53 protein-coding genes and 7 pseudogenes (2 of these 60 cut by a window edge) are annotated in these 57,671 nt (G+C 33.2%); 32 read left to right on the forward strand and 28 right to left on the reverse strand.

All coding sequences use genetic code 11. The annotated features are described in order from the left end of the window. Both P5P87_RS23130 and P5P87_RS23135 read left to right on the forward strand, forming a co-directional pair. Positions 1–1,388, forward strand: a pseudogene (locus P5P87_RS23130) (M1 family metallopeptidase) (it extends 491 nt beyond the left edge of the window). 158 nt (positions 1,389–1,546) lie between these two features. Continuing rightward, positions 1,547–2,161 (forward strand): tetratricopeptide repeat protein, encoded by a 615-nt coding sequence (locus tag P5P87_RS23135; protein WP_278020735.1) that lies wholly within the window; start codon positions 1,547–1,549, stop codon positions 2,159–2,161. A gap of 65 nt (positions 2,162–2,226) precedes the next feature. On the opposite strand, the gene P5P87_RS23140 is transcribed toward P5P87_RS23135, so the two are convergent. Further along, the gene (locus P5P87_RS23140; RefSeq protein ID WP_198856614.1) at positions 2,227–2,793 is read right to left on the reverse strand and encodes an outer membrane beta-barrel protein; all 567 of its coding nucleotides are present in this window, start codon (positions 2,791–2,793) and stop codon (positions 2,227–2,229) included. A gap of 172 nt (positions 2,794–2,965) precedes the next feature. Here P5P87_RS23140 and P5P87_RS23145 point away from each other — a divergent pair, with 172 nt between their 5' ends. From P5P87_RS23145 to P5P87_RS23165, 5 genes and pseudogenes are all read left to right on the forward strand, one after another. After that, the gene (locus tag P5P87_RS23145) at positions 2,966–3,373 is read left to right on the forward strand and encodes a GNAT family N-acetyltransferase (protein WP_278020736.1); all 408 of its coding nucleotides are present in this window, start codon (positions 2,966–2,968) and stop codon (positions 3,371–3,373) included. 168 nt (positions 3,374–3,541) lie between these two features. Continuing rightward, positions 3,542–3,919: a hypothetical protein gene (locus P5P87_RS23150; protein ID WP_198856612.1), complete on the forward strand. Its 378-nt coding sequence runs from the start codon at positions 3,542–3,544 to the stop codon at positions 3,917–3,919. A 174-nt stretch (positions 3,920–4,093) separates the two neighbouring features. Then, the gene (locus P5P87_RS23155; protein ID WP_198856611.1) at positions 4,094–5,176 is read left to right on the forward strand and encodes an efflux RND transporter periplasmic adaptor subunit; all 1,083 of its coding nucleotides are present in this window, start codon (positions 4,094–4,096) and stop codon (positions 5,174–5,176) included. Between the two features lie 34 nt (positions 5,177–5,210). After that, positions 5,211–8,380 (forward strand): annotated as a pseudogene (locus P5P87_RS23160) (efflux RND transporter permease subunit). Next, positions 8,373–9,827: pseudogene (locus P5P87_RS23165) on the forward strand (TolC family protein). The pseudogenes P5P87_RS23160 and P5P87_RS23165 overlap by 8 nt, the downstream one beginning before the upstream one ends. A 69-nt stretch (positions 9,828–9,896) precedes the next feature. Here P5P87_RS23165 and P5P87_RS23170 read toward each other — a convergent pair. Beyond that, complete coding sequence (locus P5P87_RS23170) at positions 9,897–10,643, reverse strand: DeoR/GlpR family DNA-binding transcription regulator (protein ID WP_278020737.1); 747 nt, start codon at positions 10,641–10,643, stop codon at positions 9,897–9,899. Positions 10,644–10,741: 98 nt separating this feature from the next. On the opposite strand from P5P87_RS23170, the gene P5P87_RS23175 reads away from it, so the two are divergent. Continuing rightward, the gene (locus P5P87_RS23175) at positions 10,742–11,275 is read left to right on the forward strand and encodes a 5' nucleotidase, NT5C type (RefSeq protein WP_278020738.1); all 534 of its coding nucleotides are present in this window, start codon (positions 10,742–10,744) and stop codon (positions 11,273–11,275) included. A 72-nt stretch (positions 11,276–11,347) separates the two neighbouring features. Here P5P87_RS23175 and P5P87_RS23180 read toward each other — a convergent pair whose 3' ends face one another. From P5P87_RS23180 to P5P87_RS23190, 3 genes are all read right to left on the reverse strand, one after another. Beyond that, positions 11,348–11,989 carry a sensor histidine kinase gene (locus P5P87_RS23180; RefSeq protein ID WP_340696699.1) on the reverse strand — a complete coding sequence of 214 codons (642 nt, stop codon included), beginning with the start codon at positions 11,987–11,989 and terminating at the stop codon, positions 11,348–11,350. Beyond that, a complete protein-coding gene (locus P5P87_RS23185) occupies positions 11,986–13,038 on the reverse strand; it encodes a tetratricopeptide repeat protein (protein ID WP_278020740.1) in 1,053 nt (350 codons plus the stop codon). The genes P5P87_RS23180 and P5P87_RS23185 overlap by 4 nt, the downstream gene beginning before the upstream one ends. A 78-nt stretch (positions 13,039–13,116) precedes the next feature. Then, on the reverse strand, positions 13,117–13,296 hold the full coding sequence (locus P5P87_RS23190) for a hypothetical protein (RefSeq protein ID WP_278020741.1): 180 nt from the start codon (positions 13,294–13,296) through the stop codon (positions 13,117–13,119). A gap of 566 nt (positions 13,297–13,862) precedes the next feature. Here P5P87_RS23190 and P5P87_RS23195 point away from each other — a divergent pair. Beyond that, positions 13,863–14,492, forward strand: coding sequence for a hypothetical protein (locus P5P87_RS23195; protein ID WP_278020742.1), 630 nt, complete (start codon positions 13,863–13,865; stop codon positions 14,490–14,492). A 364-nt stretch (positions 14,493–14,856) separates the two neighbouring features. Continuing rightward, positions 14,857–15,222, forward strand: coding sequence for a hypothetical protein (locus P5P87_RS23200; RefSeq protein ID WP_198856603.1), 366 nt, complete (start codon positions 14,857–14,859; stop codon positions 15,220–15,222). A 79-nt stretch (positions 15,223–15,301) separates the two neighbouring features. On the opposite strand, the pseudogene P5P87_RS23205 reads toward P5P87_RS23200, so the two are convergent. The 13 genes and pseudogenes from P5P87_RS23205 to P5P87_RS23265 form a co-directional block, all read right to left on the reverse strand. Further along, a pseudogene (locus P5P87_RS23205) lies at positions 15,302–16,655 on the reverse strand (GH1 family beta-glucosidase). Between the two features lie 426 nt (positions 16,656–17,081). Continuing rightward, entirely contained in the window at positions 17,082–17,495 is a 414-nt protein-coding gene (locus tag P5P87_RS23210; RefSeq protein ID WP_198856600.1) for a hypothetical protein, read from the reverse strand. Positions 17,496–17,662: 167 nt separating this feature from the next. Continuing rightward, positions 17,663–17,944 carry a membrane protein insertion efficiency factor YidD gene (gene yidD / locus P5P87_RS23215; protein WP_198856599.1) on the reverse strand — a complete coding sequence of 94 codons (282 nt, stop codon included), beginning with the start codon at positions 17,942–17,944 and terminating at the stop codon, positions 17,663–17,665. Then, positions 17,941–18,174 (reverse strand): hypothetical protein, encoded by a 234-nt coding sequence (locus P5P87_RS23220; protein ID WP_198856598.1) that lies wholly within the window; start codon positions 18,172–18,174, stop codon positions 17,941–17,943. The genes yidD and P5P87_RS23220 overlap by 4 nt, the downstream gene beginning before the upstream one ends. A gap of 182 nt (positions 18,175–18,356) precedes the next feature. Next, positions 18,357–19,256 carry a hypothetical protein gene (locus P5P87_RS23225; protein WP_198856597.1) on the reverse strand — a complete coding sequence of 300 codons (900 nt, stop codon included), beginning with the start codon at positions 19,254–19,256 and terminating at the stop codon, positions 18,357–18,359. Positions 19,257–19,328: 72 nt separating this feature from the next. Beyond that, positions 19,329–20,531, reverse strand: coding sequence for an ABC transporter permease (locus tag P5P87_RS23230; protein ID WP_278020743.1), 1,203 nt, complete (start codon positions 20,529–20,531; stop codon positions 19,329–19,331). A gap of 3 nt (positions 20,532–20,534) precedes the next feature. Continuing rightward, positions 20,535–20,900: a tellurite resistance TerB family protein gene (locus P5P87_RS23235; RefSeq protein WP_340696589.1), complete on the reverse strand. Its 366-nt coding sequence runs from the start codon at positions 20,898–20,900 to the stop codon at positions 20,535–20,537. A gap of 44 nt (positions 20,901–20,944) precedes the next feature. Then, positions 20,945–21,292, reverse strand: coding sequence for an excalibur calcium-binding domain-containing protein (locus P5P87_RS23240; RefSeq protein ID WP_278020744.1), 348 nt, complete (start codon positions 21,290–21,292; stop codon positions 20,945–20,947). 5 nt (positions 21,293–21,297) lie between these two features. After that, a complete protein-coding gene (locus P5P87_RS23245) occupies positions 21,298–21,525 on the reverse strand; it encodes a DUF4236 domain-containing protein (RefSeq protein WP_198856594.1) in 228 nt (75 codons plus the stop codon). Between the two features lie 92 nt (positions 21,526–21,617). Further along, on the reverse strand, positions 21,618–21,776 hold the full coding sequence (locus P5P87_RS23250; RefSeq protein ID WP_278020745.1) for a hypothetical protein: 159 nt from the start codon (positions 21,774–21,776) through the stop codon (positions 21,618–21,620). A gap of 141 nt (positions 21,777–21,917) precedes the next feature. Next, positions 21,918–22,586, reverse strand: coding sequence for a response regulator (locus tag P5P87_RS23255; protein WP_278020746.1), 669 nt, complete (start codon positions 22,584–22,586; stop codon positions 21,918–21,920). 5 nt (positions 22,587–22,591) lie between these two features. Further along, a complete protein-coding gene (locus tag P5P87_RS23260; RefSeq protein WP_340696590.1) occupies positions 22,592–24,046 on the reverse strand; it encodes a tetratricopeptide repeat-containing sensor histidine kinase in 1,455 nt (484 codons plus the stop codon). Positions 24,047–24,340: 294 nt separating this feature from the next. Then, a complete protein-coding gene (locus P5P87_RS23265; RefSeq protein WP_198856709.1) occupies positions 24,341–24,529 on the reverse strand; it encodes a hypothetical protein in 189 nt (62 codons plus the stop codon). A gap of 382 nt (positions 24,530–24,911) precedes the next feature. Between P5P87_RS23265 and P5P87_RS23270 the strand changes: the two genes are divergently transcribed. Genes P5P87_RS23270 through P5P87_RS23280 form a run of 3 tightly spaced genes read left to right on the forward strand, consistent with a single transcriptional unit; the run spans position 24,912 to position 25,921 of the window. After that, positions 24,912–25,256: a hypothetical protein gene (locus P5P87_RS23270; RefSeq protein WP_278020748.1), complete on the forward strand. Its 345-nt coding sequence runs from the start codon at positions 24,912–24,914 to the stop codon at positions 25,254–25,256. Continuing rightward, positions 25,228–25,659 carry a hypothetical protein gene (locus P5P87_RS23275; RefSeq protein ID WP_278020749.1) on the forward strand — a complete coding sequence of 144 codons (432 nt, stop codon included), beginning with the start codon at positions 25,228–25,230 and terminating at the stop codon, positions 25,657–25,659. The genes P5P87_RS23270 and P5P87_RS23275 overlap by 29 nt, the downstream gene beginning before the upstream one ends. After that, positions 25,634–25,921 carry a hypothetical protein gene (locus P5P87_RS23280; RefSeq protein ID WP_278020750.1) on the forward strand — a complete coding sequence of 96 codons (288 nt, stop codon included), beginning with the start codon at positions 25,634–25,636 and terminating at the stop codon, positions 25,919–25,921. The genes P5P87_RS23275 and P5P87_RS23280 overlap by 26 nt, the downstream gene beginning before the upstream one ends. A gap of 55 nt (positions 25,922–25,976) precedes the next feature. On the opposite strand, the gene P5P87_RS23285 is transcribed toward P5P87_RS23280, so the two are convergent. Next, positions 25,977–26,162 (reverse strand): hypothetical protein, encoded by a 186-nt coding sequence (locus tag P5P87_RS23285; RefSeq protein WP_198856589.1) that lies wholly within the window; start codon positions 26,160–26,162, stop codon positions 25,977–25,979. 32 nt (positions 26,163–26,194) lie between these two features. After that, on the reverse strand, positions 26,195–26,389 hold the full coding sequence (locus tag P5P87_RS23290) for a hypothetical protein (protein ID WP_198856588.1): 195 nt from the start codon (positions 26,387–26,389) through the stop codon (positions 26,195–26,197). Between the two features lie 186 nt (positions 26,390–26,575). Here P5P87_RS23290 and P5P87_RS23295 point away from each other — a divergent pair, with 186 nt between their 5' ends. Continuing rightward, the gene (locus P5P87_RS23295) at positions 26,576–26,992 is read left to right on the forward strand and encodes a lipocalin family protein (protein ID WP_198856587.1); all 417 of its coding nucleotides are present in this window, start codon (positions 26,576–26,578) and stop codon (positions 26,990–26,992) included. Between the two features lie 86 nt (positions 26,993–27,078). Here P5P87_RS23295 and P5P87_RS23300 read toward each other — a convergent pair whose 3' ends face one another. Genes P5P87_RS23300 through P5P87_RS23315 form a run of 4 tightly spaced genes read right to left on the reverse strand, consistent with a single transcriptional unit; the run spans position 27,079 to position 31,555 of the window. Next, positions 27,079–28,653 carry a PAS domain-containing sensor histidine kinase gene (locus P5P87_RS23300; RefSeq protein ID WP_340696700.1) on the reverse strand — a complete coding sequence of 525 codons (1,575 nt, stop codon included), beginning with the start codon at positions 28,651–28,653 and terminating at the stop codon, positions 27,079–27,081. Continuing rightward, positions 28,599–29,027: a PAS domain-containing protein gene (locus P5P87_RS23305; RefSeq protein WP_278020751.1), complete on the reverse strand. Its 429-nt coding sequence runs from the start codon at positions 29,025–29,027 to the stop codon at positions 28,599–28,601. Before P5P87_RS23305 ends, P5P87_RS23300 begins: the two co-directional genes overlap by 55 nt. 17 nt (positions 29,028–29,044) lie before the next feature. Next, positions 29,045–31,096, reverse strand: a complete 2,052-nt coding sequence (locus tag P5P87_RS23310; RefSeq protein ID WP_278020752.1) for a PAS domain-containing protein — start codon at positions 31,094–31,096, stop codon at positions 29,045–29,047. 12 nt (positions 31,097–31,108) lie between these two features. Continuing rightward, positions 31,109–31,555 carry a response regulator gene (locus P5P87_RS23315; RefSeq protein ID WP_198856585.1) on the reverse strand — a complete coding sequence of 149 codons (447 nt, stop codon included), beginning with the start codon at positions 31,553–31,555 and terminating at the stop codon, positions 31,109–31,111. 500 nt (positions 31,556–32,055) lie between these two features. Between P5P87_RS23315 and P5P87_RS23320 the strand changes: the two are divergent. Continuing rightward, a pseudogene (locus P5P87_RS23320) lies at positions 32,056–33,502 on the forward strand (glycosyltransferase family 2 protein). An 83-nt stretch (positions 33,503–33,585) separates the two neighbouring features. Here P5P87_RS23320 and P5P87_RS23325 read toward each other — a convergent pair. Both P5P87_RS23325 and P5P87_RS23330 read right to left on the reverse strand, forming a co-directional pair. Next, the gene (locus tag P5P87_RS23325; protein WP_278020753.1) at positions 33,586–34,287 is read right to left on the reverse strand and encodes an AAA family ATPase; all 702 of its coding nucleotides are present in this window, start codon (positions 34,285–34,287) and stop codon (positions 33,586–33,588) included. Positions 34,288–34,317: 30 nt separating this feature from the next. After that, positions 34,318–35,049, reverse strand: coding sequence for a YggS family pyridoxal phosphate-dependent enzyme (locus P5P87_RS23330; RefSeq protein WP_278020754.1), 732 nt, complete (start codon positions 35,047–35,049; stop codon positions 34,318–34,320). Positions 35,050–35,184: 135 nt separating this feature from the next. Between P5P87_RS23330 and P5P87_RS23335 the strand changes: the two genes are divergently transcribed. Beyond that, complete coding sequence (locus tag P5P87_RS23335; protein ID WP_198856581.1) at positions 35,185–35,448, forward strand: DUF2024 family protein; 264 nt, start codon at positions 35,185–35,187, stop codon at positions 35,446–35,448. 114 nt (positions 35,449–35,562) lie between these two features. On the opposite strand, the gene pdxR is transcribed toward P5P87_RS23335, so the two are convergent. Together pdxR and P5P87_RS23345 are read right to left on the reverse strand one after the other, a co-directional pair. Next, a complete protein-coding gene (pdxR, locus tag P5P87_RS23340; RefSeq protein WP_278020755.1) occupies positions 35,563–36,972 on the reverse strand; it encodes a MocR-like pyridoxine biosynthesis transcription factor PdxR in 1,410 nt (469 codons plus the stop codon). Between the two features lie 236 nt (positions 36,973–37,208). Continuing rightward, the gene (locus P5P87_RS23345; RefSeq protein WP_198856579.1) at positions 37,209–37,667 is read right to left on the reverse strand and encodes a DUF1810 domain-containing protein; all 459 of its coding nucleotides are present in this window, start codon (positions 37,665–37,667) and stop codon (positions 37,209–37,211) included. 401 nt (positions 37,668–38,068) lie between these two features. Here P5P87_RS23345 and P5P87_RS23350 point away from each other — a divergent pair, with 401 nt between their 5' ends. The 16 genes and pseudogenes from P5P87_RS23350 to P5P87_RS23425 all read left to right on the forward strand — a co-directional run. Next, positions 38,069–38,428: a hypothetical protein gene (locus P5P87_RS23350; RefSeq protein WP_278020756.1), complete on the forward strand. Its 360-nt coding sequence runs from the start codon at positions 38,069–38,071 to the stop codon at positions 38,426–38,428. A gap of 102 nt (positions 38,429–38,530) precedes the next feature. Beyond that, a pseudogene (locus P5P87_RS26235) lies at positions 38,531–40,189 on the forward strand (peptidase domain-containing ABC transporter). A gap of 2 nt (positions 40,190–40,191) precedes the next feature. Then, entirely contained in the window at positions 40,192–41,544 is a 1,353-nt protein-coding gene (locus P5P87_RS23360; protein ID WP_278020757.1) for an HlyD family secretion protein, read from the forward strand. A gap of 1 nt (position 41,545) precedes the next feature. Further along, positions 41,546–42,943 (forward strand): TolC family protein, encoded by a 1,398-nt coding sequence (locus tag P5P87_RS23365; protein ID WP_278020758.1) that lies wholly within the window; start codon positions 41,546–41,548, stop codon positions 42,941–42,943. Between the two features lie 461 nt (positions 42,944–43,404). After that, a complete protein-coding gene (locus tag P5P87_RS23370) occupies positions 43,405–44,208 on the forward strand; it encodes a DUF2490 domain-containing protein (RefSeq protein WP_198856574.1) in 804 nt (267 codons plus the stop codon). Positions 44,209–44,374: 166 nt separating this feature from the next. After that, complete coding sequence (locus P5P87_RS23375; protein WP_198856573.1) at positions 44,375–45,607, forward strand: ROK family protein; 1,233 nt, start codon at positions 44,375–44,377, stop codon at positions 45,605–45,607. 326 nt (positions 45,608–45,933) lie between these two features. After that, the gene (locus P5P87_RS23380) at positions 45,934–46,734 is read left to right on the forward strand and encodes a carboxypeptidase-like regulatory domain-containing protein (protein ID WP_278020759.1); all 801 of its coding nucleotides are present in this window, start codon (positions 45,934–45,936) and stop codon (positions 46,732–46,734) included. Then, positions 46,661–49,369, forward strand: a complete 2,709-nt coding sequence (locus P5P87_RS23385; protein ID WP_278020760.1) for a SusC/RagA family TonB-linked outer membrane protein — start codon at positions 46,661–46,663, stop codon at positions 49,367–49,369. The genes P5P87_RS23380 and P5P87_RS23385 overlap by 74 nt, the downstream gene beginning before the upstream one ends. Before the next feature lie 18 nt (positions 49,370–49,387). Further along, the gene (locus P5P87_RS23390) at positions 49,388–50,170 is read left to right on the forward strand and encodes a RagB/SusD family nutrient uptake outer membrane protein (RefSeq protein WP_278020761.1); all 783 of its coding nucleotides are present in this window, start codon (positions 49,388–49,390) and stop codon (positions 50,168–50,170) included. Next, complete coding sequence (locus P5P87_RS23395; protein ID WP_278020762.1) at positions 50,094–50,852, forward strand: RagB/SusD family nutrient uptake outer membrane protein; 759 nt, start codon at positions 50,094–50,096, stop codon at positions 50,850–50,852. The genes P5P87_RS23390 and P5P87_RS23395 overlap by 77 nt, the downstream gene beginning before the upstream one ends. Positions 50,853–50,947: 95 nt before the next feature. Beyond that, positions 50,948–51,625 (forward strand): dihydrodipicolinate synthase family protein, encoded by a 678-nt coding sequence (locus P5P87_RS23400; protein WP_278020763.1) that lies wholly within the window; start codon positions 50,948–50,950, stop codon positions 51,623–51,625. Continuing rightward, positions 51,603–51,869 carry a beta/alpha barrel domain-containing protein gene (locus tag P5P87_RS23405; protein ID WP_278020764.1) on the forward strand — a complete coding sequence of 89 codons (267 nt, stop codon included), beginning with the start codon at positions 51,603–51,605 and terminating at the stop codon, positions 51,867–51,869. Before P5P87_RS23400 ends, P5P87_RS23405 begins: the two co-directional genes overlap by 23 nt. A 31-nt stretch (positions 51,870–51,900) precedes the next feature. After that, positions 51,901–53,061 carry a galactose oxidase gene (locus P5P87_RS23410; RefSeq protein ID WP_278020765.1) on the forward strand — a complete coding sequence of 387 codons (1,161 nt, stop codon included), beginning with the start codon at positions 51,901–51,903 and terminating at the stop codon, positions 53,059–53,061. A 39-nt stretch (positions 53,062–53,100) separates the two neighbouring features. Beyond that, positions 53,101–54,337: pseudogene (locus P5P87_RS23415) on the forward strand (MFS transporter). A gap of 196 nt (positions 54,338–54,533) precedes the next feature. Then, positions 54,534–56,573, forward strand: coding sequence for a GDSL-type esterase/lipase family protein (locus P5P87_RS23420; RefSeq protein WP_278020766.1), 2,040 nt, complete (start codon positions 54,534–54,536; stop codon positions 56,571–56,573). A 118-nt stretch (positions 56,574–56,691) separates the two neighbouring features. Beyond that, positions 56,692–57,671 carry the 5' portion of an AGE family epimerase/isomerase gene (locus tag P5P87_RS23425; RefSeq protein WP_278020767.1) on the forward strand. The gene runs 208 nt beyond the window's last position, so 980 of the gene's 1,188 nt are visible here — the first part of the coding sequence; its start codon is at positions 56,692–56,694; its stop codon lies beyond the right edge, outside the window.

The raw sequence follows: 57,671 nt of genomic DNA on the forward strand, positions 1-57,671 counted from the left end.
GTCTAAAGAAAGTGGTAGAGAAGGGCAGATTGACGAAACAACATTTTTTGTAGCCTACAGTTATCCTCGCGTTTCTGTTTTTGATGATTATAACGGATGGGATAGATTAGCGCATACAGACCGTCAAGAATTTTACAATGATTTCAACGATTACATTTTTTCTGTAAAAGCACCTAAAAATTATGTGGTGTATGCAACAGGAGATTTGTTAAATCCAGATGAGGTTTTACAACCTGAATTTGCTTCACGCTTAAAAAAATCATACACAACAGATGAAATTTTGCATATCGCTAATGAGCAAGAAATGAAAAGTGGTGTTGTAACGAAACAATACGATTGGAATATCTGGAAATTTGAAGCGAAAAACATCTCTGATGTTTGCTTTGGTTTAAGCGATCACTATTTATGGGATGCTAGCAGTGTTGTAGTAGATAAGAAAACAAATCGTCGTGCAAGTATTCAGGCAACCTATAATGTTAAAGGAACTGATTTTGTAAACTCAGTAAAAAATAACCAGTATGCTTTAGACTGGTTTTCTAACAATTGGCCAGGAGTTCCGTATCCGTTTTCTAAAATGACAGCTTTTCAGGGTTTCGCAGATATGGAATATCCTATGATGTGTAACGATTCTCAGATGGATGACCCTGTTTTTGCACAATTAGTTCAAGACCACGAAGTAGCTCATACCTATTTCCCGTTTTATATGGGAATTAACGAAACTCGTTATGCATTTATGGATGAAGGTTGGGCAACAACTTTTGAGTATTTAATTGGAATTGCTGAGCATGGAAAAGAAGCGAGCAGATAAATTTTACCAAGATTTTAGAGTAAAAAGTTATATTAAGGATCGTTCTGCAGAGCAAGATCAGCCTATTATAACAATGTCAACTCAGGTTTCTGGAGCTGGTTATGGAAATAATTCTTATGGTAAAGCTTCTCTATCTTACTTAGCTTTGAAAGATATGTTGGGAGATGATATGTTTAAAAAAGCACTTCATTTTTATATGGATACTTGGAACGGGAAACATCCAATTCCTTGGGATTACTTTAATTCATTTAATACAGCAACAGGAAAGAATTTAAATTGGTTTTTCAATAATTGGTTCTTTACAAACAATTATTTAGATATTGCAGTAAAGGGCCTTTCTGCCGATAAGAAAACTATAACAGTAGAAAATATTGGAGGCTTTGCAATTCCGTTTGATGTTGTAATTACTTATGCAGATAAATCGAAAGCAATTGTACATCAAACACCCGCTATTTGGGAAAAAAATGAGAAAATAGCGAAGATAGTTTTGAAAAGCACAAAAAAAATAGAAAAAATAGAACTTGATGGAGGAATTTTCATGGATGCAACTCCAGAAAACAATATTTTTTATGTTAAATAAACTAGTTGAAGTTTAACGATATGTTTAAAAATGCCATTTTATTTTAATGAAGTGGCATTTTTTATTTAAAATAATTATAAATATTAAAAATACGGAAAACCGTAAAAGGATTTGTGTAAAATATATTATGTTAGCATGCCCTAAAAAAACAAAATAACATGAAAAATACATTTGTCCTACTTGTTTTACTAACTACCTTTCAGTTTTTTGGACAAAATGATCAAAAGGCAACATTTCAAAAAAATAAATATGAACTAGCTGTTTCCTACTATAAGAAAGCCGATTTTGTAAAAGCTATCGATTTGTTTTCTTTAGCGACTAAAATTAAACCTGAAAATGAGATCGCTCAAGAATCAGGGAAAATGGTAGATACATTACGTGAGGTTTTAAGAAAGGAAATTTTAGATCAAGCAATTGGAACTTGGAAACGTTCAGGAAACCAGCCAGTTTGGGTATCTGCATTAGATGATTCTACTGGTGAAACTTTATTTGATGAAGTGATTGAAATTAAAGAAGATTCAATATTGTTTTTTGAAGTCGACAAAAAGACTAAAATAAAAAAATTGATAAAAACAGAAAACTTAATTTATAATGATTCAAATAATACAGTCTCATTATTTTCAGAAATTATACTTTCAGACGGAACAATTTGGAATTGCAATATCGATGAAAGAGCAAATGTGCTTCATGTTGTGAATGTTGCTGTTAAAAGAATAGAAAGAGTAGAAAAGATTGAAGGTAATAATGAAGAAAGTTATTACATTAAAATCTAGAAATAAATAAAAAAGAGAATTATTTGAACTGCCTCCAAAAAGTTAGATACTATTTGGAGGCATTTTTATAGAAATTTAAATCCAAGCGAAAAATTTGTAACCCCAGTTTTGATTTCGCCATTACTAGAAGCGTCAATATCACTAAGTCCCGCAAGATATCTTAAATCAAAAGTCAATCTCCAGACATCAACCCCGACGCCTCCAAGAATACTGTGATTGTTTTTTTCGAATGTTACAGAATTGAGATTATTGCTTCTACTTATATCAGAATAATTTTTCCAGTTGTACCCAACAAAAAGCCTTACATTTCCCAATTTGCCAAGCGGAATAATTTTAAGCCCTGCAATTAATGACGCATCTGTTCCTGCAAGTTTAAATTCGGTTTCTCCAATGGCATCTTGATAAACACTAAAATTGGTTTGAGCATATCCAAATTCTCCCTGAGCATAAAAAAGTGCAAGATTTAACCTAGCAAATGCTGCAGCGCCAATTCCTGTATTAGTATGGTCGGAGCTGAAATTTTTGGTATTAACAGAAGTAATATTTGTCGAAATTTGTGGTCCGATTTGTATTAACTGTGCAAATCCATTTGCACAAATACATAAAAATGCTACTAAAAAGAATTTTTTCATAACAGGGTTTATTTGATTTTGGTACTATAAAAATAAGCATAATAGATTAAAAATGAATGATTTATCTGTTTTATTTTTTTGTAATGTTTTGAAAATTAACAACATCAATATTTTTTCTTTGCTTTTTTACAATCAATTCAAAATGAATTATTTTTGAGAAGATTTAAGAAATATGGAAATTAAAACAATAAACGCGTCCGATACTTGGCAGATAAGACACGAGGTAATGTGGCCAGATCAACCTTTTGAATTTGTCCAACTTAAAGAAGATGATTTAGGATTTCATTTTGGAGCTTTTGAAGAAAATAAATTAGTTTCTATAGTTTCATGTTTTATTGAAGGAGAAGAAATGCAGTTTAGAAAACTCGCAACTTTAGAAGAATACCAAGGAAAAGGAATTGCCTCTGAGCTTTTAATACAAATACTGGAATTTGCGAAAAAGAAGGGACTGAAAAAAGTTTGGTGCAATGCTAGAACCAATAAAAAAGCATTTTACGAGAAATTTGGAATGAAAAATGCTTTTAAAACTTTTGAAAAAGCGGGTCAAGAGTTTACAATTATGGAAATTATTCTTTTTTGAGTTTAGTTCTAAATAGTTGGTTTTTAAATATATGGTAATAATTGTAAGATAATAGACTAGAATATTGCTAAATATTAAACGAATGAAAACGTTTTCGTTTTATGTAATTGTTAAACCTTCTTAAAAAATCTTTTTTTGTTTTAATTCTTTTACTACTTTCGCACCCAAATGAGAAAGTTAATAGTATTTTTAGTATTCATGAATTTGCTTCTGTTCGGCGGAGGCCAATATCTTAATGCTAGTACACTTTCACATCATCACAATTTTGAACATAAACATAGAGTTAAGTTCACTAGTCAAGATCGCGGTAGTTCTGTAATTGAAGATGCTGATATCGATCTTGAAGAAGATCTTCTAGGAGGCGGTGATGATATTAATTTACTTACGAATAAGTATTTTACTGCTTCGTATAGTTTGGTAGACGCTTTGTATCTGGCACTTTCAGATCAGTCTGCAGCGAATGATTCAAATCGTTTTAAAATTTCTACGCCTGTTTTTGGGCATTCAAATCCTATCTACATTACTCAGAGAGTATTAAGAATTTGATTTTATAATATACATCGGTTACCTGAGTTACGATCTGTGTATCTTGCTGTTGTATATTTTTCTACTTCTGCTTATATGAAAGTTAAGGTCTGGGCTACGGCTGACTGATGCATTTTAACATCCAAAGGAATTTTCATTCCAAAGCATTCAATCGCTTAATTTCCAAACTAAATCATGAAAAAAATCATTGTGTTCACAGGCTTAATGGCCTTGGTGTGCTTAACGAGCTGTACATCTAAAAAAGAAGAAAAAGAAGAAGTTGAAAAATTTACTGTTACTAATCCGGTTAAAATTGATACTTCATTTACCAAAGAATACGTTTCACAAATAAAATCAGTTCGAAATATCGAACTTCGTGCCCAAGAAAAAGGGTTTTTGCAAAATATATATGTTGATGAAGGGCAATTTGTAAAAAAAGGACAGTTGTTGTTTAAAATTATGCCAAACATGTATCAGTCTGAATTGCTTAAAGCACAGGCTGAACAAAAATCGGCAGAAATTGAATTGCAAAATTCAAAATTATTGGCTGATAAAAATATCGTTTCTAAAAACGAATTGAGTGTAGCTCAAGCAAAATTACAATCTGCAAAAGCTGAAGTGGCACTGGCAAAATTACATTTATCATTCACAGAAATTAGAGCTCCATTTGATGGAACAATTGACCGTATTCCTTTAAAACTAGGAAGTTTAATTGATGAAGGGGAATTGTTGACGAGTCTTTCAGACAACAGTCAGATGTTTGCATACTTCAATGTTTCTGAACCAGAATATATTAGCTATGAAACGAATATAAAGGATCGTGCTGATAATAAGGTGAATTTAGTTTTGGCTAATGGAGATATTTTTAAAGAGAAAGGAAATGTTGAAGTTATAGAAAGTGAATTCAATAATGAAACTGGAAATATTGCTTTCAGAGCAAGATTCCCTAATTCTGGAAAATTACTTAGAAATGGAGAAACAGGACAAGTTCAGATGAATGTTCCTCTTAAGAATGCTATCATAATTCCACAAAAAGCAACTTACGAAATACAGGATAAAAAATATGTTTTTGTAATAGGTAAAGATGATAAAGTAAGCTCAAGAGAGATCACTATTACGGGTGAGATTCCTGATTTGTATGTAATCAGAAGCGGTATTACAGAGAATGATAAAATCTTACTTGAAGGTGTTCAGAAAGTAAAAGAAAACGATAAGATTAAATACGATTACCAATCTCCTAATAAAGTAATCAATAATTTACGCTTAAAAGCAGAATAGGTTTACTGGGTTTTAATCATTAAAATATACAAAAATGTTTAATAAATTTATTCAAAGACCTGTTCTTTCGATAGTGATATCGTTGATTATTGTCTTTTTAGGGATATTGTCGGTTTTAAATTTACCAATTACACAATTCCCGACAATTTCACCTCCAATGGTTAACGTTACGGCAGATTATCCTGGATCTAACGGTGAGTTGATGATCAAGGCAGTTGTTATTCCTTTGGAAAGAGCCTTAAATGGTGTTCCGGGAATGAAATATATGGCTTCAGATGCTGGAAACGATGGTGAAGCAACAATCAAAGTAGTTTTTAACTTAGGTACAGATCCTAACCAAGCAAGCAATTAACGTTCAGAACCGTGTGGCTTCTGTTACCAATAAACTTCCTCCTTTGGTAATTCGTGAGGGTATTAAAATTACGAGAGAAGTACCGAGTATGTTGATGTACGTGAACCTTTACAGTACAGACAAAAATACCGACATGAAGTTCTTGTATAACTATGCCGATATTAACGTACTTTCTGAATTAAAAAGGGTAAATGGTATTGGTTCTGGAGATATCTTAGGAACACGTGAATATGCAATGCGTATCTGGTTAAAACCGGACCGTATGTTGGCTTATAAAATTTCTGCTGATGAGGTAATGGAAGCATTATCAAGTCAGAGTTTGGAAGCTTCTCCTGGTAAAACGGGTGAAAGTTCTGGTAAACGTTCTCAAGCATTCGAATATGTATTGAAATATTCTGGGCGTTATACAACAAAAGAGCAATATGAGAATATTGTGGTAAAAGCAAATCCAAATGGAGAGCTTTTGAGATTGAAAGATGTTGCTAAAGTTGAATTTGGAAGCTCGATGTATGATATCTATTCTAATTTGAATGGAAAACCATCTGCAGCGATCGTATTAAAACAATCTTTTGGAAGTAATGCGAATCAGGTTATTGAAGAGGTAAAAGCAAAACTGGAAAAAATCAAACAAAGATTTCCAAAAGGAATGGATTACGAAATTTCATATGACGTTTCTAAATTCCTTGATGCTTCTATCGAAAAAGTAATCCATACTTTGGTTGAAGCTTTCATTCTGGTAGGTCTAGTAGTTTTCCTTTTCTTAGGAGACTGGCGTTCTACGGTTATTCCGGCTATCGCGGTTCCTGTATCATTGGTAGGAACGTTTGTGTTCATGACATTCTTTGATATTTCGTTGAACTTAATTACGCTATTTGCACTTGTATTAGCGATTGGGGTCGTGGTCGATGATGCGATTGTGGTTATTGAGGCCGTCCACGCCAAGATGGAAGAAGAACATCTCTCGCCATTTAAAGCAACTAAACAAGCCATGCACGAGATTGCGGGAGCTATTATTGCAATTACATTCTTAATGGCCGCAGTATTTATTCCGGTTGCGTTCATGTCGGGACCTGTTGGAGTATTCTACAGACAATTCTCTGTAACTATGGCAACTGCGATTATTCTTTCTGGTATTGTGGCCTTGACCTTAACGCCTGCGCTTTGTGCGATGATGTTAAAAAATAATCACGGCGTACCTAAAAAGAAAACTCCTGCAAATAGATTTATTGATGCTTTCAACGAAAAATTCAATTTAGCACAAGGTAAATATCAAAACCTATTAGGTAAAATTGTTGACAGAAGAGTGGTTACAATTGTAGCGCTTTTAGGTTTCTGTGCTGGAACATGGATCATTAGTAGCAATGTTCCTTCTGGTTTTATTCCGAATGAGGACCAAGGAATGTTTTATGCTGTAATTCAGACACCACCAGGTTCATCTTTAGAAAGAACTAATAGTATTGCAGAACGAGTTCAAAAAATTGCAGAAGATATTGATGGAGTAAAATCGGTTTCTTCATTGGCAGGTTATGAGATTTTATCTGAAGGTACAGGATCGAACTCTGGAACTTGTTTGGTTAACCTTAAAGACTGGAGCGATAGAAAAGAATCTGTTTTGGAGATCATGCATGAAATGGAGGAAAAATGTAAAGATATTACAGGAGCTAATATCGAATTTTTCCAACCGCCTGCTGTACCAGGATATGGTGCTGCTGGAGGATTTGAGCTTCGTTTACTAGATAAAACAGGTTCTGTAGATTACAAGAAAATGGAACAGGTAAATAATGAGTTTGTGGCTGAATTAAATAAACAGCCAGAATTGTCAAACGTATTTAGTTTCTACAGTTCTAGTTTCCCTCAGTACATGATGAAAGTTGATAATGACTTGGCACAGCAAAAAGGAGTTTCTATTGAAAATGCCATGAATACGCTGTCAACTCTTGTGGGAAGTAATTACGAAATCAGTTTTATTAAATTTGGTATTAACTATAAAGTAATTGTTCAGGCTTCGCCAGAATATCGTGCACAGCCAGATGATATCTTGAAATTGTATGTTAAAAACGACCGTGATGAAATGGTGCCTTATTCTGCTTTTATGAAATTAGAAAAAGTGTATGGACTTTCAGAAATCACACGTCATAACATGTATACCTCAACACAAATTAGTGGTTCGCCAGCTCCAGGATTTAGTTCTGGTACAGCAATTAAAGTGATTCAGAAAGTAGTCGCTGAAAAGTTACCAAGAGGATATGACATTGACTGGGCAGGTATTTCTGCCGATGAGGTGGCACAAGGTAATCAAGCTATTTGGGTATTCTTAATCTGTTTAGGATTCGTTTACTTGGTATTAGCGACTCAATACGAAAGTTTTATTTTGCCATTGTCAGTAATTCTTTCTTTACCAGCGGGTATTTTTGGAGCTTTCCTTTTATTGAAATTAACAGGATTAGAAAACAATATCTATGCTCAGGTTGCCATGGTAATGCTTATCGGTTTATTAGGTAAGAATGCCGTGTTGATTGTCGAGTTTGCGATCCAGAGACATGCAGCAGGAAAATCTGTTTTGGATGCAACGAATGGAAGGAGCAAAAGCAAGGTTCCGTCCAATTTTGATGACTTCGTTTGCCTTTATTGCTGGTTTATTACCGCTTGCATTTGCAACTGGTCCAGGTAAAATAGGTAACAGAACAATTGGTACTGCGGCGGCAGGAGGTATGCTTATTGGAACCATTTGTGGTGTCTTTGTAATTCCGGGCTTGTATTTCATATTTGCTAAAATTGCCGAAAAACACAAATTGGTAAAACATGAAGAAGAAAACCCATTAACAGAAGAAATTGATAACAATCATGTATAAAGTTAAAACATATCAATATAGTATTGTATTAGCCGCATGTCTAGCAGTTGCAGGGTGTAAAACCCCTGCACCTGAAGCAGCAGTAACTACAAGTACGCCAGTTCCTGATTCGTTTGGTGCAACTGTTCAAACACAAGATGCAAACAATAATACAGCTAAGCATTAAACTGGAAAGATTATTTTAAAGATCAGAATCTAGTTGATTTAATTGATGTCGCTCTTAAAAATAACCAAGAACTAAATATTACTTTACAGGAAATAGAAATCGCAAAGAATGATATTCGTGTAAAAAAAGGACTTTTACTGCCAACTGCAGGTTTACGTGCTGGAGCTGGAGTAGAAAAAGTGGGTAGATATACAAGTCAAGGAGCGGGTGATGCTACAACTGAAATTAAACCAGGTAAAGAGATGCCAGATCCGCTTGGAGATTTTACTATTGCCGCTTATGCAAACTGGGAAGTAGATATTTGGAAAAAACTTCGCAATTCTAAAAAAGCAGACTTTAAATAGATATTTGGCGACTGTTGAAGGTAAAAATTTTGTTATTACAAACCTTATTGCCGAAGTTGCCGATTCGTATTATGAATTATTAGCTTTAGATAATCAATTAGATATTGTAAAACAAACTATCAAATTGCAAACTAATGCTTTAGAAATTGTAAAAGTTCAAAAACAAGCCGCAAGAGCAACAGAACTTGGAGTTAAGAAATTTGAAGCTGAGGTTTTAACTTCGCAAAGTATGGAGTTTGATATCTTACAGCAGATAAAAGAAACAGAAAACAAGATCAACTTTTTGCTTGGAAGATATCCGCAGGAAATTAAAAGAACAAGTAATACTAATTTCTTAAGTCTTTTACCAGCGGCTGTAAGTTCTGGAATTCCTTCTCAATTGTTAGAGAATCGTCCAGATGTAAAACAAGCAGAACTAGAATTAGTAGCAACAAAATTAGATGTAAAAGTAGCTCGTGCTGAGTTTTATCCTTCTTTGGATATTACAGCCGCAATTGGGGTAAATGCTTTCAAACCTTCTTATTTGTTTACAATGCCAGAATCGCTATTGTACTCATTGGCAGGAGATCTTGTTGCGCCTTTGATTAATAGAAATGCAATTAAAGCAGAGTTTGCAAGTGCAAATGCAAGACAAATTCAAGCATTATACAATTACGATCGTACGGTTTTAAATGCTTATTTAGAAGTGTCAAATCAAATGTCTAAGATTGAGAATCTTCAAAAAGGTTACGATCTTAAATCAAAACAAGTTGATGCCTTAAATACTTCTATTGACGTTTCAAACGATTTGTTTAAATCGGCAAGAGTAGATTATTTCGAAGTTTTAATGACGCAGAGAGATGCATTAGAAGCTAAATTGGAATTAATCGATACTAAAAAAGAACAATTAAATGCTGCAGTCCATGTTTACAGAGACTTGGGCGGTGGATGGAAATAAAATTGCCACTTAATTTGTAGTAAAAAAGCCTTTTGGGAGTAAAATCCTGAAAGGCTTTTTTTGTTTTGGCTAAAGAACCGTTACTTGTTTTTTATACGGTTTTAATATTTCTTCGTCAGGCGAAATATTAGTTACCAAAACATCAATGTCTTTTAAATGAGAAACAAAATAAGTTTCTCCAGTATCGATTTTTTCACTTGAACCCAAAGCAATTATGAAATTCGAATTCTGAATCATATTTTTTTTGATTTGCGAATCGTCGTATAAAATTCCAGTTAGACCACGTTCATGATGGATACCGCATGTTCCCAAAATGCAAACATCTGCTCTAAAACTTCTAAAAAAATCAAGTGATTCCATGCTCGAAGTTGTAAAAGAGGTTTTACACATTTTTCCTCCAGCAAAAATCAATTCAATGTTCGGCAAATCTTCAACCAAAACTGCAACAGGAAAACTGTTTGTTATAACAGTGAGTTTTAAATCATGTGGAAAACTTGCTACAAGAGCCAAAGAAGTTGTTCCTCCATCAATAAAAACTACTTGACCATCTTTTAGATAAGAAATTGCTTTTTCTGCAATAATCTTTTTGTTTTCAAGATCGTGTTTTTCTCTTTTTCTGTAATGCAAAGGCATTGGAGAAGGAGCAACCGCACCACCACGCACAGCTTTTAAAAGCCCTTGATCTGAAAGTTCTTTTAGATCACGTCTAATTGTGTCTTCAGAAACACTCAAATACTCACTTAATTCTACCGAAGTTACCCGATGTTCTTTAGATAAATATTCTAAAATTGTCTGCTGTCGTTCTTCCTTTCTCATTTGTTTTGCGGTTTTATATTGCAAAAATAAATAAAAAATTGCAATATTTTGCTGTTTGTTGCAATTTTTGCATAATTTAGCAGCAAAATAAATTTACAATGAAAAAGAAATCAATTGCAGTCGACATGGACGGAGTGCTTGCTGATGTAGAAGCACACCTAATAACTTACTTCGAAAGAGATTTCGGAATAACAATTTTAAGAGAAGAAATTCAAGGTTTGACAGAAGAAGAAGCTTTTTATGGCCGAGAGAAAGTACGCAGTGTTTTAAACTCTAAAGATTTTTTTAGAACCTTGCCAGTAATAGATGATGCGGTAGAAAGCTTAAAGTTATTACAGGAAAATTTTGAGATTTATATTGTATCTGCGGCGACAGAATTTCCGCTTTCGCTGAATGAAAAAATAGAATGGCTCGCAGAACATTTTCCTTTTATTCAATGGCAAAATATCGTTTTATGCGGAAGCAAAACCATTATCAATACTGATTATCTAATCGATGATCATCCAAAGAATTTAGATTTTTGCATGGGTAAGCCTATTATGTTTACAGCATTTCATAATGCCAAAAAAGAGAATTATTTGAGAGTAAATAATTGGAAAGAAGCTGTTGCTGTTTTGAAAGAGGCAGTTTAACGCAAGGTAATTTTAAAAATTACTTGTTTTTTGAAGAAAAAGCCTTTCAGGAATATTCCGAAAGGCTTTTGTTTATTTAGGTATTACTATTTTAGCTTTAAATCCGTTTTCGGGTTCTGTTTCAAATTCGATAGTTCCTTTAACGGTCTGAATACGGTGTTCCATATTTTGGAGACCATTTTTAGAAATCTTCGTTTTTTCACAGCCAATTCCGTTATCGGTGTAACGTATTAGAATTGATTTTGGATCACTTTCAAATTTTATTACAACAAGAGAGGCCTTACTGTGTTTCTTCATATTTACCATTAATTCTTGTAAAACGCGCCCAATGGTAATTTTCTTTATATCATCAACATCTTCCCATTCTACGCTTTCTAAGTTTGTAGCAATAATATTTCTTTCAATAGTATTGTAAGCAGAAAGCATTTCCTTGATGCTTTTGGTAAAATCTTTGCCCGTTTCGATCTTATTGTTTTCTTTTGAAATTCCTCTAACCCGCCCATAAATATCATCTAACTTCTGGAGAAGATTCTCTTTGGTATTTTCTTTGGCTAATGGTTGAGATTCGGCGAAAGCAATTACTTGAAATACATCATTTGCCAATTCATCATGTATTTTTTTAGAAATTCTCGTTTCGGTGTCGTACGAACTTTTAAATTCGATTGCCTTATTTTTATTTTTATAATAGCGAATTAAAATTGCAATTAAAATCACCAAAAAGAAAAAACAATTATAAAAACAATTCGAAGATATTTAGCCTTTTGAAGTGATAGTTGATTTTCTGCTTTTTCTAAACGAAGTTTTTCGTTTTCGTCTTTTTCTTTTTTTGCATCGTATTTAATCTTGGCAGACTTATTTTTAAAATTGTTTCGAACTTTAATAATGCTGTCGTTTAACGTAAAATACTTTTGGATATATTTTGCCGTGTTAAGGCTATTATCATTTGAAATTAGTATTTGAAGCGCTTCTAATCTTTCGTCAATGCTATTCAGTTGTGTAGAAGCTTTATAAGCTAAAAGAGCATTTTCGTCTGATTTTGTTTTGTTTTGTTTAGAATAATAATCAGCAAGATGGAGATAGCTTTCAATGCTTCCGTAGGTGTCCTTAGTATCAAGTCTAATTTGCAGACCTTCCTTCATTAAATGAAAACTTTTATCATCTATTCCGTTCTTAAAGTTGGCATACCCTAAATTGTCTAGTAGGATAGCTTTGTCATATGGTGTGACTTTCTCTTTTAAATCTTTACTTGAAAGAGATTGTAAAAGGGAGTCCAAGATCGGAATTGCTTTGTCATATTTTTTTTGATAAATATATACAGCCGCAATATTTTGTATAGGTGCTTGTTTTAAAAGTAGATCTGTATATTCATTTGTCGCTTTTTTGTAGTAAAAAATAGCATCGTCATAAAGAGAAAGTTCTTTGTCTGCAATGCCTAACGCATTATTTGCACTCGCAGAATAAACTCCTTTTTTTATATACGGTAATGCCTCGGTTATAATTTCTTTGCTTCCATAATAATCTCCATTCCTCTGATGAATATCCGCGATTTTAAGAAGGATATATGAGATATTGGCACTGTCTTTTATGATTTCATAAAGTGCCTTTGATTTATTGTATAAATTATACGAAGTATTAAAATCTTGTTTGTCAAAACTTTCAATGGCTTTGTTCCGTAAAAAGAGTGCCTCTTTCCGAATAGATTCATTATCAGGATTAACAGGCTTTTTTCTTCGCAGGAAAAAAGCAAAAGCAAAATAATACAATAAAAAAACGGGGATCGTAACATTTAAATTTACTTTCCCCGAAAATAGTAATTAATTAGATACTAAAAACTTTTTTTATTATGGACCTGGTGGTGGCGGATTTCCATTTCCTTTGTCACCAGGACCCTCATTATACTCTGCTGACGGTGTGCCAACTTTTTCAATTTTCTTTTTTGGTTGTGTCTCATACTCATCAGGAGTACAAGAAAATATCGTGAACAATAGCGCAAAAGCGATAAATAGTATTAGTTTTTTCATTTTAGTTTATTTTAGAAATTAGACATAGGTATGGCTGTCCGGAGTTGATCCAGATCTTGGAATGCGATACCAAAATTGGTTTTGGGAAGTAGATCGTGTAGACCTGTAAGACGTAATTTATACTTCCCGAATAAACTCGGTCTTACGGTTTTCCACAATGTTAATTAGAACTAGTTTTATATTTTTGTTTTAGTCTGCAGACAAAACTTGAACTAATTTCTGATGCAAAGTAAAGGCACTTTTAGATCACTGTTGACAAGGGATTCTCGAATTCCTGCGTTTTCCTGAGATTCCCGAGAATTCCCAATAAAACTAAAATAGAAGGCCTTTTTTGGGTTAATTATTATTTAATTTTAATCGAATCTCTATATTATAATAGATGCAATAAGTTGTTCAAAAGTTGGTTTGAACGGCAAAAAAAAATATAGAAAAAATATAGAAATTGGAACAGAAATTGAAAGTGCTGAAAAAGCATTTAAATCTAGAATTCGAAAATAAAGGCATATAAAAAGTTTTAGTTAAAAAATGAAAATACAAAGTCAAAAGAAGTTCCTAAAAGAGGCAAGATGAATAATACATTAGAAGCATATAAAAAGGCGATTAAAATTAAATATGAGATCGAAAAAGAGGGCGAATATTTTGATTTTTTATACAACCCTTCGCGCGGAAAACTCCGCGATTTGTGTTGGCTTATTTTTGAAGATAAACCAACGCAAGACGATTTGAATGTTTTTAGGAATTTATTGTGCTTAGATTTTGATCATACTCAAAAGAATAAGTTTAAGGATCAAAAAGATAAGTTTAGGCCTATTGAAACTTTCTTTAAGGGAGAAACAGATCCGTCAAATATTGATGCGATAAATCTTGCCGCTGTAATAGTCGATTTTCAGCCACGCCCTTTTAAAAAGTTCAATGAAAAATGTAGAATTGAAGAAGCAAAACAAACTAAAAGTGTCGTTAAGAATGTAACGGGCGAAATCGATAATAATGGCATAGAAGAAATGGTTTTAGTGAAAAATGAACATGAAGAGTCGAAAGAAGTTCCTCAAAAAGGAAATCTTTTATGGAATTTTAGGAATCTATTTTCTAAAAAACTGGCTCAGAAAATATATCCTCGCAAAATAATTACGATTGCGGTTGGAGCAGTTGCTCTAGTTTCTTCGGCCTGCATATACTTGGTGCAGAAAAAAGATTAGAAAAATAGTTTCGATATGAAACGAAAAAGCATTTTGAAAAATAAAATGCATAAAGCGGGAAAAAGAATGGTTTTGTGAAGTGTAATTTTGGTAGTTAAAAAGTCTGTTTTTCGGCATATATTTACTGTTATTTACACTATAAAGATAAGAAAAAAATCCCGTTAAACCTAATAAAAATCAATGAAATAGCACTTTTTTTAGCTAAAAAAGTGTATTTTTTTTGACCATTTTTAATGGAGTAAAAACTAGTTGCAAAGACCGAAAAACTTGCTTTTCTAAGCAATCGATTTGCAATAAAATTATCTATATTTATAAAATTAAAAATAGATTTTGAATCTATTAGTATCAGTTAAAAACATTATTTATGAAAAAGCTTCTCTTACTATTAATCGTTTTATGCACCGTAAGCTGTAAAAAATATGTTGTCTCATTTGAACAGCCAACCGATATGAAATTGGACAATTTAAAACTAGAAGTATTTCTGGATAAAGAGAAAGTTCAAGATATTAATTTAAAAGCAACAGAGGCATTGCCAACTTACGAAACAGTTGGACTATCGACCTCTAGTGAAGGAAAACATTTGCTTCAAGTGAAAGTAAGAGATACAACCTTTAATTTTGAGGTGAAATATCCCGAAGAAAAATATATCATGATGACGACTCATTTAAAAACCAATGGAAAGATTCATGTTGGAATTTTAAAACAGAATTATAAATATAGATTTCGTTAAAAGATAATCTTATTTCAAATAAAAAAGCCTTTCGCAATTATTAGTACGAAAGGCTTTTTCTATTTTTTGAGAATAGGTTTTAAGATAAAAAGTCTTTAAACCACAACCCTGAATTTTTAATAGTACGTTTTTGTGTTTCGAAATCGACATGAATCAACCCAAAGCGAGCATTGTATCCTTCAGCCCATTCAAAATTATCAGTTAGAGTCCAGACAAAATAACCATCGACATTTAAACCGTCTTGTTTGGCTTTTAAAATCTGCTCTAAATGATCCTGAATGTAGTGCGTCCGTTTTATATCATGAACTTTTCCATTTTTTACAGTATCAGGAAAAGCGGCACCATTTTCAGTTACAATGATTTTTCTGATTCCGTCATATTCATTAAACTTTTTAAGAATATGATACATTGCTGGCGGATAAACTTCCCAACCCATATCGGTAGAAATTACATTTCGTTTTTCGGCACTTACTAATTCTGCACCAATATACGGAATCAGCATTGCCGATTTTACAACTTCACGAGTATAACATTGCAAACCAATAAAATCAAAATCGAAATCGAGATTATTTAAATCGCCTTCTAAAATGTAATTATTAAGTTTTTTAAGAACTGGAAGATCTTTCTGCGGATAACCTAATCCTAAAATAGGTTCTATAAAAGTTCGGTTTAATAAAGTATCTACACGTTTAGCAAACTTCGACATCTTTTGAGTTTTCTGTTGCAGGTTCGATATGCGTGCACGAAAATGTAGTTCCGATATTAGAATCCGAAATTCGCTCTCGAATTATTTTAGCTCCAGCTGCAGTTGCCAAAGTAACATGATGCATGGCTTTTAGGTAATTTGTAATTCCTTTTTTGCCTGGCGCGTGAATACCTAAAAAATAACCTGCTCCCGTAAATACGGAAGGTTCGTTAATGACCATCCAGTTTTTGACACGATCGCCAAAATACTGTACACAGACTTCGACATAATCTTTAAACCACGAAACAGATTCTCGGTTTGTCCAACCTCCTTTTACTTCCAGATCATGTGGTAAATCCCAGTGATAAAGAGTTATCCAAGGTTCGATTCCAGAAGCCAGTAGCGAATCTATGATTTTATTGTAATAATCGATTCCCGCTTGGTTTACAGGATGAACACCAGTTGGCATAATTCTGGGCCAGCTGATAGAAAATCTAAAATTAGGAATATTAAGTTCCTTAATTAGATTAATATCGTCCTGATAAGAGTTGTAGAAATCGCAGGCGGTTATGGCATGATGACCGTTTTTAATTTTTCCTTTTTGAGAAGTAAAAACATCCCAGATAGAAGAACCTTTTCCGTCCGAATCATGCGCACCTTCAATTTGGAAAGCGGCAGTTGAGACACCCCACAAGAAATCTTCACCAAATTGGTTTTTATTCAGAAATGAGCTTTCGACTTTATTCATTCAATCGTATTTTCCTTTATAATTAAGTTGTTTATTAATGTAGGAAAGAAGATTGCATTGCTCTCAAGAAAAGCCATTCTTTGAATGATACTAGAAATTTTAGATTAAAAAGTTTCATAACGATTAGTTTTATATCAAATTAATAAAACTAATGTGAATTTATTGTAAAGTGATTATTATCAAATAGTTAAAGTATGTGGGTGAGGAGGTTTTTAATCTTCCCACCCACAAAGTGTCAATCCTAAACCTTGTGCTTGTTTAAGAGATGTTTTTACAACTCCATGACTACAGGAGCTTAAACCGCGACAATTTTCGTTATAATGATACTTTTTTGCACCACTAGGTCCACAAATAAAAACGTTTGTTTCTATAGAAGAAAAAGAAGTGCAAAAAACAAAAAGTAAGAGTAAAGTATATTTCATTAGTTTATTTGACAATTAGATTGTATTCGTTTCCTTTTTTATCGAGAGCTTTTAGTTTTCCGTGAGAAATCCATTCTGTAGAAATTTCTAGCTCGGGTATACTATCTGTTATTAGAATTCCAGCACCATATTTTCCTTCTGTATTAATGTTTCCAAAAACAGAATCGCCATGAATGTTTACTCCTTTTACATGATAGTTGTACTTATAATGTCCCGGATGTCCAGTTCTGTATTCGTATTTAAATGCAGTATTGACATGATACGTTTTGGCTTCTTCTGCAGTAATAGTTTTGCGGTCGTCTGCTGTAACGGCACTTTTGTAGAACGAATTTACTTGCGGCAGTGGAGGCGGAGCATCAGCTTTTTTACAAGAAAATATAAAAAGAAATAAGAATAGTAGGGAGTAGTTTTTTAGCATAGGCAATGTGGTATTTAGTTAGTTGCGATAAATCTACTTAGAATTATATTCTTTAAAGTGAGTACTTATACGGGATTTACTTCTGTTTTATGAAGCGATAGCATCTCATCGGATAATACTATTTAATATTATTTTCGAAAGGACTTTTTTTCTCTCATATTTTTAGTTTAGTCAATAAGTCTATCGGCTATTTCTTCTTTGTCAATTATTAATTGAGAAGGAAGAATCATTTGAATTTTGTTATCTATTGGGTTCTTAAAAATTGAAAAGTTTCCCCGACAGTTTTGGAATCTAAATTGAAATGCTTTTATTCCCTTTATAAATCCGTCTTTTTGACTTATTTCAAAAACATAATTTGAACAAGATTTTTTAAAAATGCACTTTCTTCTTTTAGATTGAGGAATTAAAAGCCAGTAGCATCTAATAATTAATAAGATGATATATTTCATTTTTTCTGAAAAACAACCATTTGACTATTTGTTGTGTAGCCTGGTTTAGCACCTAATCCAAAACATCCACTATCAGGATGAACAAATGTTGATACGCTTTCCAAACGTACATATTCCCAGCCTTGATTTGTGAAATTTTTTATCAGGTTTTCAAGTTGCTCAGCAACATGATTTGAATTTCCTTTTTTTGGATCGATTGATGCAACGAATGGTACTACCTTGTATTCCATAATTTTTTAGTTTTAATTAGTATTAAATTGATTTGTAATTCAAAAGTAAAACCAAACAAAACCAGTATTTTATGGAAATCCGTAATCGAGTAAAATTTTGAAGAGAAGTTTTCTTAGAGATGGATTTAAACACAAAAAAGAGGACAATGAAGTTCCTCTTTAAAGCATATTGGTTTGATATTTTATTCTTTCTTTAAAATAAAATCTTTAATGATTTTATCCATATTAGAAGGTAAGTCGGCATTTTTAATTTCGAAATGTTTTATTTTCATTTCAGAAAGCCATTTAGTCCAATAAGCTTTTATTATTTTTTCTTCGAAAGGATTATTTTTACTTGGATTTATTCCTAAAACTAGGACATCAAGATCAGACAAGTCGGCATTAATTTTAATGAAACCAAAGTTTCCTTTTTCAAACTTTTTCTCCCAACCATTTGTACTTAAGCCATTTTGTTTAATAAGTTGAGGTGTTAAATAACTGGATAAATTGCCGTCTTTGATTTGGTTTCCTTCATAAAACATATATCCATCGGTTAAAATAACTAAGATGTTTCTGAAGTTCTTGTCAATACATTGATCTTGTACTTTACTGTCGAAAAAATTCCAAATATCTGAGCCAATATATTTATCATCTTTAATTGCCGATTCATAAATAACAGTAGTTTTTGAGGAATAGTTGTCATTAATAGAATTAAGTAACTCTTTTGAAGCGTTGTCTTTAGTAACAATAATTCTCAAGTCTTTCGAAATGGAATTAATTTCTGCATTCTCAGGTTCGGGATTAAAAAATAATTGCATTTTATCGTCAATCTGTCTCATTCTTTTTGATTTTAAATGCTCAGTGAAAGCCTCAGAAATCGATTTAATATATCCTAAGTCTCGTTGATATATTTCCATTGAAGGATTTGGATTTTTTTTAAGGCTTATTCGATCAGATAAATCAACAAGTATGCTAATATTATAATTTTCTGAAACAGACGTTTTAATAGTGGTTTCTTTTTCTTCTTTTTTAGTTTCTTCTTTGCATGAAAAAACTAAAATCAATAATAAGAATAGAAGTGATTTATGTAAAGTATTTTTCATAGTTATTAATTTTTAGAATATACTAAATGTTGAAAGTCAGGATCAATTAAATTTAATTTTCTCAAATGTTCCTCAGAGTAAAGTTCGCAGACTTTGCAAGAGTTCTTCCTTTTCTTTGTAGGGTAAGGCTAACTCGGTGCCAATTGCCTGAAACCAGCCTTCTTTATATTGATGGTGATAATGAAGATATTCTTTTACAGGAAATACGAAACCATCAATTTTAGACTGCAATTCGGATATTTTTCCGTTTATAGCCACGACTTGCTCTTTAAAACCATTGATTTTATTTAAGTTATCTGTTTTAAGTTTTTCTAGATTAAGTAAGTTTTCTTTTCTACCTCTTATAAAAGCTCTGATTTTGTCAATATTTTCAAATTCTTTCATTACAAAATCAAAGACAAGTCCCCAGATAATGTAAACTACAAAGCCAGCAAAAATGATCATCCAGAATTCAGGTTCGCCCAAAGCAATGTTTAAATTATATGGAGATGATTCTGTTGTCTTGTTAAATTCGTAGATCTTTTTCTCAATGATATAAGCCAAAAGAGAATCGAATAAAAAGGTAATAGCAAAAAGCGAAACAAGTCTCAATATATTTTTTATCCCTTTTCCTTTTTGAACCATATGAATTACATATCCCAACCCCATAAAGACAAACGGAATTGTGGTAACTAAAACCCCTTCTAGCCAGCTTGCTTTAAATGCATTTGTAAAAGCATCGGCATCGAAAATCGCAGCAGTTAAGCTATCATTTGAAAATTCTTTGAAAAATGCAGAATAAGAAGCCGAAATATAAAAGACTAAAACATATAGTGTAATAGGCAAAAGAAGGATAAGTCCAATATAAAATTGTGCTTTAAGCCCCTTTCCTTCTTCAATTCCGTATTTATCAGGATTACGTTTTACTTCAATAATTTCGCTTTTTATCTGATCAATACTTTCAGTTATGTCTTGTTCTTTTTTCTCAAAAATGCCAATAGCAGCTTCGGATTTTTTAAGCTCTGTTCTGTTTTTTTCCTGTTCTTCTCGGTATGGTTGTTTTAGTCTATCTTGTTCCATTTTTTGTTTTCGGCACTGATCTTCAAAACTCATATATAAATTTTGCAGGCATGCCTTTAAAACAATTGGTTTTCCTGTAGCTTTTACAGAAGCGGCAAAACCGCTCTGATAATATGTAATTCTAATTTGTTCTCTGTCTTCTTCATTTTCTTCTAAAACTTTGAAGGAAGAATTCTCAGATTTTTTTAAACTAAATAAATGTGTTAGTGGTTTCATAATTTAAGCGTTTAATTGACTAATAATTTCTTCTTTTCCAATATTTTTCTGTACGCAGTCAATGAAGTAGTCCGATAAATCATTAATGTTTTCTTCTAGAAAATCAAATTTTCGGCAGTATTTTCTCAACATATTTAATTCATCATCTGTAATTTTTCCATCTGCCCAAATAATTCTAGTGAGATCGTATAAATACTCAATTTTGGTATTTAAAGTTTCTGGAACAATAAATTCGGTATGGACTGGGTTTAGAAAAAGCTTGTCAAGTTCTTCTTTTGGAATTCCTCTTTCGTCTGCAAAATGATACAGCATTTGAAGTTCTAATACATCAAATTGATCATCAGATAATGCCATTTGATATAATCTCAAAAAGTGACTTTTTAGTTCTAGTGTTATCATGTTTTTTTGTTTAGTTATTTTAAATGTTCGCAAGCTTTTCCATTTCCATCTCCATCCAAATTTTTGTAGCATTTTTTGTTGCTTTCAAAAGTTTTTTGAGCATCGGCTTGACTTTTAAAATCACCGCAGGTTTTAGTAGGGCAGTTTGAACTTGAATTTGAGCTGGATCCTGAACTAGAACCAGAAGTTATCTCTGTTGAATCTCCTGAATCTGAACAAGAAATTATTGAACTGAAGGCAATAAAAACCAAAACCAAAAGCATGCATCCGTTATTTTTGTTTGAAAATTTGGATCTGTTATTGGCATAATGTCCTTGAACGTACGTTCCGTCTTTTCTGTAATATCCTTTTCGATATCCCATAATAATTAAAATTTAAGGTTATAGATTAAAAATGCGAGAAGTCCTGTGAAGACAAATAGGACAAGGCATCCGTTATTTTGGTATCGTACTCCAGGAATGCCTGTTTTAGTAGAATATCCATTTTTGTTAAAAGTTCCCATTTTCGTTCTAAAACTTGGAGAAATTCCAGATTTACTTACATTTAATCCGAGTCCGCCTCCAAGTTTGATTCTTTTTTGAAATCGAAAGCCCATAATTTTTAAGTTTAGTTGATTAGAAATTTTCTAATTGTTGAAACTTCTCTCGACCAGTCCTTAATTTTCATGTCAATCGAAGTCTGAAATAATTATTTTCTTTTTTTGTAGTGATTATTAGTGCTTGAGTTTTTGTATTTCCCACCTTTATGAGAACTACCTTTTCCGCTTTTGTAATGACCACTTTGAGCTTCAATACTTCCTCCTAAGACTAGGAAGAATAGGCTAAATAAAATAGCTAATTTTTTCATTTTTTTAATTTTAAATTGATTACGATTCAAAAGTAAAACCAAACAAAACCAGTATTTTACGGAAATCCATAATCCTTAAAATTTAAATTTTGGAAATAAAAAAAGCTCCCAAAGGAGCTTTATAATTGAAGAAAAAGAAATTTAAATTATTCCCATATCTTTTGTAATCGAAACAAGATGAACTGTATTATTTGCTTTAAAAAAGTCTTTTAATTTTGCTAATCTTTTTTCCATAGCACTTTTGCTATGTGGTTTTGTATCGCTGTTTTTAAAAATTTCTATAATCTCATCCTGTGATGTTCCATCAGACAAATATTTTAGAATTCTAATATCAATATCATCTATTTCGTAGTTGCCTTTTTCTTGTAGTGCAGAAGCAACTTCGGGCGAAATAAATTTCTGATCAGAAGCCGAAATTATGTTTATAGCTTTTTTGAGATCTTCGATACTATTTCTGCCTTTTAGTACAAAAGCATTAATTTCAGAATCCTCGAAAAGAGATTTTATACGAACACTTTTATCTTCAACAGAGTAAGCGATAATTTTAATGTTAGGCCGCAATTCTCGAACTTTTTGAATCAATTCGTCACCACTGCCGATTTTTACTTCGCGATGATCTTTTTTAAACGAAAGATCACTAATTAATAAATCGTATGGTTCATTATCCTGAATGGCTTTTCTTATTTTTAGTAAAGCATCATCGCAATATTTTGCATGTTGAAAATTGACAATGTCGAAATCACTCAAAGTTTGTTTTACAGCTAAATTGAATTCTTCAAAATCTTCGGCAATAATTACTTTTTTAAACATAGGTTTTATTTAGGCATTGTTATTTTTACTTTAAAACCTTTATCAGGTTCAGTGTCAAAAGTAATAGTTCCTTTACTAGACAAAATACGGTTTTCCATATTTTGCAAACCATTTTTTACGATTTTTGATTTTTCGCAACCTTTTCCGTTATCTGTATAGTCTATAAAAAATGTTTTTCCGTTACTGTCAAACTTTACAACAACCAATGAAGCTTGACTATGCTTTTTCATATTTACCATTAATTCTTGTAAAACTCTATAAATGGTAACTTTTTTAATTTCGTCAATTAAATCCCAATTTACTTTTTCAATGTTGTTAATGATAATGTTTGTATGCTCATTATTATAGGTAGAAAGCATTTCTTTTAAATTGAGCGCATAATTTGTTTTAATGTCTACATTATTATTTTCTCTAGAAATTCCTCTAACTCGCGAATAAATATGATCCAGTTTTTGAATTAGAGTTTCTTTAATGCTTTCATTTTCAAGAGACTGAGTTTGTGTAAAAGTAATGGTATTGAAAACATCATTTGCCAGCTCATCATGAATATCTTTGGCAATTCTGGTTTCGGTGTCGTAGGCTGTTTTTATTTTTTCAATTCGATTGCGGTTCTCGTAAAACTTTCTCAAGTAAAGCAATAAGAGAAAAAGCGATGTAATGCCAATTATAAAAAAGATCTTCTGATAATGTGCTTTTTGCAGTGCAAGAGAAGTCTCGGCTTTTTCCAATCGCAGTATTTGGTTTTCGTCTTTCTCCTTTTTAGAATCGTATTTAATTTTGGCAAATTTATTTTTAAAATTGTTTCTAACCTTTATGATGCTGTCATTTATTGCAATATACTTTTTGCCATATTTTACTTCAGATCCATTAGAAATTAGAAAGGTGAGTGCTTTTAAACGTTCATCGACACTATTGAGTTGAGAGGCAATTTCATAAGCTTTTTTTGCTTTTTCATTTGATTTTTGAACATCAGTTTGAGAATAAAATTCTGCGAGATGAAGATAACTTTCTATGCTTCCATATACATCGTCATTCTTTTTTCTTAAGTCCAGACTTTCATTCATAAGTAGAAGCCCTTTTTTATTTAAGCCTTTTTTATAATAAGCAAATCCAAGATTATCGATTACTCTTGCCTTACTTTTTATAAAATTATCGAATGCTTTTGTTTCTAAAATTCCTTCTAGAATTTTAATAGCCTTATCATATTTTTTCTGTTTAATATAAACAACAGCAATATTGTTGAGAGGAGATTGTTTGTCGATTTGCTCTTGCGAAACTTTTATAGCCTGATTATAGTAAAAAATAGCATCATCGTAAATAGAAAGTTCTTTATCAGCAATTCCAAAGGAATTATTGATTGCCGACATATAGCTATTGTTAATTTTTGAATAAGGCAGTGCCTCTGTTAAGGTTTCTTTGCTCCCATAATAATCGCCATTTATTTGTTGGATGTTTGCCATCCGAATTAAATTGTAAACAATATTTGTACTGTCTTTATAAAATTCAAAAGCAATTTTTGATTTATTAAAAAGATAAAAAGCATTGTTGTAGTTGCTCTTTAGGAACTGATCTGTCGCTTTTTCTTGTAGAAGTTTTGCTTCTTTTTTCGATTTCTCAGGTTTGATTAATGTGCTTGTTTTCTCCTCACAAGAAATTAAAAGGAGAAAAATAAAGAAACAAAAAAACGGGGATCGTAACATAAATCGTACTTTCCCCGAATTTAGCAATTTATTGAAAACAACAAATTTTATTTGTTATTTTTTTGGTGGCGTAATATTAGTTTGATCATCACCGGGACCATCGGGTTCACTTGCTTGTCCCTCTGTCGGAATTTCTTTTTTTATTTCAGTTTTTTGTTCTGAAGATTCTAATTCATCAGCAGAGCAAGAGAATAATGTAGTTGACAATAGCGCGCACGCTCCCCATAAATATAATGTTTTCATTTTTTTAAAGTTTAAAAGTTGAACAAGGGGTATTGTCAGCTTGAAATCTTTTTCCAGGTTGGTTTTTAAATGGCAATACCAAATTTTGTTTGGGAAGTGAAGTGTGTAGAACAGTAAGATTTTCATCTATACTTCCCGGAATAAAATCCGTCTTACGGTTTTCCACACTTGGTACATGAACTAGTTTTGTACATTTGCTTTTGACCTGCAGATCAAAGCGATAACTAATTTTGTTGAGGCAAAGTAACAACCGTTTTGAGCCTGTATTGACCAGAAAGTCAGGAAAGTCGAATGTTTTTCTTGAAAGTCAGAAGAAGTTCCAGAAAGTCACAAAAAGTTGAGTAAAGTACTTTAGATAAAGTTTTAAAAAGTTCAAATGCCTATGCCAACCATTACTTTTGAAGATTATAAAAAAGCTATTAAAGCTAAATATGAAGAAGAAAAAAATGGAGAATATTCTAATAATCTGAATTCTCCAACATCAGCAAATCTTAGAAATTTGTGCGTCAAAAGATTTGACGCAAATAGTAATAAAGATGACTTAATTGCTTTTAAATCTTTTTTTGATTTTCCATTTGATAAGGATAAGAAAAATCAGTTTGGAGAGGATGAACTGAATAAATTAGAAGCAGTTAAGCGTTTTCTTTTAGGTAAAACAGAGAATCCCGCTGAAGACACTATTCAACTGGTCAGCAATATTGGTAGATCTTCAGCCAAGACCTTTTAACGAGTATAGAAAACAACTTGATGAGGACGAAAAAAGATTAATTGAAGTGTTAAGGGATACCGGAACTCCTGAAAATGAAAATTTTTCTAACACTTTAATTGTTGAGATAGAAAACGAACATTCTCCTAGTTTAAAAAATGATGAGGTAGAAAAAGATAAAAATGAAGAAGTAAAGCAAGATGAAACTAGAGAACTAGAACAAGATAAACATCAAGACTGGGAAACAACTCCAATAGGGATATCAGATATTTCAACTCCCGTTAAGATTGGAGGGAAAGATGTGGGAAAATCTGGAATGAAAAAATATTTTGTAATTGCAGACTTTTCTTGCTGTATTAAGTATAATCATTTACTTGAGCATGTCACAAAAAGATTGCATGCAATGGACAAACGATCATTATGAAAAAATAGCAAGATCTGATAATGGCTATTGCGAAACTTATTATGATGCGAGATATTTTAATTTAAGAAAAATTGAAGTATGTGATACAACTGATTTTTTTGATGATAATGGTAGAGCGAAAGTTTTTTATATTAAGATTGGAAACTCTATAGAATGCTATAATCAATCTGCGCCTTATCCAGAAAACACGCAAAGATTCTTAAAACCAATTACACAATATATTATCAATCGATATCTGTCTGATAGACCAAAATGCAATTAATAAAAAAAGAAAGGAAGTACATTTTCGGTACTTCCTTTAAAATTGCGTTATAAAATTAATTATCCTCTGGCGGCGGCGGCGTAATAGTGCCATCGCCAGGACCATCTGCTTGTGCTTCGGTTATAGGTTTTTCTTTTACAACTTTAGTTTTTGCGCTTGTTGTTTCTGTGTCATCAGCAGTGCAAGAATGAGTTGCAAAACTTAACAATACAATACCACTGAATAAAAGTAATTTTTTCACTTTAAAATAAATTTAGGTTAGACAACTGTAGTTTAAGGTTTTTTAGGTGGTGGTGGCACAGTAATAGGATCATCATCCGGTCCTATATTTGCTTTGGCATTATCCACAGACAAAGTATTTTTTTTGATTTCTGTTTTAGATTCGCTTGTTTGACTATCATCCGCAGTGCAGGAGTACGTTGCAAAATTTAATAGAGCAAAAATGCTAAATAGTAATAGTTTCTTCATTTTGTAAAATTAATGGGTTGTTAATATTTATCTAAAATACATTAATTATTAGTCATTGTAATAGAAAAAAGAACATTGTTTAAAAAATGCGATTTATGTAATATATTCCTAAAATCATGAAATTTTTTGTAGGTTTTTACTTTTAATTTAGCATTATTGAATTAAATTAATAAAAAACAAACAAACATGAAAAATAGAAACATATTATTCGTATTAGCCTTAGGCGCGGGAATGTTCGTAACTTCTTGTAGTAACGACGATAATGATGGAGAAACAATAATTCCACTTCAAGGGAAGTATAGTCTAAGCCAAACTGGGACAATTGTTGATGGAAAAGAAGTGTTAATTGATGCACCTCAGAATGCAGCAGGATGTAATAAAGATTATTTGGATCTAAGATTAAGTAACGCAGCGGTTATTGGTGATTATAACGGTTCTGATTGTGCTCTTACAGAAACTACTGGTACTTATGTAAGATCTCATAACGATTTGACTATTACGGTTGGAAACATTAGTTCAACTAGTGATATCATGAACCTTACTAACAAAGAGCTTAAAATTAAAGATAAAACAACTGGTGTAATTACTGTTTATACTAGATAAGAATTTGTTTGAGATAATTTCAATTCGTTTTGAAATGGAAAAAGGAAACTCGTTAAATGAAGTTTCCTTTTTTTTATAAAATAAATTTAATTTACAGGAATATAGATATCAAAAGAAGCTCCTTCGTTGTGAATGCCAGAAGCAGTAATGACTCCGTTGTGGTTTTCTACAATTTTTTTTACAATTGCGAGTCCGATTCCGGTACCATTGTAGCGATCTCTGCCATGTAGACGCTGAAACACTTCGAATATTTTTTTGTTGTATTGGGCTTCAAAACCAATTCCGTTATCCGAAACTTCTATATGGCAATATTTTTTTGCCGCAATCAGTTTTTCTTCTGCTAGATCTTGACCTAATGCTATTTTGCTTGTGATTCTAATTATAATCGGAATATCAGGATTTGAAAATTTCAGCGAATTACTAATCAAATTATAAAGCAATTGTTTAAACTGGAACGGAATAATATCAACTTCAGAAGTATGTCCGATTTCAATTATGGCGCTTTTTTGTTCTAATTCTTCGGTTAAATCTTCTTTTACTTCTTTAATAATTTGGCTGAGGTCTGTTTTTATAAAAACACGTTCTTGACTATTTGTTCTAGAGTAGGCTAATAAATCATTTATTAAAGTCTGCATTCGCTGTGCAGCGTTTTGCATTCGTTTAAATTTATCTTTTCCGTTTTCTGATAAATTTTCCGATTCTTTATCAATAATCTGCGAAGCAAAAGTCTGTATTTTTCGAAGCGGTTCCTGCAAATCATGACTTGAAATATAAGCAAATGACTGAAGCTCTTTGTTCATTTCTTCTAGTTCATTGTTTTTTTGCTCTAGTTCTAGTGCATTCATTTTTAATTTATCATCAGCTTTTTTCCTTTCGGTTAAATCATGCGTTACTTTAGAAAAACCAATAACATCGCCTTTTTTATTATGAACCGCGGTAATAACTACGCTTGCCCAAAATAAACTTCCGTTTTTGCGTGCACGCCAGCCTTCGTGAATTACTTTTCCTTTTTCTCTTGCCAATTCTAAAAGTTCTTCAGGCAATTTATGTTTTTGATCTTCGGCAGTATAAAAAATGCCAAAATATTTTCCGATAATTTCGTCTGCTTTATAGCCTTTAATCTTTTCGGCTCCAACATTCCAATTTTCTACAATACCTTTTGAATTTAAGTATAGAATGGAATATTCTTGAACTTCTTCGACCATCAAATGATAACGCTCTTCACTTTTTCGAAGCGATTCGTTAATCTGAATTAGCTCTCTAGTTCTCGCTGTAACTTGTTGTTCAAGTTCATGAGTAAAAGCTTTTTCGGTATGAATATCGGTAAAAGCGCCGACCCATTTTATGATTTTATTGTCGAGTCCAAAAACAGGTTCTCCAATAACGGTATGCCATCTGTAAGATCCATCTTTTCTGCGCATTCTCACATCACAGCGATACATTTCGCCGGTTACGAGTGCATGTTGCCAGATTTTTACATTTTCTTCAAAATCATCTGGATGAATCATTTTTTGCCAAGAACCTTCAATTCCAGGTTCGACTCCGGTATATTCTAGCCATTTCCCAGAGGTGAAAAGAGCTTTTCCTTCAGCATCAGTTTCCCAGATTAACTGCGGAATGCTTTCTGTAAGTAAACGGAATCTTTTCTCGCTTTCTTCGATTTTTTTCTGGCTTCGACTTTTTCGGTAACATCAATAAGCGTCATTCTAATTCCAGAAATCGAATTATCGCTTTCGCGGAGTGGTGCAAATTCAAAATCTACGTAGTATTGATCACCGTACTTTTTATTATCAATAAAAAGCAAAGATTCAGATTCAGAATAGACATTTCCAGATTCGTAAACTTGTTTTAATAAATGTGCGTATTTCTGATTGTTAAGTTCTGGGAATATTTCTAATAGTTTTTTTCCTTGAACTTCACTTTCTTCTTTTTTCCAAATATTATTCAAAAGCACAAAATTGGCCATTTCGATCACAAAATCATTTCCGCGGAAAATGGCTTTTGGAACAGGCGATTGCATAATAAGATTTCGCAATTTCTTTTCGCTTTCTTCTATTTTCTGGTTGTATTTTTTTCTTCGGTAATGTCCCGAATTGTTCCTATTAATTTTGATGGATCATTATTTTCATCATAAAAAACTTTTCCTTTCGCTTCAACCCAATGAATCGATTGATCTTTCCAAATTACACGAGCTTCGTAATTTAAAAAACCTGATTTTAAAGCTTCTTTATATCCTTCATTTCTAAGATGCACATCATCAGGATGAAGATGCGCCAATAATTCTTGATGAGTTAACAAAGATTCTTCGGTATAGCCGTGAATGATTTCCAGATATCTTTCAGAATAGGTGAGATGTCCTGTTTTTACATTAAGTTCCCAAGTTCCCAATTCGCTGGCTTCAACAACAATTTTAAGACGATCTTCGTTAAGTTCGATTTTTTTTCTGGCTTCAACTTTTTCGCTTACTTCGGTAACGGTTACCAAAATTCCTGAAATTGTTCCGTTTTCTTCTTTCAGCGGATGATAAAGAAAATCAAAATAAGAAGTTTCGATTTTGCCATATCGGTTTAAAGGTACAGGAACTTCAATTCCGTGAAACGGAATTCCAGTATTCAAAACATTGTCTAGTAAAACGCTAACAGTTTCTTTTACTTCTGGAAGCGAATCATACAAAGGTCTCCCAACAAAAGATTCTTCCGTTCGATCAACAATTTTGAGATAAGCTTCGTTAGCCATTTCAACCACATATTCAGGTCCACGTAAAATAGTAATACCAACGGGAGCTTGTCTTACTGTATTACGAAACCTTTTATCGCTTTCTTCTATTTTTTGTTTGGCTATATACAAATCTGTAATTTCTACAGCGGTATTCATTACCCCATAAATTTTACCATTTAAATCGTATAAAGGAGTAAAACTGTAATTGAAATAAAAAGATTGCGACTTATCATCGATGACAATATCGATACGCGAATTTCTAGAATGAAAAGATAGGCCAGTTTCAAAAACCGATTCTACTTGTTCAAAAACCGATTGATTTTTTAGTTCTGGAAGAATTTCTCGGTATGTTTTTCCGATTACATCTGGGCCTTTACCCCAAATTTTTATAATAGATTCATTTGCTAGTTCAATGCGCATTTCTTTTCCAACATAAACCGCAATCGGAAAAGGTGCATTTTCTACCAGCTGTCTTATTTTTTGTTCACTTTCTTCAACTTTTGAACGTGCCAAAACCTGAGCAGTAACTTCTGTAGCAATTGCCGCAATGCCAGAAATAGTGCCGTCTTTTTCGCGCAAAGCTTCGTAAACAAAATTAATATAGGTGTTTTCAGTTTGTCCGTTTCGGTTTAGTTGGACAAAAAGTTCATCTGTAGCAATTTTTTTTCCGTCTCTAAAAACGCTGTTAAGAATTTCATCAAAACCTTGTTTTTTCAATCCTGGCAGAATCTCAAAAATTGGTTTGTTAATTATATTTTCGGCTTTTGTATTCCAAAGTCGCAACATTTGTTCATTGGCAATTTCAACAATATGATTTTCGCTTTTAAAAATGCACATTGCCACAGGCGCTTGCATAATATTATTGACAAATCGCACATTACTTTCCTGTAGCGCATCTGCAACAATTTTCTTTTCGGTGGTTTCTATAACCGTTACCAAAATGCCACCAATAGAGCCATCTTCGATTTTTATCGGACTGTACGAAAAGTCAAAAAAGCAATCTTCTATGTAGCCATTTCGATGCAGTGGAACCTTAAAATCAGGAAAACTTACCGCATGTCCTTTCATTACATCGGCAAACATAGGACCTATAGTATCCCAAATTTCGCTGAATGTTTCCCGCGAGCTTATGCCTAATGCTTTTGGATGTTTAGAAACACCAAGAATAGGACGAAAAGCATCATTATACAATTGGGTATAATTTTCTCCCCAAGCAATGTACATTCCAAACGGATTGCCAAGTATCATTGCCGTCATTGTTTTTAAGCTCTGAGGCCAATTTTCAGGATTTCCCAAAGAGGTTTTGCTCCAATCTGCAGAACGAATTAAATTCCCCATTTCACCTTCTTGAGAAAGAAAATAATGTTCCTTGTGTTTGCGGTTCATTTCCAGAGAAGATTAAGGTTGCAATATGAAATTGGCTCTTTCGGGCTGTTTAAAATTATTTTCGGATGCAATGGTAAGTGCTTTTTCTATTACATTTTTAAGTTTAGAAAATTCACCTGGTTTTCTAATGTAAAAAGAAGCGTCTTTTTGGTATAATTTGTCAACTATTTCGCCGTCTAACGAAGTAGAGAAAATGATAATTGGCAGGGCTTTTAATTCTTCGTCATTTTTAATTTCATCTAAACATTCCAGGCCATTTTTTCTAGGCATATTTAAGTCCAGAAAAAGAACATCGGGAAGATTTGAAATATTAGTTTTCAAATAATTCATCAATTGGACACCGTCGTGTACCATTGACAGCGTAGTGCCGATCGTTATTTCATCGAGAGCTTCTTTAAAGAAAAGGCAGTCATCTTCGTCGTCATCAGCCAATAAAAGATAATAATGCTCTTTATTCATTTTTTATTCTCCTTAATTTAGGGTTAAGTTTTCTTTCGATAAATTTAACTTTTTTAAGTAAGATTTCTAGTTTTTTTGTGAAGAATGTTTTTTAAAAGAAGAAAAAAAGAAGAAAATATCATTGATTTTTTTCTCTAATGCAATTTTAATTCAATAAATGCGTTTTATTAATTCTTTGCAGGTTTTTATTTAAAAGCGTGCTTTTTGAGATTCATATTTCTTTACCAAATAGAAGAAACAAATACTGTAAAACCTTTTAGAATCTCATTTATTTCATTCCAAAAATCACGATTTTAGTGTATACCGTATCCAAAAAGTGTAAAATAATTACACACTCTTTTTTGTTCTTGTTTTTCTAAATGGCTCTGTACCAGTTTAAAATCGTATTGGCATGCCGCTTGTAAATTGTGTTAGTGTCAAAATCTCTAATGTGTCCGTTTTTGAAAGGGAGAAGATTTTGCTAAAAGCCAAATTAAGAAAATTAAAAAAGGAGTATAAGCATGAAAAGCGAAACAATTATCTCAGAACAATTTTATGCGAACGGCAGTTCAGCTATCAGCAAAAAAACATTAAACGGTTCTTTTTTTAGAACCAACGAAAAATCACAAAAAGTGCATGTAGAAAGACCGACAAGTCCTTTTGGATTAGCGATTCTTATTGCTACTTTCTTATTACTAATTGCAGGGGCCGTTATGGTATTTCAATTGCAAGACGATTTTGAGCAATTTCATTTTGAAAGAATTGCTTCGACTTGGGGATTGCCATTTTTAATAATTACGACACTTTTATTTTTCTACCAAACAGGGGTTTTCTTGTACAGTTCGTATTTGTACTTAAGATACAAAGCTATTCCATCAGTATCAGATGATTTATTGCCAACTTGTACGATTATCGTTCCGGCATACAATGAAGGAAAACTAGTTTGGGACACTTTATTAAGTCTTGCAGAAAGCGATTATCCAGCAGAAAAACTGCAGACTTCTTGCTATTGACGATGGAAGTAAAGATGATACTTGGTACTGGATGCAGGAAGCAAAAGCAAAATTAGGAGATCGTGTTACGATTTTTCAGCGACTTAAAAACCAAGGAAAACGTCAGGCTTTGTACAGAGGTTTCAAATTAGGAACAGGAGAAATCTTCGTAACTGTAGATAGTGATTCTATAGTAAAAAAAGATACTTTAAGAAACTTAGTTAGCCCATTTGTGGTAAATAAAAAATGTGGTGCAGTTGCAGGAAACGTTCAGGTTTTGAACAATAAAAAAGCGATTTTACCAAAAATGCTTAATGTAAGTTTTGTAATGAGTTTCGAATTTCAACGTTCTGCTGAAAGCCAATTGGGTTCTGTATTATGTACGCCAGGAGCTTTGGTCGCTTACAGAAGAGATGCAGTTTTTAATTGTCTGCCAGAATGGATCAACCAAACTTTTATGGGGCAGCCATCAGATATTGGCGAAGATCGTGCTCTTACCAATATGATTTTGAAACAAGGTTTAGAAGTGAAATTTCAAAGAAATGCAGTAGTATTAACTAATGTTCCAGAAGAATACAAAGGATTATACAAAATGTTTATTAGATGGGCGAGAAGTAATGTTCGCGAAAATCTTATGATGGCAAAATATGTTTTCAAGGATTTTAGAAAAGAATCAAAATTTGGACCTAGAATGCTGTTTTTAAATCAGTTTTTTAAAATTGCAATGACGTATCCGTTCTTTTTATTCATGTTCTACTTTATTGCAGTTCACCCAATATTATTCATTAGTTCAACTTTGGTTGCTATATTAATGTTCTCAACATTTTCGATGGTATTTTACGCAAAAAGATATACGCTTGCAGAATCTTTCTGGGCTTATTCTTATAGTGTTTTCTACACTTTCAGTTTATTCTGGATTGCACCTTATGCCATTGCAACAGCCAACAAAAGAGGTTGGTTGACAAGAGGACTATAAATTAAGAACACTATTCATTCTATTATATAAAACTCCGCCAAACGAAAACCCGCTGTAGTGTCAGCGGGTTTTCTCATTTTTATTTAGAATCTAAAGCGAAGAATAATCTGCCTTTTCATTGTAGTATTGGTGTAATCTAAAGCTTCGGCATAAGAAACAGAATATTTTCTTTGGATGTTCTGAAAATGTTCTGGAAACGTGCTTAAAATTTTGTCATAATAAATATCGAGCTGTTTTTCTGAAGGCATTTCATATTTCAAACGAAGCTGAAATCTTCTCAATAAAGCGCTATCTATTATTTCGTAATGATTCGTTGCACAGATCAATAAACTATCAGAAGGGAAATAATCAAAAAGCTGAATGATTGTGTTTACCAAACGTCTCATTTCGCCAACATCTTTATCATCGCTGTCACGGCTTTTTCCAATTTGGTCAAATTCATCCAAAAATAATACGGCTCTTTCGCGAATAGCCTTATCAAAAATAGCTTTTAGATTTTTAGAAGTTTCGCCAATTCTAGAATCGACCACAGTGCTGAGGTTTACAATAATTATCTTTTTATTTAAAGCATTGGCAATTGCTTTTGCTGTTGTCGTTTTACCGCAGCCAGAACTTCCATGCAATAGAATCTTATTGTCAACTTTAAGATTGTATTGTTTTAATTCTTCAATATATTGATGTTCCTTGATTATCTGAAGCAAAGCGGCTTTATTTTCATCACTAAAAAACAAATCGTCTAAAGCAATTTTTTCAGTATCAATTACGGTAAGATCATTTAGGTTCATCTGCATTTAATTTGCTCGCAAAATTAAGTTTTATTCTGCAATGTTTTCGTTCCAGATTTCTTTTCCTAAAAAACGGTTTCCAAAGATCGAAGTGCCAATTCTCACCATATTAGAACCCTCTACAATGGCGAGTTCTAAATCTTGAGACATTCCCATAGAAAGTTTCAAATCTTGTAAACCTTCAATTCCTTCAGAATATATTTCATCTCTTATGGTTCTTAAAAGTCGTAAAGACGGAATCATTTTTTCTTTTTCAACATCCAAAAGCCCAATACTCATTAAACCTTTAATATTTAAAGTTTCGTATGTTTTTATTTTTTTAATGAAAGACAAAACATTTTCTGGCGCCAATCCGAATTTGCTTTCTTCGTAGGAAGTATTGACTTGCACAAAAACATCCAATTTTCTATTTTGGTTTTGAAGTTGTTTGTGTAACTCATCGGCCAGATTAATTCGGTCTAGAGATTGAATACAAGTTACATATTTCAAAACATCTTTTACTTTATTCGTTTGAAGATGTCCAATAAAATGACGTTCGACAGGAAGACTTTTCAAAACATCATTTTTATCTCGCAATTCCTGCATTTTATTTTCCCCCATTAAAGTCTCGCCAGCCTCGATTGCAATTCGTATTTGCTCAGCTGGAACAGTTTTGGTCGCTAATAAAAGCTGAACATCTTCAGGATTTCTTCCAGCAATTCTGCAAGCACTTTCAATGCGTTGATGCACTTTAATCAAATTAAAAATAATATCGTTTTTCATACTGCAAAATTAAATCTAAACCATAAAATCATACTGGACCAGTACATTTCAAAAAATGAAAAAACTGGATGATTTTAAACTTTTAAATCCAGAATAAATTTGCATAGAGAAAAAAAACTTAGCACCTTATAAAAAATGAAAATAGCAGTTTGGGATACCTACGTAACCCGCAAAGATGGAAAAATTATGCATTTTGATATTTTGGTTGACGAAAATGTTAACGATGCAGAACAAGTGTACGAATACGGAAAATTATATCTGAAAAGTGTAGATGAGGAAGGACAAACATTATCTTCTAAAGAATGCCGTTTCTGCCACATTGATAAAGCGCCAATCGAAGTAGAAAATCAAGTTCGGGAAAATGGTTTTTCTATTATTGAAATGGAAAATTGTAATTAAATGAATGCGGATAAAACAGATTTGCTATCGCGAAAACGCTGATTCGACGGATTTTAAAATCAGTTTTTTTCCGCGTTTTTGCAATAGCAAATCCGTAAAATCTGCGTTTAATTTTTAAAGCAATTTAGAAAGCGCTTTAATTCCTTCTTCCATTTGTTTTTCAGAAAGAGAAGCATAACCCAGACGAAAACCTTTGATGGTTTCATCAAAACTAAATCGATCAGAACTCATGATTCGAATGCCTTGCGATTTTAGTTTTTCGAAAATTTCCAAAACATTAATTTCTGCTTTTGGAACAATCCAAAAAGCAAGTCCGCCTTCCGGTTTTGTAAAAACGATTTTATGTTGAAGATATTGATTTAATAAGCTGTCGAAAAAATCTCTTTTGCTTTTATAAACCAAATTGGCTTTTTTAAGATGGCGCTTTATTTTGCCTTCATTGATGAGGTTTAAAATTGCTTCTTCCATAATATTATCGCCTTGAACGTCGATTATTTTTCTATGATTTCCAATTTTCTGAATGTTTTCATTCGAACTGGCTAAATATCCTATACGTAAAGCTGGAGCAACAATTTTACTGAAAGTGCCAATATAAATATAGTTTTTCAAACCCGAATAGCTAGAAATCGGAAGTATTGGTCTTTGGCCAAAATGAAATTCATTATCATAATCATCTTCAATAATCGTGAAATTATATTGATTCGAAAGTTCAATCAGTTTTAAACGCTTTTTTAAAGACAAAGTAACCGTAGTTGGAAACTGATGATGTGGTGTAACATAAATGGCTTTTATATTTTTATGCCGCAAATATTTTTCGACTTGATCGATATCCAATCCGTCCGATTCTACATTTACCGGAAGTAAAGTTGCGCCAGCATTTTCGAAAGCTTCCCAAGCAGGTTTGTAGCCAGGATTTTCGACCAAAACAAAATCGCCCGATTTTAAAATACAATGAGAGGCAAGGTACATCGCCATTTGGCTTCCGCGCGTAATACAGATTTGATCATGAGAAATGCTCATGCCACGCTTAAAATTGAGCATTTGAGCAATTGATTTTCTAAAATCTAAATTTCCCAATTCGTTGCTGTAACCCATAATTTGCCAACGCGATTTTCGGCTAAACAACTCTCGATACGCTCTTGCCAAATCGTTCATTGGAGCAAGACGGCTGTCTGGAAGTCCGTCATCGAAAACCAAAAAGCTTTTAGGCTCTTCAATTGTAATATTTTGCTCTTTTTTATTTTCTGTGGAATGATGAATTTGCGAAAGTGATTCGGTTACAAAAGTTCCTTTTCGGTCAATTGTTACAAGCCAGCCTTCGGCAATTAAAACATCCAAAGCTTCTACAACAGTATTTCGGTTTACTTTTAATAATTCAGCCAATTGTCTGCTTCCTGGCAAAGCATTTCCGCTAACCAATTTTCCTGTTTGGATAGCCTCAATTATAGCATCGGCAATTTGGAGATAAATGGCTTTATCTGATTTTTTGTCTAACTGAATTTCTAAAGGCCAAGGTCGAAGCATGTGGACTGTTTCTTTTTTATAAATGAAGATAATTTGCTAGTCCAAAAATACAATAATTATAAATGGAAAATAATTGTGTATTATTTTGAAGAAAAGCAAGCTCACATGCAGTACCTTAAAAGTGTTTTTGTTGTTTTAGAATGAAAATTTAGAAAAGAAAAGTATTGAAGAGATTTTTTTAATTCATTAAAAAGGGAATAGATAGAAACCTATTCCCTTTTTTTGTCCTAAGAATATTAAGAAAGTACTGTGTTTGGCAGAACACTAGTGTTTTGAGTAAAATTTAAAGTAAGCTGATCCAGATGTCCAAAGAAAAAAGTGTCTAAAACTTGCTGAAATACAGGATGGGCATTTTCGACCAAAACAAACAAGCTCATAGAAGAATGTAGTTTTTTGGCGCCTAAATCGCCCAAAATTCCTTCGGCAGATTTTTTATTAAAAGTCAATAAAAGTTTTGAAATTTCAATCAGATGTTTAGACAGAATAGGATGATTTAAGAATTCGGTTGCCTCTTTTAAATCTGCTACAGCATAATAATCTGAAATCGTACTTTTTCCTAGTCCTTTAATCTGCGGAAAAATAAACCACATCCAATGCGTTTCTTTTTTACCTTTTTCAATTTCAGAAAAAGCAGTTAAGTACAATTTGTTTTGAGCATCTAGAAATCGGGTCAAATCATTCTTTGCGTAAATCATGTCTTGATTCTGTATTAAATTGTTTATATATGGAGTTTCTTTAATAGGTAACACTTCGATATTTCTTTATTGTATGTTGTCAAATTTTTTTTGCTTACCAAAAGTAGATTGCTTAAGTCATTATGAGTTATAGAATTGCAATTAGTCTTTACATAATTCCGATAGCCTGTAAGAATGCCTTGTTAATAAATTTCTAAAGTTTTGAATGGTTCTAAATTCTAATGTTATTTTAATGTTCTGCAAAAAAAATGGCTCTAACTTGCGCGCTCAGAAAAAATAGAATAAACGCCTTAAATTACTGGGATCCTGAATCAAAATGATTTGATTTGGGTAAACTTTCAGCCTTTTTTTAGACTATGTTGAACAAAATTAAAAATAGCTTTTTATGTAAATGCCTTCAGGTGTTGCTTGTCGGCTATTTTCTAATTAGCAGTTTAAACATTTCTAATAGTGTTGGAAGAATCTTGAGTGATAATGCTGAAACTTATACTGTAAAAGGCATTACTTGCAATTTCTTGAAGAAAATCTTTAAATGTGACGGAATTCCAGAAGAAATGGACGATTACAAAACAAAAGATACTAAAACGGCTAAATTGTCAAAAGGAATTCCTTTAATGGAATATTTGGTTTCATCAGAATCACTAATGCCTAATTTTTATTTCTTAATAGAATTTGAAGGAAAAAAATATATTGACAATACAATCTTCTCATTTGGCTTTCATGGGAAAATAGATATACCGCCTCCTCGATTGAATTCATAAATACTTGTTTTTTAAGGATTAGGATAAAAATCTTAATCCATTAATGCGGTTTTTGCCGTATATTTATTCTATGTAATAATCTTGTATTTATACTTTAAATTCATGACACCATTTAAACGTTTTTATAACTTATTGCGACTCGATAAACGCGATGTATATCAAATTATCTTCTATGCTGCATTTGCAGGGTTAGTAAATCTTTCTCTGCCTTTGGGAATCCAAGCTATTATTAATTTTATTCAAAGCGGACAGCTAAGCGTCTCGTGGATCGTTCTGGTAATTCTAGTTACGGTGGGCGTTGGTTTTGGAGGTGTTCTTACGATTTTGCATTGCGAATTGTAGAGAATCTGCAGCTAGCGAATTTTTGTGCGTTCGTCTTTTGAATTTGCGTACAGAATGCCTTTAATAAAATTTAAAGAAATGTACTCGGAATATGCTCCCGAAAAAGCCAATCGTTTTTTTGATACTTTAATGGTACAGAAAGGCACTGCAAAATTATTGCTTGATTTCTGCACCGCATTCCTTCAGGTTGGTCTGGGGATTATTCTATTAGTTCTTTACCATTCTTTCTTTATGGTAATCGGACTTTTATTTATTGTCATTTTATATGTCATTTTTAAATTTTCGTACAAAGATGGTCTTGAGACAAGTTTGAACGAATCAAAATTTAAATATAAAGTTGCGAAGCATGGCTTCAAGAAATTGCCCGCAATAGAGAAAGCTTCCGCAGAAAAGGAGCTTTTGAATATGCATTGGACAGAAATGATGGCTATGTAACCAACTACGTCAATTACCGTGAAAAGCACTTTCAGGTAATGAAGAAGCAATATATTCAGCTGACTATTTTTAAAGTAATTGTTACTGCTGCCTTATTATCTATCGGTGGTTTTCTGGTAATTCACCACCAAATGAACATAGGGCAGTTCGTAGCGACTGAAATCGTAATTGTATTATTAATTAACTCGGTAGAAAAAATCATCTTCGGATTGGAGTCTTTCTACGACGTGCTAACTTCTGTTGAAAAAATTGGTCAGGTGACTGATATGGAGATTTCATGCATTCCTCAAACTTCAGATAAAACAGAAAAAGGAATCAATATTGAGACCGAAAGCATGAGTTATAATTATCCAGGACACAATAAAAAATCACTTAAGAATATCAACTTGAAAATTTCTCAAGGCGAAAAAATTATTCTTACAGGAACAAATGGGGCAGGAAAAAGTACTTTGTCTGCGATTGCTTTCGGGTGTTCTAGAACCAGAAAGCGGTGCCATGTATGTGACCGATAATTATATGAATCGTCTTAATGAAGATACATACAGAGCACAATCGGGGACATTTTTGCAAGGCGATACACTTTTTGCAGGAACAATTCGCGAGAATATTGTTTTTGGAAATGAAGAACTAAATAGTGATGATTTAAAATGGGCTTTAGATAATGTTGGTCTTACGCCATATATTAAAACTTTCGAAAACGGGTTGGAGAATCAAATTCATCCTGGAGGTCGTGAACTTTCTGCTTCTGATGTTCAAAAGATTCTTTTGGCAAGGAGTATTGTGGGTAAACCGAATATCTTATTCTTAGAAGATCCAGTTGACAAAATGGACGAATTGACTTCGAGTAAAATTGTTGATTTTTTACTTTCTGAAGAAAACGACTGGACTGTTATTGTGACTTCTAAAAATGATGTTTGGAAAAGCAAATGCAGTCGTATGATTACGATTGATGACGGAAAAATTATTAACGACATAAAGCTTTAATCATGCTCAACCTATCTAAAGATAACAACGTACTTATAACGCCGGGCAAATACAAATCGATTACAAGTGTTGCTCGTAGACCTCATTACGAAATTTTAAACAAAGTCATAATCGGATTTTTGATTTTTGCTGTCTTATGCCTTTTCTTGCCTTGGACACAAAACATCTCGGGAACAGGTTCTGTAACAACTTTAAAACCAGATCAGAGACCTCAAACGGTTCATAATGCCATTGCAGGACGTATTGAAAAATGGTTTGTAAAAGAAGGAGATTATGTAAAGAAAGGAGATACGATACTTTACATTTCGGAGATCAAAGAAGATTACTTGGATCCTAATTTGGTTAACAATACCAAACAACAAGTAGATGCCAAAAAAATGGCGGTAGAATCATACGGTGACAAAGTAAATTCGCTAGATGTTCAAGCGCAGTCTTTGAATACAGAAAAACAATTGAAATTACAGCAGGCGCAAAACAAAATTCGTCAGTCGCAACTGAAAATAAAAAGCGACAGTATGGATTTGGTTGCAGTAAAAACACAGCTTAGAATTGCAAAAACACAATTTGATCGTTCTACTGCTTTAAATAAAGAAGGTTTAAAACCAATGACAGATGTCGAGCAGAAAAGATTAAAGCCGCAAGAGTCTGAAGCGTATGTGATTACGCAAGAAAATAAACTTTTGAGCAGTAAAAACGAATTGATTAATGCAAGAGTAGAAGTTAGCAGAATTACTGCCGAATATGCTGAAAAAATATCAAAATCAAGAAGTGATAAATTTACTGCCTTAAGTACACAGTATGACACAGAAGCTCAGGTTAACAAACTAGAGAATCAATATACCAACTACAGACTTAGAAATGGTTTGTACTATATTACAGCGCCACAGAGTGGTTATGTAAACCGTGCTTTATTGGCAGGTCTTGGAGAAACTATTAAAGAAGGAACTCCTGTTGTAAGTATCATGCCAGCTAAATACGATATTGCAGTAGAAACTTATGTAGATCCAATCGATTTACCGCTTGTGCATCGTGGTGCAAAAGTTCGTGTTTGGTTTGATGGATGGCCTAGGATTGTATTTTCTGGATGGCCTGGGTTGTCTTATGGAACTTACGGGGGTAAAGTTGTAGCTATAGAAAATTTCATTAGTCCAAACGGAAAATACAGAATTCTGGTTTCGCCAGATGGAGAAGATCGTCACTGGCCAAAAGAATTAAGTATTGGTGCTGGTGCGCAAAGTATAGCGTTGTTAGAAACCGTTTCGGTATGGTACGAGATTTGGCGAAACTTGAATGGTTTCCCACCAAACTATTACAATTCAGGAGAAAAAGAAGATAAAGGAAAGGAGAAAAAGTAAAATGAGAAATCTAGTAAAACTGTTTTCTTTCTTATTTCTATTAAGTTTTTCTACACTGCAGAGCCAGAATTTTAATCAAGAGGAACTTACTTTTATTGAGTTTTTGGGCTACGTAAAAAAGTATCACCCTTTGGTAAAGCAAGCCAATCTTGAAGTGACAAATGCTCAGGCAAAACTGATGATGGCACGAGGCGGATTTGATCCAAAACTTGAAGTAGATTATAATAAGAAAGAATTTAAAGGCACAGAATATTATTCGTTATTAAACAGCAGTTTCAAAATTCCCACTTGGTATGGAGTTGAGATTAAAGCAGGTTTTGACGATACGAACGGGGAATATTATAACCCGCAGAACAAAACGCCAGAAGCAGGTTTAACTTCGCTCGGAATTAATGTTGCTTTAGGTCAGGGAATGTTTATTAACCAAAGAATGGCCGATGTTCGCGAAGGAAAACTTCAGGTAAAACTAAGTGATGCACAGCGAAAACTAAGAGCAATTGAAATTTTATATCAGGCGAGTGAAGCTTATTTTGAATGGAGAAAAAGCTACAACGAAGCCGAATTGTATAAAAATTATTTGGGTTTTGCTAGCACTCGTTTTGAAGGAGTTAAAAAGTTAATCGCAGCAGGAGATGCACCCGCAATTGACAGTGTTGAGGCCAAAATTACGGTACGAAACAGAGAACTGAATGTTGAAAACGGAAACCTAAAATTAGCGAAAGCAAAATTGAAATTGGCTAATTTTTTATGGATTGAAAATGTTCCTGTAGAGCTTGGAGATTTAGTAAAACCTGAACAAAATCTAATTCAGACTATAGAAGAAACTTTAAAGACAGATGCCATGATGGTCGATGTGGAGTCGTTAGATTCGCATCCAAAAATTCAGTCTTTAGAAACTAAAATGGATATTTTGGAAGTCAATCGCCAGTTGAAAGCCAATTCGTTGCTTCCGAAAATCAATGTGGGTTATAACTACATTTCAGAACCCAATTATTGGAATAATTTTAATGCCGATGATTATAAGTTTAATGTCGATTTCAGCTTTCCTATTTTCTTGAGAAAGGAACGTGGAAGTTTAAAAATGGCAAAACTGAAAATTCAGGACATGCAGTTTGATATTGACCAGCAACGATTAGAACTTAAAAATAAAGTAAAAGCACAGCAGACCGAAATTGCATCATTAAGAAAACAGAAAGTCGTAATTGACAATCTAGTAAAAGATTATATGACAATGTTGAACTCAGAAGAAAAATTATTTTCTTTTGGAGAAAGTTCGATTTTCTTGATCAATTCAAGAGAAAACAATTTGGTTAGCGCAAAATTGTCGCAAATAAGTTTAGAGAATCAGTTTTATCTGTCGAATGCCGAATTGTACAAAATATTGGCAAATCCAGATTAACAAATTTTGATGTATAATTGGATAATTGAAATTTATAGAAATCTAACATGTCGCTCCTCTGGAGCTTCTGAATTAGGGAGCATAGATTTTTAGCTATAAATATTTTGCTCTTCCAGAGCTATAAAAAGCCTCGGTGGGACTATACATCGCTAGTCCCAGTGGGACGAAATATTTATAGAAATGTATGTTTGATCTATAAAATAGCCCCAGAGGGGCGAAATATCATGTGTACATAAAAATAACAGTCAGCTTTGTACCTGTCTGCATTATATTAATTTTCAGAATTTTGATTTAAAAAAAGCTTTAGATATTTTTCTAAAGCTTTTTTGTTTGGAAGAAATGTCTAGAAAGCGGTTTCATATTATAACATGAAACCGCTTTTTTTTAAAGTTAAAAACTTCTTTATCTAAATTTGATAGACTTTCTTATTTCGAAGCCGTGTAATTTAATATTGACGAATTATGAGTTTATTAAAAAAGAGTTTCCTTGTATTTTGTTGCATCATTCTTTCTCAAGTTTTAAAAGCCCAAGACGCTCCTTACACAATGGGATTTATTCCAGCATCTATAAGCGAGGTTGATGTTGCGTTTCCGTTAATAGAAAAATGGAATTTGAGCGGTCAGGCAGATATGCAGCTCGTTACACAAGGCGCTTACACAAACGGAAATCCTTTTGAATATACACAGCGTAAAGTAATAAGACCTTGGATTATTTATTCTGGTTTTAAAAATATGAAACTTTGGTTAGGATATGCACACAATCAGAAATATGCGATAGAAGAAGCGGGAAATTACAAAACGTTAGAAAATAGACTTATTGTTATGGGAACCTATACGCAGGAAATGCCCAAAGGTTCTCTTTTCGAACAAGTGCGTTTTGAAACCAAGTTTTTTGATGACAGAAATGGCAATCATCAAACAGTTCCCAGAATAAGAGCTCGTTTTGGAGTCAATCATTATTTGAGACAAAGCAAAGAAAAACCAATTTTTCTAGCACCAAATATTGGCTATTATACCGAATTGATGCTGAAATTTGCTTCTAAAGATTATGCCGATGAACATTTTGATATTTTCAGATTATCGGTTTACTATACTGCTGGAATTACGCCGAATATTCATTTCTTGGCGGGCGTAATCGGTCAGATGCAATTGCGTACAAACGGAACTCAATTTGATGTTTACTACGGACCGATGGTTTCATTAAAATATAGCGTAAAACCAAAAGAACGCGAAACATTTGATAGCGTAGATGGTGGTGCAGATTAGTATTTTTGTTTCATTGTTTTTCTTCCTATTTTATTTTTGAATTATTTCCTGGCCTTAATTTTTAAAAACAAGTTTCAGTATTTAAAATAATTTAATATTAAAGACTGTATTTTTATGCTGATTTAAAAAATAATTTAAATTTGTTGTGAACCAAATAAGGAAAGCAATGAGTTTAAAAGATTTATTAGATAATAGTAAAGACAAAAGTTTGTCTGAACAAAAGTGGCATTTGCTTAGACAATCAATTGTAAAGCGTTTATTGTCTGGAGGTAATTCGACTATTGCCGAATTAAGTGCAGAACTTCAATCAAGTGTTCCAACAGTAACCAAAGCGGTTAACGAATTATTAGTAGAAAACTATGTTGTTGACATGGGAAAAATTACTAACAGCGGCGGGCGTAGACCTTCTCTGTTTAGTATCAATCCGACTTGTGCTTATTTTTTAGGTGTTGAAGTTGGGTTAACGAGTATGTCAATCGGACTTCAAAATATTAAAAATGAGTTGGTAAGCGTAGAGCTTGGAACTTCTTTTACTTTAGAAAACACTCAAGAATCTCTTCTTAAATTTTGCAGTTTAATTAATTCATTTATTGAAGATAGTTTGGTAGAAAAGAAAATGATTGTTGGTGTCTGCATTAACTTTTCGGGCCGAATTAATTCGATGGAAGGGTTTAGTTATAACTATTTTTTCAGTGAAAATCGACCTCTGACAGAGATTATTTCAGAACAATTAAATCTTCCAGTTCACTTAGAAAACGATACGCGTGCAATGGCTTTTGGCGAGTATTGCGAAGGTGTTGTCGATGATGAGCAAAATATCATTTTTGTCAATTATAGTTGGGGAGTTGCAATAGGAATGATTACTGACGGAAAGCTTTATTATGGAAAATCGGGCTATTCTGGCGAGTTTGGACATAGTACGATATTTAATAATGAAATAATGTGCCAATGCGGAAAACTAGGTTGTCTAGAAACTGAAATATCGGGTTGGTCTTTAATTAATCAGTTTAAAGAAGCAATAAAAGAAGGTAAGCAATCTAAAGTTGTTTTAGATGATAACTCACCAGTTTTACAGCATCATGCAATAATTACAGGCGCTGTAAATTTAGAAGATACTCTTTGTGTTGATCTTGTAACACAGCAAAGTGAGAAAATGGGACGTTACTTATCTATCCTTTTAAACATCTTTAACCCTGATCTTTTGGTAATTGGAGGAGATTTCGCACAACTTGGCGATTATGCACTTCTGCCAATTCAATCAGCTCTTAAAAAATATTCATTAGGTTTAGTCAATCGTGATATGAAGCTTAAAAAATCAACTTTGGGGCGCCGTGCGGGAGTTATAGGCGCTTGTTGTGTAATCAAAGAAAAGCTGTTGTTTCCTCTTATTAATAATTAATTTAAAAAATAAATTCATACTTATTAAAATATTTTAATAACTAAAGTTGTTATTTTAAATATTTTTATATCTTTACAAAATAATAATAAAATATTTAAGCAAAGTTTACATCTAATCAATAGAAGTTGGTCACTTACAAAAGAAAAACTAGAATTAAGATTTGAATAAAACCAAACTAACCATTTGGATAAAAATATTGTTTTTTGATCATAAAAAAAGCCAGCCAATGCTGTGAACATTGCTGGCTTGTTCTTCATCAGAACGGTTGATTGGAAATAAATAAATTGACCTTAACAAAGTTTTATTAACCAAACCATTACAAAAGTATGAAATTATTGCCTAAAAGTAAGCCTAAAAATTTTAGGTTTACTCCTAAACACGTAAAAGTTGTTAAACTTACTTCTACGTTACTTTTAGCTTTTACTATGCAATTAGCGTCTGCTAGCACAGAAAAAAGCGTTGTGTTTACGGATAAAAATGTAAAAAAGAATGACCCAATTCAGAAGAAAGTTACTGGTAAAGTAACCAATGAAAAAGGCGAATCGCTACCAGGTGTAAATATTGTTGCAAAAGGAACAAACATAAGCACTCAAACAGATTTTGACGGAAATTTTGTTTTTGAAGTCCCAGATAATGCAACAACTTTAATTGTTACATATATAGGATTACAAGATCAAGAAGTTGCAATTACGGGAAGTCCATTGAACATTGTCTTAAAAGAAATAGGACAGCAAATGAACGAGGTGATTGTAGTAGGATATGGAGCTCAAAACAGAAGAACTTTAAGTACTGCAGTTTCTAAACTGGATAAAAAAGTACTTGAAAACGTACCTTACTCAAACGTTACGCAATCTTTACAAGGAAGCGTTACAGGTTTGGTTGTAAAAACTTCTTCGGGACAGCCAGGAAAAGCTTCCAATGTAATTGTTCGTGGAGGTACTTCAATAGATAATCCTTCTGGCGCAACTCCTTTATATATTGTTGATGGTGTCATTAGAAATCAGATCGATGATATTAACTCTTTAGATATTGCTTCACTTCAAGTACTTAAAGATGTCTGCTGCAACTTCTATTTATGGTGCACGAGCTTCAAATGGTGTAATCATAGTCACTACAAATACAGGTAAGGCAGGAAAGCTAAAAGTTACTTATAATGTTTCAACTCAAAACAGTAGAATTGGTAAAAAATACAATTTTATGGATGGAGGCGATTACATTAAAATGCAGCGTGAAGGATTGTATAATGCAGCCGAACTTGCAGGACTTTCTACAACTACTGGTATCGCACGTTTAGGACAATTGACCGGTGCTACGCCTGCAGGTACAGGAAATAATCTAGAAAACAATACTCCGTTTGCTACTTTATTAAAATCTAATTTATCTGCAGAAACCATAAGTACACTTCAGGCAAAAGGCTGGCAGGAAATTGCAGATCCTTTAAACCCAAGCAAGACGATTATGTACAAAAGTACCGATTGGAATGATATTTTATTTCAAGATGCTATTACACAAAGCCATACACTTGGTTTTAGCGGTGGAACAGACACAGGCGTATTCGATTTGAGTTTAGGATATTTAAAAGGTGATGGTATTACGATATTCACAGGATACCAAAGGTTTACCAGTAAATTAAACGCTTCTTTAAAAGTTGCGGACAATTTTACAATTAACGGACGTGTTTTGTTCTCAAAAGCAAGTAACAATCAGGTTGTGGCTAACAGTGTAGTTTTCAATAGATATTTAGGAAACTCACCAACTACAAAACTATATTTAGAAGACGGAACTTTAGCTCCAGGACAAAACAACATTAACGGAAATCCATTGTACCAGATGGGGAAAGTTAAAGGCAAAAATGAAAACGATAAGCTTCAGATGGGCGTAGATGGTGAATTAAGACTTGCAAAAGATTTTACTTTCACACCAGCCATTTCATTATACAGCGAAAATGAAAATGACAATACTTTTCAACAGGCATTTTTAAGCGGAAGCAGCGGTTTGGTTGATAATACAAGAACTGCAACAAGATTGAGCAATCAAACCTATCAAGTGCAATACGAAGGAGTTTTTGCTTATAAAAAAGATTGGGAAAATATTGGAAACTTTGATGCTAAACTAGGAGTTTCAAAATACGATAGAACCATTAAATATTTTAATGCAAGCAGGAAAAGGAAGCCCTTCAGATTTAGCGCAGACTTTAGACTCATCTCCAATTCGGTTTCGGTTTATAGCAACAATACCAAATTGGTTTTAAATAGTGTTTTCGGACGTGTTAATTACGATTATAAAAACAGATATTTTGCAACAGCTTCATTTCGTTATGATGGTTCATCAAGTTTAGGACCAGACAATAGATATGGTTTCTTTCCTGGGATTTCGGCAGGATGGAATATGCAGGAAGAGAAATTCTGGGCCAACACAATGCCAAAATTCTTTTCTTCTCTTAAACTTCGTGGAAGTTATGGTGTAAACGGAAACTTAGGAACTTTAGGAGATTTCCAAGCTGGAGGATTATATGCAGGAACTACAAACGGACTTCCAAATAGCTACAATGGACAATCGGCGATTATCAACTCTCAAATTGCAAACCCAGGATTGAAATGGGAACAATCTGAAACGATAAATGGTGGTTTTGATATCGGATTAAACGAAGATAAAATTAGAATCATTGGAGATTTCTATAACAAATTGACATCAGACTTATTGACAAATCTGACTTTGCCTTCAAATAGTGGTTTCTCAACTGTTTTGACCAATTTAGGAGGATTAAGAAGCAAAGGTTTTGAGCTAGAAGTTCAGGCAAATGTTTACAATAAAAATGATTGGAAAGTAAATGTTGGAGCAAACGTTTCGCACAATACCAATACAGTCGAAAAACTTCCATTTAATGGAAATGGAAATAATAGAATTGGAGGAACTGAGATCTGGGATGCAAAAAGTGGCAAATATGTTTATGTGGGAGGTTTACAGGAAGGACAAAAAATTGGAAACTTCTACGCTCATAAACAATTATATATTCTGTCAACTCAAGCAGAAGCAGATGCATACAACGCAAAAGTTCACGATACTTATGTAACGAAAACGGCCGCAAATGGTGGTAATCCTGATGGAAGAAAATTTGCTGGAGACGCAGTTTTTGAAGATACAGACAATAACGGAATCATTGATAGCCGAGATAGACAATATATGGGGAATATGTTCCCAACATTCGTAGGAGGTTTCAATTTTGATACTTCATACAAAGGTTTCTCTCTAACAGTTAGAACAGATTATTCTTTAGGAGCAACAATTTACAACGAAGCAAGAGCACGTTTCTTAGGTCAGTTTCAAGGTAACTACGGATTATTGGCAGAAAGCGCACAAGCATGGCAGAAAGAAGGAGATATTACAGATGTTCCTCGTTACCGTTGGGCAGATCAAACCAATCAGAACAACTTATTCAGATCTGAAGCGAGCGGAGCAGCTTACAATACCAATATGTTCCAAGGTAACAGCCGTTACTACGAAAGCGGAGATTATTTATGCATAAGAGAAATTACGTTCAGTTATAGTTTTCCAAAAACACTTATCGAAAAAGCAAGTTTGACATCACTTCGTCTGTATGTTACAGGAAGTAATTTATACTACTTTACAAAATACAAAGGGTTAAGCCCAGAAGTACAAGGTATTGACGGAGGATCTAGTTTAGGATTAAACGCAGCTGGTTCTACAGGAACTTACCCAGTGCCTAGAAACATTATTCTTGGTTTAAATATCAGTTTGTAAATTTTTAATTAAAAAATCATGAAAAAGAAATTTCTTTTATACACAATACTTTTTTCAAGTCTTTCTCTTTTTAATTCTTGTCAAGATGATTTAGAATTAACATCTGATAGTGTTATTACATCTGACAGTTTCTGGAAAACAGAAGATGACGCCAAAGCAGGCGTAAACGGAATGTATGTAAACTTTAGAATTCAGACACAGCAAAATTATTATTTGTTAGGAGGAGCAAGAAGTGCAGAAATTACTGGCGGAGTTCAGTCTCCTTTAACATTGGCAAATTACTATAACAACAATCTTACACCACAAAATATAGATGTAGATTGGGCTGGTTTGTATACTGTAATTCATTCGGCAAACTTGGTTTTAAAATATGTGCCAAAAATTACATTTAGTCCATCAACAGTAAAAGAGCAAAAAAGATATATTGCTCAAGCCTATACCATGCGTGCGTTATGTTATTTCATTATGGCGCGTTCTTGGGGAGGAGTGCCAATTGTAACAGAACCAACAGAAAATACCAATCAGTCGCAATACATTATTCCGCGAAATACGATTGAAGAAACATTTGCCTTTATTAAATCAGATATTGATCAGGCCATTGCTAATTTTCCCGATGCAAACAATAACAAAACGCAATTGGCTCTTCCATCAGTTTATGCTTTAAAAGCAGAAGTGAATTTATGGACAGCAAAACAATTAAACGGAGGAACAGCAGACTTAAATAATGCTTTGGCAGACAATAAATGCAATTCCGGGAACACCGACTTTAATGCCAAGTTTCAAAGATGTTTTTGCTTTTGACAAAAAAGGAAATGCCGAAGTGCTTTTTGCAGTTCGTTATTCATTAGCCGATTTAACGTCATCACTATTAGATAACTGGAATCAGTTTATGTTTGTTGGACCAAGTGATTTTGCACCATTAACATCAGCACAGGCAACGGCCGTTTTCGGTACATTAGGAACAGGTTCAGGAAATGCTGGTATTTCGAGAGTACAGCCAGACATTACAAGATTCAATTTTGCGACTACAGATGCCAGAAAAGACGCAACGTATTTAACTTTATATAACGGTACAACTCCAGTAGTTACAGGTTTGGTAAAATATAATGGAACTGTAGACGGAACAATCAGAAGATTTGTGAGTGATATCATTATTTACCGTTGGGCAGATATTTTATTAATGAAAGCAGAGATTAAAAACGCTTTAGGTCAGGATCCAACCACAGAAATGAATTTGGTAATGAAAAGAGCTGACGCATCGGCTTCATTTACAAATGATACTCCGGCAGCAAATGACGATGTGATTTTAAGAGAGCGTTTAAAAGAAATGGCCTTTGAAGGAAAATCATGGTGGGATATTGTTCGTTTTAATAAAACAAGTATAGTTCCGTCAATGGCAGGAAAACAAGTACTGTTTCCAATTTCTCAAAACACAATCAATTTCAATCCTAAAATTGTTCAGAATCCAGGATATACCAATTAAACGAAACAAAGAATAAAAAAACTAAAGTTTAAAATCAAACTGGAAATGAAAACTTTTCCAGTTTGATAAAACGAAAAAATTAAAAAATAAAAGTCATGAAAATCGAACATTTACAAGGTCTTATTTCAGCTCCATTTACTCCATTTGATGAGAGTGGAAAATTGGATGTGAGCCTGATTCCAGCTTATTATACTTTTCTAAAAAGAAATGGAGTAACAGGAGCATTTATAATTGGTTCTACTGGCGAAGGGGTTTCGATGTCATTAGAAGAGAAAAAAACGGTTGCTAAAGCATGGGCAGATTGTTCTAATCACGATGCCGATTTTAAAGTAATGGTTTTCCTTGGCGGAACTTGTTTAACAGACTGTATCGAACTAGCTAAATACTCGTATGAAGTTGGTTTATACGCGGTTTCTATAACTGCGCCATTTTATTTCAAACCAGGAAACGTAGATACGCTGGCAGAAATTTGTATCAAAGTTGGAGAAAGTGTTCCAAACATGCCATTGTATTACTACCATATTCCAGTCTTGACAGGAGTAAATATTCCAATGTTTGATTTGGTAAGAGTTTTGGATGGAAAACTTCCAAATTTTGCAGGAGTAAAATATACACATGAAGATTTTATGGATTTTCAGAGCTGTATGAGTTATGAAAACGGAAAATACGATATGCTTTGGGGACGTGACGAAAACATGCTTTCAGCATTAGTTTTAGGTGCTAAAGGCGCTGTTGGAAGTACTTTTAATTATGCTCGCACCATTGTACTATGATTTAATCGATGCTTTTAATGCTAATGATTTAACGAAAGCCAGAAAGTTACAGCAGAAGTCAATTGATATGATTCGTTTCTTAGGAAAGTATGGCGGAATCTCAGTTGGAAAAGCCTACATGAAATTGGTTGGACATAATTTAGGAGAATTCAGATTGCCAGTCAAAAACATGAGTGCAGAACAATTTGAATTATTCAAAAAAGATGTTGCAGGTTTAAATTTTGACGCCTTTAAATCAAAATAATACGTTTCGTTTTCGGCTAAAACAAACAACTATGAATCGATTTTTTTCTTTCTCAATTCTTACTATTTCAATTATGTCAGCAACAGTTGGTCTTTCGCAACAAAAAAATATTTCAAAAATAGAATGGCAAAAAGCAGCGCAGCTTCAAAATGCCGATGGAAGTCTTTCTCTAGGTTTTGCAGGACCAATTAATGGCGTGACAAATGATGTTTTAATTGTAGCTGGAGGAGCAAATTTTCAAGATAAAATGCCTTGGGAAGGAGGAAAGAAGCATTATTCAAAAGAAATTCATGTTTTAGAAAAAAACGATAAAACCTTTCATTGGAATAAAAAATCAATAGCAGAATTACCAGAACCAATTGCGTATTGCGGCAATGTTTCAACCAGTTTAGGAATCGTGTACGTTGGAGGAGAAAATGAAAATGGTTTATCCAACAAAGCACATATTTTAAATTGGAATTCTGAAAAAAATGAAATTGAAATAAAAGCACTGCCCGATTTTCCAATCCAAATAACCAATATTGCTCTTGTAAATGTAAGCAATGTAGTATATGCAATTGGCGGCGATGAAGCCACAAAAAGTTCCGATTTGGTTTTTAGCATTGATTTAAATAAAGCCAAACCAGAATGGAAATCAGAACCAAAATTACCTTTTGCATTGGCAAATTCAGTAGCAGTATTTCAGAATGAAATTATTTATGTTGTTGGAGGAAGAACCAAAACAGCTTCTGGAATAAGTGATTTGCACAACACAACATTGGCTTTCAACCTGAAAAAACAAATTTGGGAAACTAAAGCAATTATAACGGACGGAAAGAAAACGACCAATTTTTCAGCAGGAGCAGGAGTCGCTTTTGGGAAACACTATATCATTATTACCGGAGGAGATAACGGAGAAACATTTCATAAAATAGAAACCTATTTATCTCAAATTTCACAGACAGCTTCAGAAGAAGAAAAGGCAAAATTAATTGCCGAAAAAAATATCTTAAATACAACACATCAAGGATTTTACAATGCCGTTTTATTGTACGATACTTTAAAAAATAAATGGACAAAAATTGGCGAATTGCCATTTCTGGCTCATGTCACGACAACAGCAGTACTTTGGAACGATAAAATTGTTTTATCAAATGGAGAAATAAAACCTGGAATTCGAACTCCGAATATTATGTTAGGCACTATCAAATAATTAAGAAAATAACAAACCAAAAAGAAACCAAAAACCAAAATGAAAAACTCTAAATATTATCCTTGGCTCGTAGTCGCGTTACTTTGGATTGTAGCTTTATTAAACTACATGGACAGGCAGATGCTCGCAACCATGAGACCATCAATGGAAAGTGACATTCCGGAATTAGTTTCAGGAGAAAATTTTGGACGCTTAATGGCAGTTTTTCTTTGGATTTATGCTTTGATGAGTCCAGTTTCTGGAATTATCGCCGATAAATTAAATAGAAAATGGCTAATTATTGGGAGTTTATTTGTTTGGTCTGCAGTTACCTATGCAATGGGTTATGCCAAAACATACGATGAAGTTTATTGGCTAAGAGCCATTATGGGCGTGAGCGAAGCTTTATACATTCCTGCTGGTTTATCTTTAATTGCCGATTATCATCAACAAAAAACAAGATCACTTGCCATCGGGATCCACATGACAGGGCTTTATGTTGGTTCGGCTTTAGGTGGCTTTGGAGCAACAATTGCGACAAGATATTCTTGGCATTCTACTTTTCATCATTTCGGAATTGTAGGCGTGGTTTACTCTATCATTTTGGTTTTCTTTTTATTTGAGAAAAAGACAAAGGTTTTTGATCCAGAGTTTAATAAAACACACGAAAAAGTTTCTTTGCTAAAAGGTCTAGCCCTATTATTTACCAATATTTCTTTTTGGGTAATTCTTTTCTATTTCGCGATTATAAGTTTACCGGGATGGGCAACTAAAAACTGGCTTCCAACGCTTTTCTCAGACAATTTAGGTATTTCAATGGATCAGGCTGGGCCTTTAGCAACGATTACAATTTCATTTTTCTTCTTTATTGGGAGTTGTGTTCGGTGGAATTTTATCAGATAAATGGGTTCAAAAAAATATAAAAGGAAGAATTTATACTAGCGCGATAGGTTTAAGCTTAACTATTCCCGCATTAATGTTGATCGGATTTGGGCATTCGTTGCTTCACGTGGTTGGCGCAGTTTTGTGTTTTGGTATAGGATACGGAATGTTTGACGCAAACAATATGCCCATTATCTGTCAATTTGTTTCTTCAAAATATCGGGCTACGGCTTATGGTATTTTAAATATGACAGGAGTTGGCTGTGGCGCATTGGTCACCTCTTTGTTAGGTAAATCAGCCGATACTGGTAATTTGGGTTATGGTTTTTCTTTGATGGCCGGTATCGTACTGATTGCCCTTATAACACAAATTAGTTTTTTGCGCCCAAAAGTAAACGATTTTGAAGAGGCCTAAAGCATAATTATTTACCCTTTTTTAAAAATTAGATTTGTTAGTTAGGTTTTTTGGTTTTATAAGCCTGGGCGAAGCCTTGCCGTTTCGCTCGGCTCATGATTCCTCAATTTTAATAGAATTTGAAGAAAAAATGAGAACACAAAAACGAAATTTATTTCTGTTCCTATTAATAGTTTTTACAGTCATTCCATTTAAAATGAATGCACAAAAAACGACTGTAAAAGTGGCTTGTTTGGGAGATTCTGTTACAGCGGGATATTTGTTGGCAAACCCGCAATCAGAATCTTATCCTTCGCAATTGCAGGTTTTAATGGGAAATGGTTATGAAATTAGAAATTTTGGACACAGTGGTGCAACTCTTTTAAAAAAAGGGAGTAAACCTTATTATAAAACTAAAGAATGCTCTGATGCGATTGCCTATCAGCCGGATATTGCAATTATTCATTTGGGATTAAATGATACTGATCCGAGGAACTGGCCGAATTACAAAGAAGATTTTAATGCCGATTATTTTTGGCTGATTGATGCATTAAGAAAACAGAATCCGAATGTAAAAATCTTTATCTGTCGTATGACTCCGATTTTCAATGAACATCCTCGTTTTAAATCGGGAACCCGAGATTGGTTTTGGCAAATTCAGGAGCATATTAATGAAATAGCTAAACCAAATAAAGTCCATTTAATTGACCTTCACGAAAAATTATATTCGCGTCCAGATCTTTTTCCAGATGCCTTGCATCCAACAAAAGAAGGGGCAAAAATCTTAGCACAGACAGTTTACGAAAATGTTACCCAAGATTTTGGAGGTTTAAAATTAGGAACTGTTTTTACCGATAATATGGTTTTACAGCGTAACCAGCCGATTCTAATTTATGGAAATGCAAATGGAGGAGAAAAAGTTGAAGTAGTTTTTGATGATAAAAAAGAAATTGCAACAACAAATGAAGCAGGAAAATGGAAAGTTATTTTTCCAGCAATGAAATCTGGAGGAATTCACGAAATTTCAATTTCAACTTTAGATAAAAAAATCACTTTAAAAAATATTTTAATTGGAGATGTTTGGTTTTGTTCAGGACAATCTAATATGGCTTTTCCTCTAAAAAAATCTGAAAATGGAATCTCTGAAGTAAAGAAAGCGGTTGAGAACACCAACCTTAGATTATTCAATTTTGAAGCTATTCAAGAAACAAACGAAAAAGCTTTTGACTCGATTACTTTAGAAAAAGTAAATCAGTTGAAATATTTTTCTGGAAAATGGAAAACATGCGATTCTTTAAGTGCCAAAGATTTTTCGGCAGTAGCCTTTTACTTTGGTCAAAACATTATTCGCGAAGAAAATATTCCAATCGGATTAATAGAAGTTGCCGTTGGCGGTTCTCCAATAGAATCTTGGTTTGAGAGATATACTTTGGAGCATGATGATAAAGTAGTAGACGTATTAACAAATTGGAGAAAATCTGATTTCTTGCGACCTTGGGTACGCTCTAGAGCAGACGAAAATTTAAAAAACGCAATAAACCCAAAACAGCGCCATCCTTATGATCCTTGTTACAATTACGAAGCAGGCGTTTCGCATTTTACAGCGTTTCCGATAAAGGGATTTATTTGGTACCAAGGAGAAAGCAATGCACATAATGTTGAATTGTATGAACATTTAATGCCAGAATTAGTCAAAAATTGGAGAAACGCTTGGGGAGGTTCATTGCCATTTTATTTTGTGCAATTATCAGGAATTAATCGACCATCGTGGCCAGAATTTAGAGATGCACAAAATAGAATTCAAAAAGAAATTCCTAATAGTGGCATGGCTGTTAGTATGGATTTTGGAGAAGAGACAAATGTTCATCCAATAAAGAAAAGGCAAATTGGGGAGCGATTAGCGTTATTGGCATTAAAAAATACATACGGCAAAAAAATAATAGCAAACGGACCAATTCCTTTAAAAGCAATTCAAAAAGGAGATGCAATTCTAGTTTCTTTTTCGAATGCAAAACAATTATACACCGCAGATAAAAAAGACCTAATCGGTTTTGAATTAGTTACCGAGAAAGGAATTCGGATTGAAACCAAAGCAAAAATTATAAAAGATCAAGTCGAGATTAGTATTCCGAATGGCGAAAAAGTTAATGAAGTTTTCTACGCTTGGAAACCTTATACAACAGCAAATTTGGTAAACGAAGCCAGTCTCCCATGTTCCACTTTTAAGCTTAAACTGAATTCTATAAGCAAAAACTAGAAAGTATCTCTATATCTATATTTTTCATTTGGCTGACCTGATTTTTCAGCTAAAGTGACTTCACCTATCTATAACTGAACCTGAATTTATTTTCGGGCATAAAAAACATATATCAAAAATGAGCTATTCAAAAACTGATTTAATAGAATTAAAAGACTTTTATCAGAACCAATTACTAAATAATACAGTGCCATTTTGGTTTCCGCGATCTATAGATACCGAGCATGGCGGTTACTTATTGATGCGGAACCAAACTGGAGATTTGATTGATACAGATAAATCGGTTTGGTTTCAGGGGCGCACAGCTTGGCTTTTAGCAACACTTTATAATACAATAGAGCCAAAGCAAGAATGGCTTGATGGCGCTAAATCGGGAATCGATTTTATTAATCAACATTGTTTTGATACTGATGGAAGAATGTTTTTTCACGTCACTCAAGATGGAAGCCCAATTCGTAAACGCCGTTATTATTTTTCTGAAACATTTGCGACAATTGCGATGAGTGCTTACGCCAAAGCAAGTGGAGATGAAGCCGCAGCAGAACAAGCGCGACATCTTTTTGGAGAGTGCATAAAATATACAACAACTCCTGGTTTGTTAGAACCAAAATATACTTCAACAAGACCTTCAAAAGGAATTGGCTCTCCTATGATTATGATCAATACAGCACAGCAAATAAGAGAAAATATTGGCGACTCGCGTTGTGATGAATGGATTATGAAATGGATAGCCGAAATCGAAAATGACTTTGTAAAAGACGATATAAAATGTGTCATGGAACAAGTTGCTCCAGACGGTTCTATAATTGATCATATTGACGGACGCACTTTAAATCCTGGACATGCAATAGAAGGTGCATGGTTTATTCTGCATGAAGCAAAATACAGAAATAACGATCCACATTTAATTGAACTAGGGTGTAAAATGCTCGATTATATGTGGGAAAGAGGCTGGGATAAAGAACACGGAGGAATTCTATATTTCCTTGATGTTTATGGAAATCCTGTTCAGGAATATTGGCAGGATATGAAATTCTGGTGGCCACATAATGAAGTGATTATTGCAACCTTACTGGCTTATACCATGACAGGAAATGA

It is taken from the genome of Flavobacterium ginsengisoli, from assembly GCF_029625315.1.
GTDB lineage: Bacteria > Bacteroidota > Bacteroidia > Flavobacteriales > Flavobacteriaceae > Flavobacterium > Flavobacterium ginsengisoli.

What these genes read in the sequence shown, in the direction of transcription:
- P5P87_RS23135 (WP_278020735.1), top strand. Translation starts at nt 1,547, where the DNA reads ATGAAAAATACATTTGTCCTACTTGTTTTACTAACTACCTTTCAGTTT.
- P5P87_RS23140 (WP_198856614.1), bottom strand. Translation starts at nt 2,793, where the DNA reads ATGAAAAAATTCTTTTTAGTAGCATTTTTATGTATTTGTGCAAATGGA.
- P5P87_RS23145 (WP_278020736.1), top strand. Translation starts at nt 2,966, where the DNA reads ATGGAAATTAAAACAATAAACGCGTCCGATACTTGGCAGATAAGACAC.
- P5P87_RS23150 (WP_198856612.1), top strand. Translation starts at nt 3,542, where the DNA reads ATGAGAAAGTTAATAGTATTTTTAGTATTCATGAATTTGCTTCTGTTC.
- P5P87_RS23155 (WP_198856611.1), top strand. Translation starts at nt 4,094, where the DNA reads ATGAAAAAAATCATTGTGTTCACAGGCTTAATGGCCTTGGTGTGCTTA.
- P5P87_RS23170 (WP_278020737.1), bottom strand. Translation starts at nt 10,643, where the DNA reads ATGAGAAAGGAAGAACGACAGCAGACAATTTTAGAATATTTATCTAAA.
- P5P87_RS23175 (WP_278020738.1), top strand. Translation starts at nt 10,742, where the DNA reads ATGAAAAAGAAATCAATTGCAGTCGACATGGACGGAGTGCTTGCTGAT.
- P5P87_RS23190 (WP_278020741.1), bottom strand. Translation starts at nt 13,296, where the DNA reads ATGAAAAAACTAATACTATTTATCGCTTTTGCGCTATTGTTCACGATA.
- P5P87_RS23195 (WP_278020742.1), top strand. Translation starts at nt 13,863, where the DNA reads ATGAATAATACATTAGAAGCATATAAAAAGGCGATTAAAATTAAATAT.
- P5P87_RS23200 (WP_198856603.1), top strand. Translation starts at nt 14,857, where the DNA reads ATGAAAAAGCTTCTCTTACTATTAATCGTTTTATGCACCGTAAGCTGT.
- P5P87_RS23210 (WP_198856600.1), bottom strand. Translation starts at nt 17,495, where the DNA reads ATGCTAAAAAACTACTCCCTACTATTCTTATTTCTTTTTATATTTTCT.
- yidD (WP_198856599.1), bottom strand. Translation starts at nt 17,944, where the DNA reads ATGAAATATATCATCTTATTAATTATTAGATGCTACTGGCTTTTAATT.
- P5P87_RS23220 (WP_198856598.1), bottom strand. Translation starts at nt 18,174, where the DNA reads ATGGAATACAAGGTAGTACCATTCGTTGCATCAATCGATCCAAAAAAA.
- P5P87_RS23225 (WP_198856597.1), bottom strand. Translation starts at nt 19,256, where the DNA reads ATGAAAAATACTTTACATAAATCACTTCTATTCTTATTATTGATTTTA.
- P5P87_RS23230 (WP_278020743.1), bottom strand. Translation starts at nt 20,531, where the DNA reads ATGAAACCACTAACACATTTATTTAGTTTAAAAAAATCTGAGAATTCT.
- P5P87_RS23240 (WP_278020744.1), bottom strand. Translation starts at nt 21,292, where the DNA reads ATGGGATATCGAAAAGGATATTACAGAAAAGACGGAACGTACGTTCAA.
- P5P87_RS23245 (WP_198856594.1), bottom strand. Translation starts at nt 21,525, where the DNA reads ATGGGCTTTCGATTTCAAAAAAGAATCAAACTTGGAGGCGGACTCGGA.
- P5P87_RS23250 (WP_278020745.1), bottom strand. Translation starts at nt 21,776, where the DNA reads ATGAAAAAATTAGCTATTTTATTTAGCCTATTCTTCCTAGTCTTAGGA.
- P5P87_RS23255 (WP_278020746.1), bottom strand. Translation starts at nt 22,586, where the DNA reads ATGTTTAAAAAAGTAATTATTGCCGAAGATTTTGAAGAATTCAATTTA.
- P5P87_RS23260 (WP_340696590.1), bottom strand. Translation starts at nt 24,046, where the DNA reads ATGGCAAACATCCAACAAATAAATGGCGATTATTATGGGAGCAAAGAA.
- P5P87_RS23265 (WP_198856709.1), bottom strand. Translation starts at nt 24,529, where the DNA reads ATGAAAACATTATATTTATGGGGAGCGTGCGCGCTATTGTCAACTACA.
- P5P87_RS23270 (WP_278020748.1), top strand. Translation starts at nt 24,912, where the DNA reads ATGCCAACCATTACTTTTGAAGATTATAAAAAAGCTATTAAAGCTAAA.
- P5P87_RS23280 (WP_278020750.1), top strand. Translation starts at nt 25,634, where the DNA reads ATGCAATGGACAAACGATCATTATGAAAAAATAGCAAGATCTGATAAT.
- P5P87_RS23290 (WP_198856588.1), bottom strand. Translation starts at nt 26,389, where the DNA reads ATGAAGAAACTATTACTATTTAGCATTTTTGCTCTATTAAATTTTGCA.
- P5P87_RS23295 (WP_198856587.1), top strand. Translation starts at nt 26,576, where the DNA reads ATGAAAAATAGAAACATATTATTCGTATTAGCCTTAGGCGCGGGAATG.
- P5P87_RS23310 (WP_278020752.1), bottom strand. Translation starts at nt 31,096, where the DNA reads ATGAACCGCAAACACAAGGAACATTATTTTCTTTCTCAAGAAGGTGAA.
- P5P87_RS23315 (WP_198856585.1), bottom strand. Translation starts at nt 31,555, where the DNA reads ATGAATAAAGAGCATTATTATCTTTTATTGGCTGATGACGACGAAGAT.
- P5P87_RS23325 (WP_278020753.1), bottom strand. Translation starts at nt 34,287, where the DNA reads ATGAACCTAAATGATCTTACCGTAATTGATACTGAAAAAATTGCTTTA.
- P5P87_RS23330 (WP_278020754.1), bottom strand. Translation starts at nt 35,049, where the DNA reads ATGAAAAACGATATTATTTTTAATTTGATTAAAGTGCATCAACGCATT.
- P5P87_RS23335 (WP_198856581.1), top strand. Translation starts at nt 35,185, where the DNA reads ATGAAAATAGCAGTTTGGGATACCTACGTAACCCGCAAAGATGGAAAA.
- pdxR (WP_278020755.1), bottom strand. Translation starts at nt 36,972, where the DNA reads ATGCTTCGACCTTGGCCTTTAGAAATTCAGTTAGACAAAAAATCAGAT.
- P5P87_RS23345 (WP_198856579.1), bottom strand. Translation starts at nt 37,667, where the DNA reads ATGATTTACGCAAAGAATGATTTGACCCGATTTCTAGATGCTCAAAAC.
- P5P87_RS23360 (WP_278020757.1), top strand. Translation starts at nt 40,192, where the DNA reads ATGCTCAACCTATCTAAAGATAACAACGTACTTATAACGCCGGGCAAA.
- P5P87_RS23365 (WP_278020758.1), top strand. Translation starts at nt 41,546, where the DNA reads ATGAGAAATCTAGTAAAACTGTTTTCTTTCTTATTTCTATTAAGTTTT.
- P5P87_RS23370 (WP_198856574.1), top strand. Translation starts at nt 43,405, where the DNA reads ATGAGTTTATTAAAAAAGAGTTTCCTTGTATTTTGTTGCATCATTCTT.
- P5P87_RS23375 (WP_198856573.1), top strand. Translation starts at nt 44,375, where the DNA reads ATGAGTTTAAAAGATTTATTAGATAATAGTAAAGACAAAAGTTTGTCT.
- P5P87_RS23380 (WP_278020759.1), top strand. Translation starts at nt 45,934, where the DNA reads ATGAAATTATTGCCTAAAAGTAAGCCTAAAAATTTTAGGTTTACTCCT.
- P5P87_RS23385 (WP_278020760.1), top strand. Translation starts at nt 46,661, where the DNA reads ATGTCTGCTGCAACTTCTATTTATGGTGCACGAGCTTCAAATGGTGTA.
- P5P87_RS23390 (WP_278020761.1), top strand. Translation starts at nt 49,388, where the DNA reads ATGAAAAAGAAATTTCTTTTATACACAATACTTTTTTCAAGTCTTTCT.
- P5P87_RS23395 (WP_278020762.1), top strand. Translation starts at nt 50,094, where the DNA reads ATGCTTTGGCAGACAATAAATGCAATTCCGGGAACACCGACTTTAATG.
- P5P87_RS23400 (WP_278020763.1), top strand. Translation starts at nt 50,948, where the DNA reads ATGAAAATCGAACATTTACAAGGTCTTATTTCAGCTCCATTTACTCCA.
- P5P87_RS23405 (WP_278020764.1), top strand. Translation starts at nt 51,603, where the DNA reads ATGCTCGCACCATTGTACTATGATTTAATCGATGCTTTTAATGCTAAT.
- P5P87_RS23410 (WP_278020765.1), top strand. Translation starts at nt 51,901, where the DNA reads ATGAATCGATTTTTTTCTTTCTCAATTCTTACTATTTCAATTATGTCA.
- P5P87_RS23420 (WP_278020766.1), top strand. Translation starts at nt 54,534, where the DNA reads ATGAATGCACAAAAAACGACTGTAAAAGTGGCTTGTTTGGGAGATTCT.